The 57,671-nt window shown below is 44.1% G+C and carries 46 protein-coding genes and 1 pseudogene (2 of these 47 running past the window's edge); 25 read left to right on the forward strand and 22 right to left on the reverse strand.

The window, feature by feature from the left end:
* The 3 genes from AC1XUE_RS12975 to AC1XUE_RS12985 all read right to left on the reverse strand — a co-directional run.
* Window positions 1-88 carry the 5' portion of a RidA family protein gene (locus AC1XUE_RS12975; protein WP_483356404.1) on the reverse strand. 398 nt of this gene lie to the left of the window's left edge, so 88 of the gene's 486 nt are visible here — the first part of the coding sequence; it begins with the start codon at window positions 86-88; its stop codon lies beyond the left edge, outside the window.
* A gap of 157 nt (window positions 89-245) precedes the next feature.
* Window positions 246-1,787 carry a SusD/RagB family nutrient-binding outer membrane lipoprotein gene (locus tag AC1XUE_RS12980; protein ID WP_483356405.1) on the reverse strand — a complete coding sequence of 514 codons (1,542 nt, stop codon included), beginning with the start codon at window positions 1,785-1,787 and terminating at the stop codon, window positions 246-248.
* 13 nt (window positions 1,788-1,800) lie between these two features.
* The gene (locus AC1XUE_RS12985; RefSeq protein WP_483356406.1) at window positions 1,801-5,001 is read right to left on the reverse strand and encodes a SusC/RagA family TonB-linked outer membrane protein; all 3,201 of its coding nucleotides are present in this window, start codon (window positions 4,999-5,001) and stop codon (window positions 1,801-1,803) included.
* A 251-nt stretch (window positions 5,002-5,252) separates the two neighbouring features.
* On the opposite strand from AC1XUE_RS12985, the gene AC1XUE_RS12990 reads away from it, so the two are divergent.
* On the forward strand, window positions 5,253-6,011 hold the full coding sequence (locus AC1XUE_RS12990; RefSeq protein WP_483356407.1) for a DeoR/GlpR family DNA-binding transcription regulator: 759 nt from the start codon (window positions 5,253-5,255) through the stop codon (window positions 6,009-6,011).
* Between the two features lie 222 nt (window positions 6,012-6,233).
* Here the strand turns inward: AC1XUE_RS12990 and AC1XUE_RS12995 are convergent, their stop codons facing one another.
* The 8 genes and pseudogenes from AC1XUE_RS12995 to AC1XUE_RS13030 form a co-directional block, all read right to left on the reverse strand.
* Window positions 6,234-8,489, reverse strand: a complete 2,256-nt coding sequence (locus tag AC1XUE_RS12995; RefSeq protein ID WP_483356408.1) for a xanthine dehydrogenase family protein molybdopterin-binding subunit — start codon at window positions 8,487-8,489, stop codon at window positions 6,234-6,236.
* Between the two features lie 24 nt (window positions 8,490-8,513).
* Window positions 8,514-9,512: an aldo/keto reductase gene (locus tag AC1XUE_RS13000; RefSeq protein WP_483356409.1), complete on the reverse strand. Its 999-nt coding sequence runs from the start codon at window positions 9,510-9,512 to the stop codon at window positions 8,514-8,516.
* 45 nt (window positions 9,513-9,557) lie between these two features.
* Window positions 9,558-10,202 carry a hypothetical protein gene (locus tag AC1XUE_RS13005; RefSeq protein ID WP_483356410.1) on the reverse strand — a complete coding sequence of 215 codons (645 nt, stop codon included), beginning with the start codon at window positions 10,200-10,202 and terminating at the stop codon, window positions 9,558-9,560.
* A 26-nt stretch (window positions 10,203-10,228) separates the two neighbouring features.
* Complete coding sequence (locus AC1XUE_RS13010) at window positions 10,229-10,708, reverse strand: (2Fe-2S)-binding protein (protein ID WP_483356411.1); 480 nt, start codon at window positions 10,706-10,708, stop codon at window positions 10,229-10,231.
* Window positions 10,709-10,749: 41 nt separating this feature from the next.
* Window positions 10,750-11,208: a carboxymuconolactone decarboxylase family protein gene (locus AC1XUE_RS13015; RefSeq protein WP_483356412.1), complete on the reverse strand. Its 459-nt coding sequence runs from the start codon at window positions 11,206-11,208 to the stop codon at window positions 10,750-10,752.
* Between the two features lie 40 nt (window positions 11,209-11,248).
* Window positions 11,249-11,488: a carboxymuconolactone decarboxylase family protein gene (locus AC1XUE_RS13020; protein WP_483356413.1), complete on the reverse strand. Its 240-nt coding sequence runs from the start codon at window positions 11,486-11,488 to the stop codon at window positions 11,249-11,251.
* A 52-nt stretch (window positions 11,489-11,540) separates the two neighbouring features.
* Complete coding sequence (locus AC1XUE_RS13025; protein ID WP_483356414.1) at window positions 11,541-12,155, reverse strand: flavodoxin; 615 nt, start codon at window positions 12,153-12,155, stop codon at window positions 11,541-11,543.
* Window positions 12,156-12,171: 16 nt separating this feature from the next.
* A pseudogene (locus AC1XUE_RS13030) lies at window positions 12,172-12,573 on the reverse strand (nuclear transport factor 2 family protein).
* A 291-nt stretch (window positions 12,574-12,864) separates the two neighbouring features.
* Here AC1XUE_RS13030 and AC1XUE_RS13035 point away from each other — a divergent pair.
* The 6 genes from AC1XUE_RS13035 to AC1XUE_RS13060 all read left to right on the forward strand — a co-directional run bounded on the left by AC1XUE_RS13035 (window position 12,865) and on the right by AC1XUE_RS13060 (window position 20,272).
* Entirely contained in the window at window positions 12,865-13,770 is a 906-nt protein-coding gene (locus AC1XUE_RS13035) for a helix-turn-helix domain-containing protein (protein ID WP_483356415.1), read from the forward strand.
* A 22-nt stretch (window positions 13,771-13,792) separates the two neighbouring features.
* Window positions 13,793-14,239 carry a cupin domain-containing protein gene (locus tag AC1XUE_RS13040; RefSeq protein WP_483356416.1) on the forward strand — a complete coding sequence of 149 codons (447 nt, stop codon included), beginning with the start codon at window positions 13,793-13,795 and terminating at the stop codon, window positions 14,237-14,239.
* A gap of 827 nt (window positions 14,240-15,066) precedes the next feature.
* Window positions 15,067-16,200: an AI-2E family transporter gene (locus AC1XUE_RS13045; protein WP_483356417.1), complete on the forward strand. Its 1,134-nt coding sequence runs from the start codon at window positions 15,067-15,069 to the stop codon at window positions 16,198-16,200.
* Window positions 16,201-16,437: 237 nt separating this feature from the next.
* Window positions 16,438-17,442, forward strand: coding sequence for an ABC transporter transmembrane domain-containing protein (locus AC1XUE_RS13050; protein WP_483356418.1), 1,005 nt, complete (start codon window positions 16,438-16,440; stop codon window positions 17,440-17,442).
* Window positions 17,435-18,787, forward strand: a complete 1,353-nt coding sequence (locus AC1XUE_RS13055; RefSeq protein ID WP_483356419.1) for an HlyD family secretion protein — start codon at window positions 17,435-17,437, stop codon at window positions 18,785-18,787. The genes AC1XUE_RS13050 and AC1XUE_RS13055 overlap by 8 nt, the downstream gene beginning before the upstream one ends.
* 21 nt (window positions 18,788-18,808) lie before the next feature.
* Window positions 18,809-20,272, forward strand: a complete 1,464-nt coding sequence (locus tag AC1XUE_RS13060) for a TolC family protein (RefSeq protein ID WP_483356420.1) — start codon at window positions 18,809-18,811, stop codon at window positions 20,270-20,272.
* Window positions 20,273-20,369: 97 nt separating this feature from the next.
* Here the strand turns inward: AC1XUE_RS13060 and AC1XUE_RS13065 are convergent, their stop codons facing one another.
* Window positions 20,370-20,684, reverse strand: coding sequence for a hypothetical protein (locus AC1XUE_RS13065; RefSeq protein WP_483356421.1), 315 nt, complete (start codon window positions 20,682-20,684; stop codon window positions 20,370-20,372).
* Between the two features lie 50 nt (window positions 20,685-20,734).
* The gene (locus AC1XUE_RS13070; protein ID WP_483356422.1) at window positions 20,735-20,857 is read right to left on the reverse strand and encodes a helix-turn-helix domain-containing protein; all 123 of its coding nucleotides are present in this window, start codon (window positions 20,855-20,857) and stop codon (window positions 20,735-20,737) included.
* A 772-nt stretch (window positions 20,858-21,629) separates the two neighbouring features.
* Here AC1XUE_RS13070 and AC1XUE_RS13075 point away from each other — a divergent pair.
* The 3 genes from AC1XUE_RS13075 (at window position 21,630) to AC1XUE_RS13085 (ending at window position 24,563) form a co-directional block, all read left to right on the forward strand.
* Window positions 21,630-22,739, forward strand: coding sequence for an endo-1,4-beta-xylanase (locus AC1XUE_RS13075; RefSeq protein WP_483356423.1), 1,110 nt, complete (start codon window positions 21,630-21,632; stop codon window positions 22,737-22,739).
* Window positions 22,740-22,821: 82 nt separating this feature from the next.
* Window positions 22,822-23,898 (forward strand): alpha/beta hydrolase-fold protein, encoded by a 1,077-nt coding sequence (locus AC1XUE_RS13080; RefSeq protein ID WP_483357991.1) that lies wholly within the window; start codon window positions 22,822-22,824, stop codon window positions 23,896-23,898.
* A gap of 113 nt (window positions 23,899-24,011) precedes the next feature.
* On the forward strand, window positions 24,012-24,563 hold the full coding sequence (locus tag AC1XUE_RS13085) for a DJ-1/PfpI family protein (RefSeq protein ID WP_483356424.1): 552 nt from the start codon (window positions 24,012-24,014) through the stop codon (window positions 24,561-24,563).
* 207 nt (window positions 24,564-24,770) lie between these two features.
* On the opposite strand, the gene AC1XUE_RS13090 is transcribed toward AC1XUE_RS13085, so the two are convergent.
* On the reverse strand, window positions 24,771-25,793 hold the full coding sequence (locus tag AC1XUE_RS13090) for a LacI family DNA-binding transcriptional regulator (protein WP_483356425.1): 1,023 nt from the start codon (window positions 25,791-25,793) through the stop codon (window positions 24,771-24,773).
* Between the two features lie 309 nt (window positions 25,794-26,102).
* Here AC1XUE_RS13090 and AC1XUE_RS13095 point away from each other — a divergent pair, with 309 nt between their 5' ends.
* The 7 genes from AC1XUE_RS13095 to AC1XUE_RS13125 all read left to right on the forward strand — a co-directional run bounded on the left by AC1XUE_RS13095 (window position 26,103) and on the right by AC1XUE_RS13125 (window position 37,871).
* The gene (locus tag AC1XUE_RS13095) at window positions 26,103-28,160 is read left to right on the forward strand and encodes a dienelactone hydrolase family protein (RefSeq protein WP_483356426.1); all 2,058 of its coding nucleotides are present in this window, start codon (window positions 26,103-26,105) and stop codon (window positions 28,158-28,160) included.
* Between the two features lie 5 nt (window positions 28,161-28,165).
* A complete protein-coding gene (locus AC1XUE_RS13100; protein WP_483356427.1) occupies window positions 28,166-29,560 on the forward strand; it encodes a Gfo/Idh/MocA family protein in 1,395 nt (464 codons plus the stop codon).
* 35 nt (window positions 29,561-29,595) lie between these two features.
* On the forward strand, window positions 29,596-30,342 hold the full coding sequence (locus AC1XUE_RS13105) for a glucosamine-6-phosphate deaminase (protein WP_483356428.1): 747 nt from the start codon (window positions 29,596-29,598) through the stop codon (window positions 30,340-30,342).
* Window positions 30,343-30,363: 21 nt separating this feature from the next.
* Window positions 30,364-31,686: a sugar MFS transporter gene (locus AC1XUE_RS13110; protein ID WP_483356429.1), complete on the forward strand. Its 1,323-nt coding sequence runs from the start codon at window positions 30,364-30,366 to the stop codon at window positions 31,684-31,686.
* 28 nt (window positions 31,687-31,714) lie between these two features.
* Window positions 31,715-32,902, forward strand: coding sequence for an N-acetylglucosamine-6-phosphate deacetylase (gene nagA / locus AC1XUE_RS13115; protein WP_483356430.1), 1,188 nt, complete (start codon window positions 31,715-31,717; stop codon window positions 32,900-32,902).
* A 294-nt stretch (window positions 32,903-33,196) separates the two neighbouring features.
* The gene (locus tag AC1XUE_RS13120; RefSeq protein WP_483356431.1) at window positions 33,197-36,307 is read left to right on the forward strand and encodes a SusC/RagA family TonB-linked outer membrane protein; all 3,111 of its coding nucleotides are present in this window, start codon (window positions 33,197-33,199) and stop codon (window positions 36,305-36,307) included.
* Window positions 36,308-36,317: 10 nt separating this feature from the next.
* Entirely contained in the window at window positions 36,318-37,871 is a 1,554-nt protein-coding gene (locus tag AC1XUE_RS13125) for a SusD/RagB family nutrient-binding outer membrane lipoprotein (RefSeq protein WP_483356432.1), read from the forward strand.
* A gap of 219 nt (window positions 37,872-38,090) precedes the next feature.
* On the opposite strand, the gene AC1XUE_RS13130 is transcribed toward AC1XUE_RS13125, so the two are convergent.
* A complete protein-coding gene (locus AC1XUE_RS13130; protein ID WP_483356433.1) occupies window positions 38,091-38,984 on the reverse strand; it encodes a poly(ethylene terephthalate) hydrolase family protein in 894 nt (297 codons plus the stop codon).
* Window positions 38,985-39,258: 274 nt separating this feature from the next.
* Here AC1XUE_RS13130 and AC1XUE_RS13135 point away from each other — a divergent pair, with 274 nt between their 5' ends.
* Window positions 39,259-40,731 (forward strand): glycoside hydrolase family 130 protein, encoded by a 1,473-nt coding sequence (locus AC1XUE_RS13135; RefSeq protein ID WP_483356434.1) that lies wholly within the window; start codon window positions 39,259-39,261, stop codon window positions 40,729-40,731.
* Here the strand turns inward: AC1XUE_RS13135 and AC1XUE_RS13140 are convergent.
* The 6 genes from AC1XUE_RS13140 to AC1XUE_RS13165 all read right to left on the reverse strand — a co-directional run bounded on the left by AC1XUE_RS13140 (window position 40,728) and on the right by AC1XUE_RS13165 (window position 48,294).
* Window positions 40,728-41,738: a glycosyltransferase family 4 protein gene (locus AC1XUE_RS13140; RefSeq protein WP_483356435.1), complete on the reverse strand. Its 1,011-nt coding sequence runs from the start codon at window positions 41,736-41,738 to the stop codon at window positions 40,728-40,730. The two genes, AC1XUE_RS13135 and AC1XUE_RS13140, sit on opposite strands and share 4 nt — an antisense overlap.
* Complete coding sequence (locus AC1XUE_RS13145; protein ID WP_483356436.1) at window positions 41,735-43,978, reverse strand: glycosyltransferase family 4 protein; 2,244 nt, start codon at window positions 43,976-43,978, stop codon at window positions 41,735-41,737. The genes AC1XUE_RS13140 and AC1XUE_RS13145 overlap by 4 nt, the downstream gene beginning before the upstream one ends.
* A 555-nt stretch (window positions 43,979-44,533) precedes the next feature.
* Window positions 44,534-45,625: a transaldolase gene (tal, locus tag AC1XUE_RS13150; protein WP_483356437.1), complete on the reverse strand. Its 1,092-nt coding sequence runs from the start codon at window positions 45,623-45,625 to the stop codon at window positions 44,534-44,536.
* A gap of 75 nt (window positions 45,626-45,700) precedes the next feature.
* The gene (locus AC1XUE_RS13155; protein WP_483356438.1) at window positions 45,701-46,066 is read right to left on the reverse strand and encodes a hypothetical protein; all 366 of its coding nucleotides are present in this window, start codon (window positions 46,064-46,066) and stop codon (window positions 45,701-45,703) included.
* A 426-nt stretch (window positions 46,067-46,492) separates the two neighbouring features.
* Window positions 46,493-47,521 (reverse strand): fatty acid desaturase, encoded by a 1,029-nt coding sequence (locus AC1XUE_RS13160; RefSeq protein WP_483356439.1) that lies wholly within the window; start codon window positions 47,519-47,521, stop codon window positions 46,493-46,495.
* A 245-nt stretch (window positions 47,522-47,766) separates the two neighbouring features.
* Window positions 47,767-48,294, reverse strand: a complete 528-nt coding sequence (locus AC1XUE_RS13165; RefSeq protein ID WP_483356440.1) for a hypothetical protein — start codon at window positions 48,292-48,294, stop codon at window positions 47,767-47,769.
* 573 nt (window positions 48,295-48,867) lie between these two features.
* On the opposite strand from AC1XUE_RS13165, the gene AC1XUE_RS13170 reads away from it, so the two are divergent.
* From AC1XUE_RS13170 to AC1XUE_RS13200, 7 genes are all read left to right on the forward strand, one after another.
* Window positions 48,868-50,229, forward strand: coding sequence for a T9SS type B sorting domain-containing protein (locus AC1XUE_RS13170; RefSeq protein ID WP_483356441.1), 1,362 nt, complete (start codon window positions 48,868-48,870; stop codon window positions 50,227-50,229).
* Window positions 50,230-50,576: 347 nt separating this feature from the next.
* Complete coding sequence (locus AC1XUE_RS13175; protein ID WP_483356442.1) at window positions 50,577-51,095, forward strand: RNA polymerase sigma factor; 519 nt, start codon at window positions 50,577-50,579, stop codon at window positions 51,093-51,095.
* Window positions 51,092-51,907 carry a HEAT repeat domain-containing protein gene (locus AC1XUE_RS13180; protein ID WP_483356443.1) on the forward strand — a complete coding sequence of 272 codons (816 nt, stop codon included), beginning with the start codon at window positions 51,092-51,094 and terminating at the stop codon, window positions 51,905-51,907. Before AC1XUE_RS13175 ends, AC1XUE_RS13180 begins: the two co-directional genes overlap by 4 nt.
* A 17-nt stretch (window positions 51,908-51,924) precedes the next feature.
* Window positions 51,925-52,734, forward strand: coding sequence for a DUF4097 family beta strand repeat-containing protein (locus tag AC1XUE_RS13185; protein WP_483356444.1), 810 nt, complete (start codon window positions 51,925-51,927; stop codon window positions 52,732-52,734).
* Window positions 52,735-52,969: 235 nt separating this feature from the next.
* A complete protein-coding gene (locus AC1XUE_RS13190) occupies window positions 52,970-54,124 on the forward strand; it encodes an alpha/beta hydrolase (RefSeq protein WP_483356445.1) in 1,155 nt (384 codons plus the stop codon).
* Window positions 54,125-54,618: 494 nt separating this feature from the next.
* A complete protein-coding gene (locus AC1XUE_RS13195; RefSeq protein ID WP_483356446.1) occupies window positions 54,619-56,052 on the forward strand; it encodes an aminotransferase-like domain-containing protein in 1,434 nt (477 codons plus the stop codon).
* A 95-nt stretch (window positions 56,053-56,147) separates the two neighbouring features.
* The gene (locus tag AC1XUE_RS13200; RefSeq protein ID WP_483356447.1) at window positions 56,148-56,663 is read left to right on the forward strand and encodes a GNAT family N-acetyltransferase; all 516 of its coding nucleotides are present in this window, start codon (window positions 56,148-56,150) and stop codon (window positions 56,661-56,663) included.
* A gap of 543 nt (window positions 56,664-57,206) precedes the next feature.
* On the opposite strand, the gene AC1XUE_RS13205 is transcribed toward AC1XUE_RS13200, so the two are convergent.
* Window positions 57,207-57,671 carry the 3' portion of a DUF6624 domain-containing protein gene (locus AC1XUE_RS13205; RefSeq protein ID WP_483356448.1) on the reverse strand. 87 nt of this gene lie beyond the right edge of the window, so the window shows 465 of its 552 coding nt (coding positions 88-552); its start codon lies off the right edge, out of view — the gene reads right to left on this strand; it ends in the stop codon at window positions 57,207-57,209.

The raw sequence follows: 57,671 nt of genomic DNA on the forward strand, positions 1-57,671 counted from the left end.
CACCCAATGGTGTAGGTGCTGGTGGCAATGATAAATTCAATGATGCAAATGCCTCTTCAGGACTAACAATGGTTGTTTCAATACTCATACTATATGATTTTAACTTTCTATTTATTGTAGTAAACCTGTGGTTTGAAATTCACTTTTCGTCATTAGACCGGATATATAAAGTGTAACACTGCCGAACTACCGGCAAAAGTTTCACTTTGGGAAGAAATTCCTATTGGCAAACTTCCAGCGTGCTACTACTGTTTATCCCACCAGACACGGGTCATGAGATCATCAGCACCTTGTCTCTGAATTGCCGCATTGTAAGCTACTCTGTTCAAAGTCTGCTCGCTTACAGGATACAGGAATCTGCGGAATATCTTGCCTCCTGTTGCATTACCAGGGTATACATTGGGTACCAGAGCAGGATAACCCGTACGGCGATAATTATTGTACACTTCCTGTGCATCGGGGAAAAGTCCAACCCAGAATTCGTTGTAGATCTGCTCGGTGCGCTCAGCAATAGTTCCGCTGGTTTTGAAAGCATGAGCAGCCACATAGCTATCCACACGAGACTGAGCAATGGTACCAGTCATACCGCTGATCAGATCCCATTGTCTCATCGCGGCGCGAATACCTGTCTCATATAAATTCGCTGCAGTTTCGATCGTATACCATCCTTTTAAAGCCGCCTCAGCCAGCAAAAAATTAGATTCAGCTGCTGTGAACAGCAACAACGGCGCATCCTGTTTCAACACAGTTGTTTGCTTCGGCTCAGAATACGTAATGAAATTTGAAGGCTTCACTCCATTGATCGTAGCCGGCATACCCTTCTGGATCGATTCATCAGCACTGGCCACACCATTCACATACACCACTGATAACACACCCAACCGGGGATCATTATTAGCCTTCAATGCATTGATAAATACATCCTGGTACTTTCCACCTTCGGTATTATTGGTTCCGTCAGCACGCATGTAGTTATCATTCAGCAACTGCCATGCTATCGGATTCTTATTAATATTCTGCCCACCGGATGTATAGCTTACTTTTGCGATATCGGCATACTCTCTGATCACACCACCTGCAATCGCTTTGGTTACCCAGCTTTGTGAAGCAGTGGCATCAACTTTACTCAAACGCATACCCAACCGCAGCATCAGAGAATAGGCAAACTTTTTCCACTGGTTAACATTTCCCTGATAAATCAGATCAGAATTACCAAAAGAAGCCGCGCCTGATGCATTCAAACTGGTTGCTGCTGCTTCTAGCTCATTGAGCATATCAGGATAAATCGTGCTCTGGGTATCATACTTAGGCTGAAAAATCGAAAGATTGTAGCCCTGCCCCGCTTCAGAATAAGGAATATCTCCGTACAAATCAGTCAGACGACTGAAACAATATACCTTCCATATACGCGCCATAGCATACATGTTCACACGTGCAGGATCATCTTTCAAAGCCTTGATCACCTCCCCGATTTCGTTGATCTGCGCAGGATAGGCATTTGTAAAAACACCACCGGTTGCATTGACCTGAGATGCTACATACTTTGAGCCGAAACCTTCCACATCATTATAGCTTGTCGTATACTGCATCAGTCCGAACAAAAGCGCACCCTTGTTCCCGCTAAACTGAGCACCATCATAAATCGCTTTACTAAATATGTAGGGCGTATTAGGAATCGTCACCGCATTGGGGTTGGTATTTAGCTCCACAAAACCTTTATCGCAGGAAGTAAGCAACAGCGCACTGCAGGCTAACAATATCGTATGTTTTATAAATGACTTTTTCATTGCTTTTCGCTGGTTAGAATTTCAGGTTAAGATTTACACCGAAGGAACGCGTACGAGGCAAACCGATTGACTCAATACCTTGCGCAGCTCCGCTTGTCAAACCTTGCTCAGGGTCAAAATTATCTGTCTTTTTATACAGGATCAACAGGTTGCGCCCTACCAGCGATACGCTGGCAGATTGTACACCTACCGCTTTCAGGAATCCAGCCGGCAAACGGTAAGATAAAATTACCTGACGAAGCTTTACAAAACTGGCATCATGTACAAACAGCTCCGTATATCTGTTCAGGTTGTTGTAGTATGCTGCGCGCAGGTTCGCAACAGGAACTGTATGCGAATATTCAGCACCGCTGGCAGTCACACCTTCCAGAAGCAGTCCGTTTTCACGGCCAGGCAGGGTAGATTTCATCAAACCAAGACGGGTTGCATACACCTCCATCACAGAGAATATCTCCCCGCCGAACTTACCATCTACCAATACATCCAAAGAGAAGTTTTTGTACTTGAATGTGTTTGTAAGCCCCATTGTGTAAGGATGTACACCATTACCCAGATATTGGTTGTTGTCTGTTTGCACAGGAAGGTTTGAATTAGTGTCATAAATAATCCTTCCCTGGGTATCTCTTGCCATGCGGTAACCATAAATCCCGCCGAAAGGCATACCTACCTGGTTATTGATAAATGCATTACCATTGGCCGAGGTACCGATAGAAAATGTAGAGATTCCCTCTGCCAGTTTCAATACTTCACTTTTATTATAGGCAAAATTAAATCCTGCATCCCATGAGAAATTTGCCTTTTTTAAAGGTGTGATCTCCAGTAATAATTCAACCCCTTTATTGCTCAACTCTCCTGAATTCAGGATAGCATTGGTATACCCCGATGCCAGTGAAATAGGAACACTTACAATGTCATTGGTTGATTTTTTATCATATATCGCCGCATCCAGATTCACACGCCCTTTGAACAAACGTGCATTCAAACCAAATTCAATCGTCGTAGAAGTAAATGGCTTCAATGTAGCATTGGTAATCGAAGCTGAGCTTACGTTTTGCAATGGGACTGAACTCGCACTAGGTACCGCACTGTAAGCCAGGTTGATCGCATAAGGATCAGGACCACCGCCACCTACCTGAGCCCATGATCCGCGAAGCTTCAGCACATCAATCGCCCTTGGCATCGTGAAGATATCCGAAAGCATAAGACTACTTGCAAAACTTGGATAGAAAATACTGTTTGCCGTTGGGCTCAAAGTAGAGAACCAGTCCTGACGCCCTGTGGCAGTTACAAACCAGATGCTCTTGTAATCCAAATCCAAAGAACCAAATACAGAGTTCGTTTTGATATTCGTTTCTGTCGGAACAGCCGAAGCAGTAGAAAGATTTGAGTAACTATAAAAGTAAGGAACCGTAAAACCCTGACCTGTAAAATCGTACTGATTGGTTGTAAACTGACGTGCATTAGCTCCCACCATGGCTGACAAACCCACTGACTCTCCGAATTTAGTATTGTAGTTAGCCGTAAGCATGCTGTTGGTTTCCGAAACATCAGATTTAATCCCGTCATACTGCCCCTGAGGTATATATTGTCCGCCTGTTGGCTGAACACTCGTGAAATTGTAGTTATAGAAATCACGTGTGGTAGTGGCTTTTACCGTCAGATTTTTCAGGATATCATAAGACACAGAAGCCTGTCCGATAAAACGGTCTTTAGTATCCTCCTGTTTGAATTTATTAATAAAAAAATAACCATTGGTAACAATACCCGCGTCATTCCAGATCATCTCATTTCCATTCGCATCATGACCCGGCTTCAGCCAGCGTACATCTACTGTATTGGCAACTTCATAAGCCATCCAGTTGGGATTGCCCAGCGCATCACCTGCCACCGGCCTGTTCTTACCCTTTTCACGGTTATACTGAACTACAGCTTCCGCCCTCAAACGATCACTCAGATTTGCAGAAATGTTCAGACTCGCTGTTTTACGGTTATAAGTGTTGGAAGGCAAGACACTTTTAGCATTGAGATCCGCAAGTGAAAGCCGGTACATGATCTTATCACTTCCTCCCGACAACGCCACAGAGTGAGTTGCAGTAGTTCCAGTCTGGTAGAAATTCTTCAGGTTATTCTTCTGTGCCAGATAAGGATGGTTTTGGCCATCGGCAGCCATGTAATTCGTATTACCATCAATTTTGGCTCCGAAGGAACGGCGACCGCTGGCCTGCGCTGCTGCAAGTGTAGTTGGCATCACACCACCGTCGCCTTGTCCGTATTCATATTGAAAATCAGGAAAAACGGAAACGTTCTCCATCGTATAGGTACCGTTGTACTCAACCCCGACCCCCTGCTGCGCTTTTCCTTTTTTGGTTGTGATCAAAATTACACCGTTCGCTCCGCGAGAACCATATAATGCAGCAGCAGCACCACCTTTCAATACCGTCATCGATTCGATATCATCGGGATTGATTGCGGCAATACCATCTCCCCGGTCGGTCCCTGCTTTAGTGCCTAACCCGTTCACAGTTGAGCTTCCACCGGGTACACTGTTATCAATCGGCATACCGTTGATCACATATAAGGGCTGACTGTTACCTGTTAAAGAACCATTTCCACGAATAACGATGCGACTTGAACCTCCGGGTCCGGTAGATAAGCCAGTCGCATTGACTCCGGCTATTTTACCTGTAAGCGCGTTGGCCACGTTGTTTTCACGTGCCTGGGTAAACTGAGATCCACTCACTTCAGTTACTGCATAACCTACCGCTCTAGCATCCTTTTTCATTCCGAGTGCAGTTACGACAACTTCACCCAGCTGCTCTGCATTTTCAGTCAGCTTGATAGATAATGAACTTTGATTTGTTTCTACTTCCGTTTCAATCGTTTCAAAGCCAACACTTCTTACCACCAGAACGATCTTTTTTCCAGCGTAGCTTTCGGGCAAATTAAGTTTAAAATTCCCTTCAACATCAGTAATGACACCGGCATTGGGATTGTCCTTGACAAGCACCGTAGCGCCAATAACCGGCGTAGCATCTTTTGCAGAAATTACCTTACCAGTAATTTCCTCTGCTGCCAAAGCAAACCCCGAAACCTTCATCACCTCCACGCCTTTCCCATGAGCTTCAACTACTCCAAAAAGACCAAAAGCCAACAATCCTGCAATGGAAAGGCCCAATAAGCTCCTGATGTCTTCTGATTGTCGATTTATTTTCATAGATAATTAAGATTTACAAACTTATGTTTTTTGCAAATTATGCAAATATATTTCTGCGTTAACGATACAAACATAGAATATAATTCCAATTTTAACGCATTAATTGCAATAATATTTTTAACAAGGATCACCTAACAGTCAAAATATGATTTAAATTCGCAAAATTTGCATATATCGAGAAGGGTATGGGTTAAAATCTGCATTTTTTATACCTTTGTTTGTTAGCCATCATTTAATGACCCCTCACAACGATGTCAATTAGCCTTTTAAAGAGAGAACGAAAAGACCTGATTCTGAAAGAGATCAACATACATACACGTATTTCCTTGACAGAATTAACGGAGAAGTTGAATGTTTCGGAAGACACTGTACGTCGTGACGTGAATGAACTGGCAGAAGAAGGGGATATCATCAAGATCCGTGGCGGTGCTATGTCCAAGGCATATCACCATAATTCCAACTTAAAAGAAACCTATGCTCACGTACAGAAAGAGATTATTGGGAGTAAGGCATTGACGCTTCTAAAGCCCGGAATGCTTGTTTTGATTGGGGGCGGCACCACAATCCGGGAGCTAGTCAAGCTGATTCCGGATGACTTTTCGGCTACATTCATGACGGTGAATCCGCTCACAGCCGTGGAGTTGCTCGACAAACCTAATATTGAAATTTTGATGATTGGCGGACAAGTTTCCCGTTACAGCCAAATGATGGTGGGCGGTGAAGTACATCAGCGCCTGTCTGAAATAAAAGCGGATCTATGTATTATCGGAACCAACGCCCTCGACACCCAGGGAGGACTCACCGATTCGGACTGGGAGACCGTACAGGTGAAAAAATCAATGATTAAGGCATCTGCAAAAGTTGCGGTTCTTTCCATTTCCGAAAAGCTCAACTCTGTGATGAAAATGAAAGTAGCCGATCTGAAGGAAATCGACTATCTGATTACAGAGCTTCCTGCTGACTCTCCTGTACTTTCTTCATTCAAGAACGGAAAAACAGAGGTATTGTAATAAGCGGTCATCAGCTGGTACTGATTAATGGGCCATTTATTTCCATTGGTACTACCGGCTCTGTACGGACGCCTTTCGGTATAATTCAAAACTTTACCTGTCCCTATTTATCAAAATACAGCGCCCCGAAAAGACAGATACTTTCCCGGGCGCTACGTTTCAAAAAGTATGAGCTGTTTCCCTGTTTATCCTGAGAATTATACTCCATCCGTGGACTGAACCTTATATTAACTTTTCAGTTTCATCTTTGAAGGGCTGATTGTAAAAGCGTTTGCCTTTCATTTTATACAAAGCGTTAGCCACTGCGCCAAACACCGGTGGAAACGGAGGCTCGCCTAATCCTGTTGGATCCAAGTCATTTTGAACAAAATGTACATCAATGCTCTTGGGCACTTCGTTAATGCGGATCATTCGGTAATTATTAAAATTGCTCTTCTGCGGGGCTCCATCTTTAAATGTCAACTCGCCATAAAATGCATTACCGATCCCATCGACTACCGCTCCCTGGACCATGTTTGTTGCGGCATCCGGATTGATCACAATTCCACAATCCATCGCACTATACACGCGCTCAACATAGGGTTGTCCATCCCTGGTAGTCATATCGACAACATGAGCAGCATACGAATTGTGGCAGAAATAAGCGGCCACACCGCGGTTGAATTTATCATTACCTGGTTTCCCCCAGTTGGATTTTTCACGTACCAGTTCCAGAACACCCGCGTACCGGTCTGGTTCGTATTCATTGTTTTTACCTACCGGATTCTCTTTAGCCCTTTTCAAAAGTTCCAACCTGAATTCGATGGGGTCTTTGCCTGCCGCCTCAGCCACTTCATCCAGAAACGACTGCTCTGCTGCTGCGTTGAAATTAGAACGAGGTGCCCGAAATGCGCCTATTGTTATGTTGGATGGAATTTGCCATCCTTCGGCCAGGTAATTGTCTACAGCACCGGCCGGAAAGCGGTTGGCATGTATAGGATGTTCCGGTATACCACCTCCTTTGACGTGAAAAGCAATCAGATTTTTATTGGCATCCAGAGCCGCCCTATAAGTTGCGGTGTACATAGGACGGTAAATACCATAAGTCATATCGTCTTCGCGCGTATACATTAATTTGACAGGCGCTTTAACTTTTCGGGAAATCAGAGCAGCTTCTGAAAGATAATGTCCGTAAGCCCGACGACCAAAGCCGCCACCCATGCGGGTCATTTGTATTTCAATCTTATCTGCGGGAAGATTCAATAGCTTAGCTAGTGTAGGCTCTATCCAGCCCGGAGCCTGCAATGGTCCTGCAAACAGCGCTTTATCGTCAGTCACGTGCGCAAAGAAATTCATGGGCTCCATGCAGTTGTGTGCCAGAAACGGGCCGTTATAGGTGCGCTCTATCACCTTTGCCGCGTTCTTAAAAGCTGTCTCGGGGTCGCCATCTTTTCTCAGTTGCTGAGCTGGCTTTGCGGCAAACTCCTGCATTTGCTGCATTTGTAAGGTGGTGCTTTCCAGTACACCGGGAACAACAACTTCTCTTTTCTTACCATCTCTGCCTGCCATGGTATCTTTCAATTCACCGGCAGGCTCCCAGTTGGCGACTAATTTTTTCCGCGCGTTCAAGACTTCCCAGGTAGAATTTCCGACCACTACCAACAGTTCATTGAACGTCCGCGTGTCAAAACCACCTTGTTCAAAACCGTCCTGATACAATTTAAGTGTAAAAACATCCTTAATACCAGGCATTTTCAGCACTTCCGCGGCCTCAAACGATTTCAGTTTCATTCCAAATGCGGGAGGATGCTGAATCATGGCGATAAGCATCCCGTCAACACTATAATCGAGCCCGAATAGCGGCTTGCCGGATGTGATTTTCTGAGCTTCTACATTTTTTTGGGATTTTCTGACAATTGTAAAATCCTTTGGCGCCTTTAACTGTACTTCTTTTGGTACGGGCACAGTGGCAGCTTTACTGGCCATCTCACCATATTTTGCAGATTTCTCACTGGCATGAGACAACACACCTGCCTTTGTTTTTATCTCACCAACAGGCACGTTCCAGGTCTGTGCGGCCGCTTCTTTAAGCATTTGTCTTGCAGCCGCACCCGCCTGGCGGAGTGGCTTCCAATACATCCTGACAGAATTACTTCCGCCCGTGAACTGGGCCCCCAACTTTGTGTTGTCGTATGGCCCCATTTCAACAGTTACATTTTTCCAGTCTACATCCAGTTCCTCAGCCACGATCATCGGAAGAGATGTCATTACATTCTGCCCGAATTCAGGGTTAGGACAAATGAGTTTAATCTTGTCGTCAGCGGTGATCTGGATATAACCATTCAGCTCCGCCCACTGCTCGGCCAGGTTCAGTGCCTCCACTTTATCAGCCGATTTAAAACCGGATAGCCAACTAACGGTGAGCATCATCCCCCCACCGGACAAGATCGATGCTTTAAGAAAAGAGCGCCTGTCTAAGGCAGTTTTATTGTCGTTCATGATGTTGTTGTTAAAAGGTCACAATCAATTTCCAACGCGCTTCTGCAAAGCCTCGGGATAGCGTTCACCTTGCACCGTAATTGCTGCGGCAGCTTTTTCAATTTGCGTTAAATCCAGCGCAGTAAGTTCGATAGTCGCTCCACCCAGGTTTTCTTCCAGTCTTTGTAACTTCGTTGTGCCTGGAATTGGCACAATCCAGGGCTTTTGAGCCAATAGCCAGGCAAGAGCGATTTGAGCAGGAGTAGCTGGCATTCCTGACTCGCCTTTTTGCTGCGCAATTCTTCCCAGCAGATCAACCATAGCTTGATTCGCCTTTCGGGCATCCGTGGTGAAACGAGGTACGATATTGCGGAAATCGTCTTTTGAAAATTTCGTATTTTCGTCGATTTTACCAGTCAGAAAACCTTTGCCGAGTGGACTGAATGGCAGCAAACCGATCCCCAGCTCTTCCAGTGTCGGCATAATTTCATGTTCTATATCCCGGAACCAGAGTGAGTATTCGCTTTGCAGTGCTGCCACCGGTTGCACTGCATGTGCTCGTCGGATGGTTTGTGGGCCAGCTTCAGAGAGACCGAAATATTTTACTTTTTCAGACTCGATTAACTCCTTCACGGTGCCGACAACATCTTCAATTGGCACCTCAGGATCTACCCGGTGCTGGTATAAAAGGTCAATACGATAGGTTCTCAGACGTTTGAGAGACCATTCGACAAATGCTTTGATGGTCTCCGGTTTGCTATCGAGTCCTGCTTTTGAGTTGCCGCCTTCAAAACCAAATTTTGTCGCGATCACTACCTGATCACGAAATGGCTCCAGAGCCTCTCCCAGCAACTGCTCGTTTTCAAATGGACCGTAGGCCTCAGCCGTATCAAAAAAAGTTACGCCTTTCTCAAATGCAGTTCTCAGTAATGTTATTGCATCTTTCTTATCAGCAGCAGGCCCGTATCCAAAATTCAATCCCATGCAACCCAAACCTAGTGCTGATACCTCCAGACCACTTTTCCCTAATGCTCTTTTTTCCATTGTTTTTTTCTATACTATTATACCTGTTGATGATAACTTCGCGTGTTATTTTTTCGGGGCATACGCACCGTTTTCCAGCCAGGTTATCCATGCCTTTTTAAACTCCGCATGTGTTACAGGTGGTAATGTCCTTCCCTCTCCTGGGTTCCAACCTGCAAGCACTAGTCCGTCGTCTGCATGCTCAATCAACTTTTTAATGTCCTTATTGCCGTTTTTCTTTTTGTCAACGAGCTGTTTTGCCAACTCATGCGCACTCTTCCCTTCAAAAACCATTTTCATAGCAGCGGGCGGCAAATGCCAATCAGGATTGCCAGGGGGCGTGTGCAGGCCAGGCGTGTTGGTTTCCTGATGACAGTTTGAACATTTCATAGCGTAAACTCCTTTTCCATCCACCCCACGTTTTGGCCCCATGGCATGCAGGTGGCTGTCATCACCTTGCAACGGTATATCACCAGCAGGGTGGCAATTCATACATCTGGGACTCATGAGCGTTATATAGACTGTCTCAAAAGCTTTTACAGATCTGATGCTATCGCGGTCAATCAGGTTAATCTTGTTTTCTGTTGGCGGCTCTTTTTCACCTCTGAATGCCGAAGTGCTTACAGCAATAATAAATAAGAGTATAGACAGCAAAAGGGCTGTCTTGATAGAAAGGAAGTTACCCTTTCCGGTTGTCGGATCTCGCTCCATAACAAGCAGGATTAAGGTTGATGAAACTAACTCTTGGAGGAAGATTTTTTCGGCATTTCAGCGGCTCTATGAATGGCCTGACGGATTCTCAGATAAGTCCCACAACGGCAAATGTTGCCTGCCATTGCATCGTCGATATCCTGATCAGTAGGGTTTGCTTTTTCACGAAGCAAAACCACTGCGGACATAATCTGTCCTGAATGGCAATAACCACATTGTGGCACGTCAATTTCCTGCCAGGCTTTCTGTACCGGGTGCGAGTTGGTTTCCGACAAACCTTCAATCGTGACCACCTTCTTCTCTACTGCGCGGCTTACTTTGGTAACACAGGAACGGACTGCTTCTCCATCCAGATGAACTACGCAGGCGCCGCACTGTGCAACACCGCAACCATACTTGGTGCCTTTCAAACCAGCCAGGTCCCGGATGGCCCAAAGGAGCGGCATTTGAGGATCAGCTTCAAGCGGATATTCTTTTTTGTTAATGTTTAATGTGATTTTTGCCATGGTGAATAGTGTTTAACCCTGATGGTAATATATAGTATTTTTTACTTGCTTACAGATTTCTGGCTGCTTAATACTTCTTTTAAAACTGCATTTGCTGCTTTTGTTTTTTCATTACCTATGGTTGGGGCTATGACTGCTATAAATTCCTGTAACTGAGAAGCCGACCAACCTACATGCAGTGAAATATTCAAATGACTTTTCAGCATTGGTTCTGCCTCACCAATGGCACTGATTACAGAAATGGTCACCAATTCTCTTTGTGCATAGTTTAACACATCTCTTTCAAAGATATCAGCGAACAAATGTTCCTTCAGAAAGGCATCCATCATCGGAGCAAATGCCGAGTAGCCCGAAAGTTTGTCGGGTTGGGGCGTTCCTGTCAGTTCTGTTAATATTTTTTTGCCACGTTCGTATTTGCTGCTATCAACCGGGACAGGCGACGTTTCCCGGCCGATGTCATCATTAATGCCTTTCGATTTCCTTTCTTCAACTACCTCCATAAAGGTTTGCAACCCACGGATGCTTCTGGGAAAACCACAGTTAGGCATAGGTATGCACTAATACTTCTTTGATCTCATTGACCGTCAAACCTAAGTCAAGCGCGGCGATGAGCTGTTTCTTTAATTCCGGGATTAAGCCGTGTGCTGTAAGGGAAGATATAGTAATGATGCTTTTTTCTTTTGAACCTAGCCCATCTTTGGAAATCGGTACATGCTGCGCTTTCAAACTATTTGCTATCATTAAAACACCTAAAATGCTTATCATCAAGCTACTTTTCATCTTCATTGCATTTGACTTATGGAAAGTACCGACCACAGTTTTTTTGTAACCATCATATCATTTTGAGCTTCTGCAGCCACTTTTTAACATCCTCTTCTGTTCGCTGTGCTTGCTCATCCCTAATCATCAGTAGCTGTCCGTCTCTTTCCAGTCCACCTCTGGTAGAATATCCCTCGAGTATTTTACTATCAGGACAAAGTTCCCGCACTGTTTCAAATGCACTTCCAATACCGTACCCACCATTGGTATTAAAAGGAATAACCGTTTTGCCACCCATATCGTATTGCTTCAAAAAACTTTTCACAGGTGGTGGTAATTGCATACCCCAGGTCGGAAAGCCAATAAATACTATATCGTAATTCTGAATGCTGTCGATTTTTGTTTTTAATGATGGAAGAAAACCTGTTTCGTTTTCCATTGCGACCTGTGCAACGGTTGTCTGGTAATGCTGAGGATACGGATTTTCTAATTCAATGGCTACGAGCTTGCCTCCAACCTGTTTGTGAATGATCTTGGCAACTGCTTTTGTATTATTTGTTCTTGATAGATACACGATCAATATCTTAGCAGAATCCATCTCTGGCTTGGCCGGTGCATCAAAACGATCCGTCTGCGAAGGTGAACAAGCCGAAATCAGGCATAGAAATGCCAGCAGCAAATTTGTCATAAACGTGTCATTTTTCTCAATGCTTAATTACATGCGTATCCCGAACACTGCTGAATGTCAGGACCAGCATTTTCCAGTCCTTATCCTGCTTGGTATAAACCTCAGTGACCGTGAATTCCGTATTCGCTTCATTCCCCCTCACCATTGCCGATAGTGTGATTCTGCTCTAAACGATGGCCGTGTTACCCACCATCTCAACGGCAACATCATGTACATCAGCCTTCTTATACCAGATGCTTCCGGATTTAATAATTTCAAGTTCTTCTTCCTTTTTCCAGGTTCCGCTCATATGGACGAATTTCGACTTGTCATCAAAAAGTGTAGCCAGTTTGTCTACATTCTTATCAGCCATCCACTGCCATTTATCTTTAGAAAGTGAAATGATTTTTTGCTCTTCACTGACTGCATTTTGAGCCATGGCGGAATGAGTATTTACAGTCAGAAAACATACTCCCAAAATGAATGCTTTAAGCAACGACTGATCCATGATCTGATTTTGCATTGTATTGATGATTCATATATTTACCTTATTGAAATTCGCTCTCTTCTGATGTACTGCATTTTATCCCTGATGCAAAGTTCTGTTATTTGACGGGTAGTGATCGTATACATATTCCTGATATATCTACCAATATTCCTGATTTGGAAGATAGCCGTACCAAGATCGTAGTGAAATCAGTAATTTTACATCATTCAAAAATATGTAATTATGGAAGACCTGATTCGGTTTGATTCTGTCGATCAATACAATGCATTTAATCAGCAGGAAACTTTGCACCCGCTGGTGACAGTAATAGATCTTTCAACAGCCAATCCCAGACGGAAGGCGAGCCAGTATATGGGCTGCTACGGCATATTTTTGAAAGACGTCGTATGCGGAGATTTGCGTTATGGAAAAGAATGTTATGATTACCAGGAAGGTACGCTTGTCTTCATGTCTCCCGGCCAGGTTTTCACTGTAGAAAATGACGGGGAGCTTTACCAGCCGAAAGGACATGCACTGGTTTTCCACCCTGATCTGTTACTTGGAACCTCGCTGAATGCGAAAATGAATGAGTTTTCATTCTTTGGTTATCAGGTCAACGAAGCACTGCATTTATCACAGCGTGAAAGGCAGATTGTGATGGATTGCTTTGATAAGATCAGATATGAACTGCAACACGCCATTGATAAGCACAGCAGAAAGCTTATTGTCGCTAACATTGAGTTGTTTTTAGACTACTGCGTACGCTTTTACGACAGGCAGTTCATTACCCGGGATACGATCCACAGAGGGGTACTTTCGCAGTTTGAAAGCCTTTTGGGCAGCTATTTTACGTCAGATAAACCGCAAACCATTGGACTGCCTTCTGTTGCTTACTGCGCTGACGAGCTAAACTTATCTGCTAAGTACTTTGGTGATCTGATTAAAAAGGAAACCGGTCAAACAGCCCAGGAATACATTCAGGCGAAGGTCATTGAAGCAGCCAAAGAAAAAATATTTGCCGGCCGTAAGTCAGTCAGTGAGATTGCCTTTGAACTTGGTTTTAAATATCCCCAGCATTTCAGCAGGCTATTTAAACAGCGCGTGGGCCAGTCACCAAATGAATATCGAATGCTCAGCGATCCGAATTAATTCATGATACTAACTCCAACTGATGAAAAACGCACTGAGTTTAGTGAAAATGACGATGATTTGCCCCCTGTTTATGTTCAGCTTTGGCGTAATCGCACAGCATAATCTTCAAACGAAAAATGATCAGCAATCCATCTTCCCTAAAGGGCAAAAAGCATCGCCGGCCAATTTCACAGGTACCGCATGGGTATTCCCGCTGATACAGGCAGACAGCGTTTTCAATATCCCGGTTTCAAATGTTACGTTTGAACCCGGCGCAAGATCGCATTGGCACAGCCACGGAGGCGGACAGGCACTGATCGCCATTGAGGGTATTGGCTATTATCAGGAAAAAGGCAAACCTATTCAAGTTCTTAAAAAAGGAGATACAGTAAAATGCCCTCCCAATACTCCACATTGGCATGGAGCATCACCCGAAGTTGGGTTTACCCAGATCGCAGTAACACCAAATGTGGCAGCGGGCGCGTAACCTGGTTACAGCCAGTAACCAATGAGGAATACAATAGCAAGAAATAAACAGACCTAATCCTGTTATTGCTGGTTTGAATCTGAGGATAAACGATGTATGGTTGCAGTTCACACCCTTTTATCCGCTGTGAAAAGATATAAAGCGTTAGCACAACTTTTTGAATAACCTCATCTGACATATACAGCAACCATTACTCAAAAGAATTCGCTGAGAAGCCCCGCTGATAGAAATTCAAATCCGCTACCGTATGCACAGTCAAAACCGGAAAGAAGATTTGTATTTTCATATTGATTATAATGCGGGCTATGACGCGTTCAGAAGTGGACCCTGGCAACTGTGGATTTGAGCGCTTCGTGTAGCCACAGTCAGTCAATAATGTGGATTATTGTACACGCAACAATCGGATTTCATTAGCAGCAAATAGTAGATGTGGCCGGTTAAAATTCCATCGTCTTACCTGGTAACCAACCAAGGACATAAAGTCAATATCTGCTGTAAACTTAAAATGATATTAAAACAAGTTAAAGGTATCATTAGAATCCGCAAACACTTCTCAACCACTAAAAATCCACTTTACTGCGTTGTAAAGATCGTCACTGAAAGACACATCGTCATCATGTAAATTGCTTCCACAGGCTTGTAAAGCAGCGATGCCTATTACTTTTTATACACGTTTTGGTTTATGCCAAACTGCGATTTGAATCGCTGTCAACGACCCATGATTTGGAATAAATATATCATTTGGCTTACGGCTTGATATTTTAATATTCCAATTTGCGAGATTTCTGTTCACGTGACTGAGTCCCGCTTTGACCATCAATCTTTATATGCTTAAACTTCATCAGAATCAGAAAAGTATCGGACTTGCAGCATCCCTGTTATCGCTTGTCCTCATTATCGGTCTATTGTATACACTGCAGAGTGTATTAGTACCACTCATGTTTTCAATACTGCTTGCCATCTCATTGTATCCGGTTACCCGGTTTATTGAAAAATACAAAGTCAACAGGGTTACGGCTTCGCTCCTATCGGTTATTATCGCGATTATATTGATTGGCGGATTGATCTGGTTTATCGTTCATCAGGTATTGATTATCGGATCAAGCGGCAATGAGTGGCAATCTCGCTTCATGCATATACTCGACACAATCCAAAACTGGGTTACGGCACGATTCGGCATTGAAGAAGGGCAAATTACACAGCAAATTACTACGTTTACCAATCGGGCGGTGTCCAATGCAGGTGTTATTGTCGGAGCAGCATTTGGCTCAGTAGGAAGTATACTCGCAGGTGTTGTGATCGTACCTCTTTTCACATTCTTTCTTTTATACTACCGGGATTTTTTCAGAGAATTTTTCTTTCACGCCTTTACCTCAACATCGAAAGATCTGGTGAGTGAGGTATTGGATAGAATATACTATGTTGTTCAAAGCTATCTGGTTGGACTTGTTACGGTCATGGGCATCGTCGCCATTCTGAACACCGTCGGATTGCTCGTGCTTGGCATTCCCTATGCATGGTTCTTTGGTATACTTGCCTCGCTACTGATGCTGCTCCCTTACATCGGTATCGCAATCGGATCCATACTGCCAGCGGTATTTGCTCTTGCCACAAAGGACAGCGCATGGTATGCTATAGGTGTGATAGGCTGGTTTCAGGTAGTACAATTTCTTGAAGGCAATTTCCTTACGCCCAACATCGTAGGCGGGAAAGTCAGCATCAATCCGCTGATGGCGTTGATAGGATTGCTGTTAGGCGGTATGCTGTTCGGTCTGGCAGGATTGATACTGGCCATTCCTATGATTGCAGTTTTGAAAGTTGTTTTTGACGCAATTCCCTCCATGAAGGCTTTTGGCTTCTTAATCGGTGAACCTGAGCAATATCACTTGAAAAGATTTTCAGGTAAAATTATCATGAAGCGATGGAAGATTAGTCCTCCAAGCACCACAACCGATAGCTAATTATAGCCGATAAATAAAAGGAAAGTGATTGAAAGCGTTTCAAAACGGTAACAGTAGGGAGTTATTAAGGTATTACAATGATGCAAATCAAATGATTAAATGGACTTATTCGTACGTTGCGGTCATATCGGAGGTGGCTGTTCATGGAAGTGATATTTAATATTTTATTACCGGGTTTGGCTTTACAAGTTGTGGTCATCCCCAAACAATACACGTTTTGTTAATGAATCATATTCAATGAAGAAAGGATACCATGCCGAGGCTCCCACTCCTTGGGAAAGATTGATGGCCATGCTTTATGTAGAAAGAACTACCATCAACTACATTTTCATTTACGCTATATTAATAGGTCTTATAGGCTTAACTCTGCCTCTTGGCACCACGGCAGTATTTAATTTTCTTTCAAACGGAGTCTTATACAGCTCTACGTATATATTGATAGGTATTGTACTGCTGGGAATTGCTCTGGGTGGTATCCTATTGATCGGGCAACTGACGCTTGTGGAAGTGGTCGAACAGAAAATTTTCGCCAAGGCAACCATTGAATTTGCTTACAGATTCCCGAGAATCAAAAAGGAAGAATTTTCAGGAGAGAATCCGCCGGAGCTCGTAAACCGGTTTTTCGATGTAATCACGATTCAAAAAGGGTTGACCAAACTTCTGGTAGATGTAGTGGCCTCTACAGTTCAGATATTTTTTGCTGCCATCCTGCTTTCTTTCTATCATCCTGTCTACATCATTTTCGGGTTGCTGACGATCCTGGTTATCTTTTTAATGCTTGCCCTCTTTTATAAAAGGGGTGTTTCTACCAGTATAGAGGAGTCGGAATATAAATATGAAGTGGTGGCCTATCTGGAAAAGGTGGCAGATAATCTAGACCAATACCGTAATCAGAAAGATCAGCTTGATCAGGTAATTTCAGAAACGGATAAGATCACGGCTAAATACCTGAAGGCGAGAAATTCGCATTTCAAGATTCTCAGAAGTTTCTTTGCCAGTTCTGTCGTGCTTCGTACGATACTGATGGGAGGATTACTGCTGGTTGGATCTTTCTACGTCATAGAGCGGCAGATGACCTTGGGCCAGTTTGTAGCAGCGGAAGTAATTATTGTGCAGATAAGCTATGCTGTGGAGAAATTTATGACTAGTCTGAGTACCATTTTTGATATGGTTACCGGTAGCGAAAAAATAGCAGCGGTTACTGATCTGGAACTGGAAGAAAGTGAGGTGGCAAATGGCTAAGAAATCGTCAAATAAACCAGAATGGCAGCGGATGGGTGTGTTGTCCAGACACGAAATCCTTTCTACCAGAGGTACGCGGATGCTTGGCAAGTTGATGCTTGCGCTCCTGGCTGTATTCATCATTATACTGTTTTTACCCTGGAGACAAACCATTCCCGGAAGAGGCCATGTGACCGCGCTCAGACCCGAAGACCGACCACAAACAGTGCAAAATCAGATCGGCGGACGTATTGAGCATTGGGCTGTTCGCGAAGGAGAAAAAGTCAACAAAGGTGATACAATACTTGTTATATCCGAAACAAGTCAGTCTTTCTTCGACCCTGAACTTCCTCAGCGGCTCAGAGAACAACTTATCGCAAAAAAAGGCAATGAGGGTGCGGCATCACAGAAAATGGAGGCGACGGCAGCTCAGATGCGCGCACTTACCACAGGACTTCGTATTCAGCTCAGTTCAGCTCAGAACAAGGTTATTCAGGCTGAAAATGTTGTCAGTATTGACAGCGCAGATCTGGTAGCAGTAAAGCGATTTTTTGAAATCAGTAAATCCAGACTTGCACGTTATGAAGCCGGATATCTCAACGGACTTTTTTCCCTGACTGATATAGAATCACGCAGGCTGAAATTGCAGGAAGATAATGCCAAAGTGATCAGTCAGCAAAACAAACTCAATAACTCTATTCAATCCCTTGTTAACGCACGTATTGAGTTGGATAACATCCGCGCAGAATATGATCAGGCATTAGCCAAGGCACAGTCTGAAATGAGCTCAGCACTTTCCAGTAAAGTGAGTGCTCAGGGTGAGATTGCCAAACTTCGGAATGAAATTTCTAACACGGACATACGGCGCGGGCTGTATGTTGTACGCGCCCCTCAGACCGGCTTCGTGGTGAAAACATTGAAGGCAGGTATTGGAGAAAATATCAAAGAGGGAGAGTCTATTGCAACCCTACAGCCAGAGGCTCCCCTTATAGCAGCCGAGCTGTATGTGGATGCAATGGATGTTCCGCTGATTTTGATGAACAGTGATGTGCGACTTCAATTCGAAGGATGGCCTTCTGTACAGTTTTCCGGCTGGCCCTCAGTAGCAGTCGGCACTTTCTCAGGAAGAGTGTCAGTGATTGACTTGGTGAGCAGTGAAGGTGGTAAATACCGTTTACTGATTAAACCTACTGCTCCGGTTCCTGTCAAGGATCAACCATGGCCTAAGCAATTGCGGCAGGGGTCTGGTGTATATGGACGGGTTATTCTTCGCTCAGTTCCGGTTTGGTATGAAATATGGCGGCAGCTTAACGGGTTCCCTCCGAGTCTGGAAAGGGAGCCGGCAGTTCAGGTCGGGGCAAAGTAATTCATTCAAAATTTTGACGTTATGTCGTCGGTCAGTAATATAAAAAAGATAAAATCCACAGTAGCTCTGCTGTTGTCATTCACAGTGAGTGCTGCAAGCTGTTTCGCCCAATCTGATTCAAATGCAGTCAACAAAAGGACATTCTCCCTCAGAGACCTTGAGCATATCGTTCTAGCCAACCATCCTGTTGTAAGGCAGGCGGATTTATTAAGCGATCAGGCCAGGAGCCAGCTGCAGCAAGCCTGGGGAGCATTCGATCCGGCACTCAAAAGCCATTTTGGCAGAAAGACTTTCGGAGGAACTGAATATTATAATAACTGGTCAAATGAGCTTAAAGTACCACTATGGCTGGCAGGAGCTGATTTAAAGATTGGCTATGACCGCTTTGTGGGTGAGAACACAAACCCGGAAACCCGAACCGGCGTGCCGGGATTAACTGGCATTGGACTTAGCATTCCCATAGGTCAAGGTTTGCTGATTGATGCAAGACGAAACGTGCTGAGACAGGCAAGAGTGATGGTCAATTATGCTGAAGCGGAAAAGATAAAGCAAATTAACCAGATATGGTTTTCGGCCGTTAAGGATTATTGGAACTGGTATAACGCCCACCAACAATATCAGCTAATCCGGGAAGGAGCAGAATTGGCGTATCAAAGATTTCTGGCTGTGAGAAATCAGGCATTGCTTGGCGACAAGCCCACGATAGATTCGGTGGAAGCAGCTATTACTTATCAGGAACGCAGTATCCAGTTCGAGAAAGTAAAGGTGGAACTTAACAACTCACGCCTGCTGATGTCTAACCATATCTGGAATGAACAGGAACAGCCAATGGAACTACCCGACAGTACTTATCCGGAAATCATTCGGCCGGTAGAATCGGATTTCTATAAACGCCAGTTACAATCACTGATTGCAGATGCAGCAAGCCGGCATCCTGAATTGCTCATGCTAAAAAACAAAGGTTTGCAGCTTCAACTGGAAAAAAACTATCGCATTGAAATGCTCAAGCCGAAGCTGAGCGTAAGTGCATCACTGATTACGAGCAGAACCGATTTTGGTTCATTCGTACCGGACTATTACGATCTGCGGTGGAACAACTACAAGCTCGGTGTTGACTTTGCCTTTCCCTTACTGCTGAGAGCAGAACGTGGCAAACTCAATGAAATAAAAATTAAACAACTATCGCTTAGCTTTGATGTGGCACAAACTGGCCGCCAAATCAACACCAGTATCATGAATGCCTATAATAACCTGGCAGCGTACGAGTCTCAGGTGGCAATTCAGGCCGTAAGTATCGATAATCAACAGGTTTTACTGAACGGTGAACTTGCAAAGTTTGATCTGGGAGAAAGTACTCTTTTCTTAATCAATAGCCGGGAGGCTAAACTGATTGACATGAAAATGAAATTGGCTGAGCTTGTAACAGGTTATCAAAAGGCGATTGCAGAATTATATTATGCATCCGGAACCATTACGGAGCGGTGATAGAGATAAACAGAAGCACCCAATAGCCATGATAGAATATTGAAAGAGCAAATTTCATCCTGACAAAAACATCTTGCAAGCATCAGTATTGATCTGATTACGAACTACCGGAGATAAATGACAGTGCTATTGGAATTGACATCTGATTAATCATTTCCTGTACCCGCCAGTTTGGGTCACACCCTACCTGCTTCTGTAGAATCGCCAATGCTTCCGGATCTGTAACAGCCAGTTCCCCCAGAAGTTGGGTGGCCAGCATCCGGACCTGATAGCTAGTGTCACACAAAAACGCGGTAGCAAGATCAAAATGCGCCAGCGTCGGATCAGCCAGTATCTGCTCACCAGCATTTACAATGTGTTTAAAACCGTGCTCAAGACGCTTAATCGAATCTAACAAATGTTGTATTTCCATATTAATCATGTTCAGAATGAGCTTTCCCGTCAACTGGCCTGGACAACCTATTAATATTTCCTGTTGTTGTTTGCATTTTCAGTGGGAGATACATTGTACTTTTGTTTGAATGCCCTCGCGAAATAATTGGGATTAGAAAAGCCTGTCGAATAAGCAATCTTAGAAATTTTCAACTCATTTCATAACAGCAGAGAAAGTGCTCTTTTTAATCTCAGTGATCGTACATATTCCTCCGGCGCTTCGTCTGTAAAGGCCAGAATTTTATTGTTCCGCGTTCCGCAGCTTACAAACATTGCTTTGCTCAACTCTTCTACTGAAAGATCAGGATTCATTTCAATTCCACACAAAAATTTAAAGACCCATCATATATATACGTGAACATCATCTTTCACTATGCCGAGCTAATAAATAGCTGTAAAGTACGATCTACTCGTAAAATCAGTAGCGCAAATGTTCAAATTAATAGTACAAATGTTTAAATTCCCAACAATTGATTCTGCTGATGAGACATAACCATTGTTAACTTTTCGACACCGACATTATCCCCGCAGCCAAAAACGTATATACTTGAAAGTTAAAAATATTGAAATGGATTCGTCTCGTATTTTTTGAAGATTTTGATATATACTAATGAATACCTCCAATAGCCATACTATGGCATCAATAATATTTTTTCAAGTTTTTATAGCAATTTTAAAAAATATACGATCTTTGCGACTGTGCCGGAGCTACTCCCACTTAATCCTGTCTGACCAGATTTATCTAACATAGCTATAATAAAATACTGTTTTCGCGTAAAAGAGCTGATACGAATATCCGACCTTATAATTGTCAGGTGAACAGGTTCTGTTACCAGGTAGTAGCCTAAACTTATTTGATACACCATACTGCTTACAATAGGATTCAGAAGTAAAACAACCGTCTAACTCAATTATCCCAGGCCCTATGCCGCTCCGACTAAAAACTGTTCTCAATATTTACATCATGAGCTTTCTGCTGCAAAGTGCTGCTCATGCGCAGCAGGATACACAAACTGCCTCATCACTTAAAAACCGCTTCCGGAATGACTTTCTGATCGGAACAGCGATTAACGCGAGGCAAATTCAAGAAAGCATTCCATCGGAGACGCAGTTGCTGGCAGAGCAATTCAACGCAGTTACACCTGAAAATGTGATGAAAGCTCAAAGTTTGCAACCCCGTTGGAACACGTTCAATTTTGCAATGGCTGACAAGCTTATCGAATTCGGACAGAAATATAAAATACAGATTAATGCCCATACACTCATATGGCACAGTCAGCTGCCTCGTTTCGTTCGCGCTTTACAACATGCAGACTCGGTAAAGCTTTTTATGTCCAACCATATCAATACCGTTGCTGGTAGGTACCATGGAAAAGTTCAGTCGTGGGATGTCGTCAATGAAGCTTTAAACGAAGATGGTACGCTTCGGAAATCGGTATTTTACAACATGCTCGGAGAGGATTATATCACGGAGGCATTCCGTCTGGCAGAGGCTGCTACACCCAATACGGACCTTTATTACAACGATTACAATAACGAAAAACCAGCCAAAAGAGCCGGATGCATCAATATCATTAAGAAACTTCAGGCTGCGGGTGTAAAAATTGACGGCGTTGGCATACAGGGGCACTGGCACCTCGGGCAAGTGCCTCTCAAAGACATCGAGGAGAGTATTATCCAATACGCAGCTCTGGGAATTAAAGTTGCAATTACGGAGCTGGACATCGAGGTGCTCAAACGCAATTTTCAGGGTGCGGATGTCAATCAGCGGATGAATAGCGACCCTTCTCGTGATCCCTACAAGGCCGGCCTTCCCGACAGCGTACAACAACAACTTGCCAACGATTACGATGCGCTTTTCAAACTATTTACAAAACACAAAGACAAGATTGCCCGTGTTACTCTCTGGGGAGCGCACGATGGACAAAGCTGGCTGAACGGCTGGCCGGTGGCAGGAAGGACTAACTATCCATTGCTCTTTGACCGGGACTATAAACCGAAACCGGCTTTTCACAAAATTATGGATTCAAAATAACCGATCTCTGATTTACCACCTTAACAATAATCGCAACAATTCGATGAAAAATCACGCTTTTACAATCATTCTGGCAGCTTCCATGAGTGCCTCGACTGCCTGGGCACAGGTGAGCCAATCGACAGTCAAAGAAGACTTCAGCCCCTCTGAGCTCAATCAGCCAGGCCAACAGTTTCCGCAGGTTAACTCCCAGGGTTACGCCCGCTTCCGCATTAAGGCCCCGCAGGCCGATAGCGTAAAGGTTAGTTTGGGACTCGGAGGAAAAGGTGGAACCAGATTAACCAAAGACACCGATGGATTTTTCAGCGGCACCACTGAAGGCCCTATGGATGAAGGTTTTCATTATTACCACCTCACAGTTGACGGAGCAACAGTGAACGATCCGGGAGCAATGAACTACTACGGCTCCATACGTTGGGAAAGTGGCATTGAAATTCCTGCCCATGATAAGGACTTTTATGAACTCAGGAACGTTCCTCATGGCCACGTGCAGCAGGTATTGTTTCCATCTAAAAGTACCAGCACCTCTCGTCGGGCTTTTGTCTATACTCCGCCCGGATACGAAAAATCAGATAAGCGATATCCGGTTCTGTATCTTCAACACGGGTGGGGCGAAGATGAAACCGCATGGAGCAATCAGGGGCGTGCTAACCTGATCATGGACAATCTGATTGCTGACGGGAAAATTGAGCCTTTCATCATTGTGATGACCTACGGAATGACCAATGAGGTAAAGATGGGAAAAATAAGAGAGTTCAAGATCGAACCCTTTCAAACGGTATTGACCGATGAGCTGATACCCTATGTGGATGCTACTTTCAGAACCTTATCCAACCGCCAGAGCCGCGCCATGGCGGGCCTTTCGATGGGCGGAATGGAAACCCGTACAATCACTCTGAACAAACCTGATGTGTTTGCTTACTATGCACTTTTGAGCGGAGGTGTATATGCGCCCGAAGATTTGAAAGACAAAACAAAGCCAGCACTTGTTTTCCTGAGTGCTGGCAGTAAAGAGAGGCCTGACGGCGTACGGAATGCAGCCGCTTCGCTGAAGTCAGCCGGATACAATGCAGTTTCTTATGTTTCTGAAGGTACTGCCCACGAATTCCAGACATGGCGCCGAAGTCTCTACCAGCTTGCTCCGCTTTTGTTTAAATAAGAAATGCTATACTCTCTGCCGCTAGAGGCATCAATACATATAGGTAGGACATGCTTGATATTCACTTTTCGTGACCAAGCGATATTACAAGACCTGTTTTAATTTTTTATTTTATGAATCGTAAAATTTTGATTGTCACCGGAGATGGTGGCGAAAGCTACGAAACGCTATATGCGGTTCACCGATTTCAGGAAGAAGGTCACATGGCCATCATAGCCGCCCCGAGTAAGCGTCGACTTAATCTGGTCATGCATGATTTTGAACCCGGCTGGGATACCTATGTAGAACGACCCGGATATTGTCTGGATGCTGATCTGACCATTGACGAGGTAGTCGTTGATGACTATGACGCAATTTTACTATTGGGTGGCCGTGCTCCCGAGTATCTGCGTAACCATGCTAAACTGTTAGACGTAGTCCGCGAGTTTGACCAGCAGGGAAAATGGGTATTTGCCATCTGTCATGGTATTCAGATCCTGGTTACAGCAGGATTGGTTAAAAATAAAGAATTAACCGCATATGAACACGTGCGCACCGAAATCGAAATGGGCGGCGGCATATACGCTACCCAGCAAGCCATTCGGGACGGAAATATGGTAACCGGACAAACCTGGCAGTCACACCCGGAATTCTACAGAGAAGTTTTTTCCTGTTTAAAAAAGTAGAACGATCTGAACCGATGTTCACCATATGCTCAATCTTACTGCATAGTAGACTTGGGCATATGGTGAGGTTAGGTTACAAAAAGCTTCTACAACAGGCTGAATAGAATTGAAATACACGCATCTATATGGATAATTTGGCCAGTTCCAAACTGCAACGCCTGAAAACATACATCAGATTTCCAATACGATAATAAAATCAATCCGTATTCACAGGTTTCTCCTGGTTGACTCTCGCTCAATCAGCTCTGCTGACAAGGTGACGCTTTGAGCAGGGAAACTACTTTTCCCGATATGTTTCAAAAGTAGCGAGCAACATTCTCTGCCTATCTGATAAGCGGGCTCTGCAACTGTTGAAAGCGTCGGTGATATAATTTCACAAATGGGATCATTGGTAAAACCTATCACGCCAACCTCTGGCCCAACTACAATATTTCTTTGCTTCAGGGCCAGCATAGCACCTATCCCTTTCCTGTCATTGACAGCAAAAATCGCATCCGGAGTAGCGTCGGGATCGTCGAACAAAATGGCAACATCGGATGATCCGTCTGCCTGAGAAAATCCGGAGTGTATCACCCAGGCAGGGTTGTATGCAATGTGGTGCTTTTCCAGTGCATGCATATAGCCATTTAACCGGTTCTGCGTCAGCGAAAGCTCTCCGGGACCAGTGATATGTGCTATTTTCTGATAGCCGCTTTTGATCAAATGTTCAACAGCCATAAAAGCACCATTGTAATCATCCTGCATTACCTTGGAAGCATCGATGTTGGCAGCTACCCTATCGAAAAAAACCACGGGAAGGCCATCATCTATGATCTGACTGAAATGCGCATAGTTGTTTTCGTGTGCTGATACGCAGGCCAAAAGCCCATCTAGACTACTCAATGATAATTCTTCTACAATTCTGATTTCCGTTTCTGCGGAGTCGTTAGTGAGATACAAAATCAGGTTAAATCCATTTTCGTTTGCTACCTGTTGTATGCCGGTGATCACAGCGGAAAAATAATAGTTGGTAATGGCCGGAATCAATACAGCAATATTGTGCGTACTCCTCTTTACCAGACCGGTAGCATTGAAATTAGGTTTGTAATTAAGTTCTGTCGCCATGTCCAAAACCTTTTGACGTGTCTGCGGATTGACATCGTAGGCGTCTCTGAGTGCACGCGAAACAGTGGCTACTGATATGTCCAGCGCTTTTGCAATGTCTTTAATAGTAATGTATCTGCGGCGCATGAACCTGACAGGATTTAGAAAGCTAAAAACCGAAAATACGAATTATCTTTTAATACGTAGCTTGTTTAAATCAGCACTGCAACGGGCTCCTGCTACCCTTCCCATAGCTCGATGAATGTATTTTTCGTTAACGTTCTCGCTACTTTTTCGGCCTAAACTTGCCCGGAACACTACAAAATCATTGTAATATTGAACATCATTAAAATATTCATCGGCCTTAAGGACCGATACTAATATTTTATATCATCATTCATCGGTTCAACCTGTACGGGGATGTTTTAAAAAAGAAACCCCGCAACATCCGGCAATATGAAAAGACTCATCTCATTTTTGTTTTTAGCTGGTTTTCCCATAGTTATAAACTTCGGATTGATGGCGCAGCCCACTCCTTTGCAAACAGATAGTCTGCCGCAGGTACTGCCGGGAACCTACATGGACCTGATCGAAAAACAATACCGGAGCGAGGCAGCATTGGCATTCAGAAAACATCAATTGCCTGACAACAAGCTGGAATGGCAGCACTATAAAAATGATCTGAAGGCTAAGATCCTGGAAAAATCCGCGGCTGTCATCAATCATGATCTTGCTTTGGAGCTAAAAGAAACCGGCTCTCACCAGCTCAAAGACTATTCGATACGCAACATATCGTTTCAGACAAGACCAGGAATGATGGCAACGGCCAATTTGTATGTTCCAAGTGGAAGCGGCCCGTTCCCTGCCGTGATTGCCATGCATGGGCACTGGCCCGACGGTAAAAGCAATGCTGTGGTTCAGTCACTGGGGCATTCGCTGGCCCTGAGCGGATATGTTTGTCTTGTCATAGACGCCTTTGGATCGGGAGAACGAACCAGCCGGCACGGGCTTCATGAATACCACGGTTCGAACCTGGGTGCTTCACTGATGAATGTGGGGCACACGCTGATGGGCGAGCAAATAGCAGATAATATCAGGGGCGTGGATCTCTTGCAATCATTGCCGTATGTTGATAAAAATAACATCGGTGCGACAGGGGCAAGTGGTGGTGGCAACCAAACCATGTGGCTTTCAGCATTGGACGAACGTATCAAGGCATCCATGCCGGTAGTGAGCGTAGGCACTTTCGAGTCATACATCATGCGGAGCAACTGCGTGTGTGAGCTTTTACCTAGCGGTCTGACCTTTACAGAAGAAGCTGGCGTTCTGGCCATGATCGCCCCACGTGCACTGCATATAGCGACGGCACTTCAGGATGCAAATCCAACATTTACCTACCCGGAAATGCTCAAAAGCTTCAAAAACGCGCAGCCTGTCTTTAAGATGTTGAATGCCTCTGATCAAATCAGCTACCAGCTTTATGACACCGGTCACGGCTACTGGCTGCAAATGCGACAAAGCATGCTCGGCTTTTTTGATCTTCACCTCAAAGGCAAGGGCAATGGTGCAGCTAAAGAGGAGATACCTTTTACGTTGATAGACAATGAACAGCTGATGGTCTATCAACCCGGGCGAAGAGACAGTCTGGCAATCAGCATTGAACAGTTAGCCAAACAAAAAGGTTGGTTGCTGGCAGAACAGCAAAAGCATCAAAACAAGCTTGATCTCAAGGCCAAGCAACTGCAACTTCAGCAACTTCTGGGTGTTTCCCTGGCGGAGAAGCTAACCAAAGTCAACACCTATGGGTCAGCAAATGGCTGGCAGCGGATAGCAATTGAAACTTCTGCTAATGGGTTGATTCCATTACTCATGAAAAAACCAGCTACCGGCAATAGCAACTACATTGTTATTCTGAATATTGGGGGCAAAAAGACTGTAGATCAAAGTCAGATTGCTGCTCTGGAAAGCTCAGGCGCCGGTATCATTCTTGCTGATCTTTGGGGTACGGGCGAGCGTTATTCTCAGGCTACAGCGGTATTTGATAAAAGCCTGACGCGGTTTCATACACTCGCACGTGCATCCTTATGGCTCGGCAAAACCGTAATCGGAAACTGGGTCAGTGACATTGGCATGATCACCGAATTGATCACCAATCAGCACGCTTCAGCACGCATCAGTATACTGGCTGAAAAAGAAGCCGGTCTAGCAGCATTGTTTCACGAGGCGATCTATAACAAAGGCCATCAGCTCACGCTTCTGAACTGCCCGGTCAGCTACCAGTTTGACAACCGCCAGGATGTAGATTATTTTGGTATGGGTATTCATATTCCGGGCATTCTCAAATGGGGTGATGTACCCCTGGCAGCAGGACTGGCAAAAGGCAGGATTGTATTTAAAAATCCGGTAAGTATGTCAGGCAGCCCGGTTACAGCAGACCAACTTGAAATAGTAAAATCAGAATTTAAAAGGTTCAACGGCCTTTGCAAAAAGAAAGATCCTGTCATCTTTAAATAAACAAAATGAAAAAAAGAGATTTTTTGAAATTAGCGGGCCTGACAGGGCTGGGTATGACAAATACCGCTTTCGCTAAGGGCCACGATCTGCCCGAACACCAATCTGTCGACAAAGGCCACAAGCAAACTTTTAATATGAGTGGTTATGCAGCTCCAAAGATTGATACGGTACGTATCGGTTACATAGGGTTGGGAAACCGTGGAGGAGGCGCCATCAAACGTATTATCCATCTTGAAAATGTTCAAATCAACGCACTCTGCGATGTACGGCCACAACAAGTGCAGCAGGCAGCCAAGGTTTTTGAAAATACACCTCACAAACCCAAATTGTACGCTGACGGACCCAATGATTGGAAAAAGGTTTGTGAAAGGGATGATATCGATCTGGTCTATATATGTACCCCCTGGAACTTACATGCGCCTATGGCCCAGTTTGCGATGGAACACGGCAAACATGTGGCCTGTGAGATTCCCATCGCAACTACGACTGAAGACTGCTGGAAACTGGTACAAACCTCAGAGCGTACCAAAAAGCACTGCATGATGCTCGAGAACTGCTGTTATGATTTCTTCGAACTGCTCACACTGAATATGGCACGCCAGGGATTCTTTGGCGAGATCATGCATGCGGAAGGAGCCTATATTCACGACATCTATGATTCGCTGTTTGACAAGAATAAACGTTTTGAATTGTGGAGACTCAAAGAAAATGAGCGCAACGGGAATCTTTATCCCACACATGGGCTGGGGCCAGTATGCCAGGCGTTGGATATCAACCGTGGAGACAGAATGGACTACCTGGTTTCGATGGCAAGCAACGATTTTATGATCACGGATAAAGTCAAATCCCTGGCTGCAACTGATCAGGATTTCAAACAGTTTTCCGGCCACAGTTTCAGAGGTAACATGAACACCTCGGTGATCCGTACTGCCAAAGGTAAAACGATCATGCTTCAGCATGATGTAAGCTCGCCGCGCCCCTACTCACGTATCCATTTGCTGAGCGGAACCAAAGCGTCTGCACAGAAGTATCCACTTCCCGGTAAAATAGCTCAGGGACACGAGTGGCTTTCTGAGCATGAATATCAAAAACTCGAAAAGCAGTATGAACCACCTATCATCAAAAGAATTGGTGAACTCGCCAGACAGGTAGGCGGACATGGCGGCATGGACTTTCTGATGGACTGGCGACTGATTGATTGCCTCAGGAATGGGCTACCATTGGATCAGGATGTATACGATGCTGCGTCGTGGAGTGTGATATCGCCTCTGACCGAAGCGTCTATATCCAAAAGATCTGCATCTGTGGATATACCCGATTTTACCAACGGCAGCTGGAAAACCAACAAACCTGTTGATCTGAGCATGAGCACTGGAGGTAATACCAAAGTAAGAATTTGACAAGCTTTTTAAACATAAAAATTCAATAAGCAAGCATGAAAGTTGTTGTAAGTGAAACCAAAAAGGAGCTGGGAAGGCTGGCCGGAAAAGCAGCAGCGGACCTGATCCGCGAAAGTATAGCCCATCGCGGAGAGGCCAACGTCATTCTGGCTACCGGTACGAGTCAGTTTGATACGCTCAATGAGTTGATCGAACAGGATGTGGATTGGTCCAGAGTAACCATGTTTCACCTCGATGAATACATAGGTATGCCCGATACACATCCGGCCAGTTTCAGAAAGTACCTCAAAGAGCGATTTTTGGACAAAGTAAGTCCTCTGAAGGCAAGTTATCTCATAGATGGAACCGGCGATGCCCAGGCACATATAGCCAAGTTGGCTGAGCTGATCGCACAACATCCTATTGATGTAGCACTTGTGGGAATCGGAGAAAACGGTCATCTGGCTTTCAATGATCCTCCTGCTGATTTTCAAACTGAACAGCCCTATCTGATCGTGAATCTGGATGAGCCCTGCAGGCTTCAGCAAATGGGAGAAGGTTGGTTTGCTTCATTGGAAGAAGTTCCGCTGCAGGCTATCAGTATGTCGGTCAAACAGATCATGAAGTCGAAACAGATTATTTGTTCGGTGCCCGATGAGCGTAAAGCGCAGGCAGTCAAAGACAGTCTAGAGCGGGTTGTGGATCCGATATATCCTGCCAGTATTCTTCAGCAACATCCACACTGTGCATATTACCTTGATAAGGCATCGGCAAGCCTGCTGTCCAAGTCTGTTACCGAGTGAACATCTAAAAATACCTGAACCATGAAAAACCTGAAAGCTGTGTCAGTGGACTCATTGACACGCCGGGAAACTATTGTGTCGATTTTTCTGATCGGTGTCATGTTTTTTATCTTCGGCTTTGTATCCTGGGTTAATTCTATTTTGATTCCCTATTTCAAAATAGCATGTGAATTGACCAGCTTTCAGGCCTATCTGGTCGCGTTTGCTTTTTACATCGCCTATTTTGTCATGTCAGTACCATCCTCGTATCTGCTGAGAAAGGTGGGATTTAAAAAGGGAATGATGTATGGATTTTGGGCTATGGCGTTAGGCGCTTTCATTTTTGTCCCTGCTGCATTAAGCAGAACTTACGAGATTTTTCTGATTGGTCTTTTTACAATCGGTATCGGGCTGGCCGTGCTACAAACAGCAGCCAATCCTTACATCACCATTCTGGGCCCTTACAACAGGGCCGCCCAACGCATCAGCATCATGGGCATCTGTAACAAAGCGGCGGGTATTCTTTCCCCGATTGTATTTGCAGCGGTCATTTTAAGGCCCACCGATACAGCGCTATTTGCTCAGCTCGATTTGATGTCACCTACTGAAAAGAGTGCAGCACTCGACGAGCTTATACAGCGGGTCATAAACCCTTATATCGGCCTGGGGCTACTGCTTTTTATACTGGGCATTCTCGTTTTCCGCTCTCCGTTGCCGGAAATTGATACAGAACATGAAGACCAAAATCTGGCCACAGCCAACTCTTCCAAAACCAGCATTTTTCAGTTTCCACATCTGGTACTGGGCGCTTTGGCCATTTTTCTTCATGTCGGAACTCAGGTCATCGCCATCGATACGATCATCGGCTATGCTGTTTCAATGAATCTGGATCTTCTGGAAGCCAAAGTATTTCCCTCATATACCCTGTTTTGCACCATATGCGGATACCTGATTGGTATAAGTGTCATTCCAAAATACATCAGTCAGCTAACAGCCCTTAAAGTATGTACCATCCTTGGCAGCGTTTTCACCATAATGATTGTCCTTTTGAAGGGAAATGTCTTTTTTCTGGGTCATCAGACCGATGTTTCCATCTGGTTTGTTGTGCTGCTGGGACTGGCAAACTCACTGGTTTGGGCAGGAATATGGCCTTTGGCGCTGAATGGTCTGGGTAGGTTTACCAAACTGGGCGCATCCATTATGATTATGGGTCTTTGCGGCAATGCTATACTGCCTCTGTTATACGGCTATTTTGCTGATACGTTATCTTTAAGACAAGCTTACTGGGTGCTTTTACCTTGCTACCTGTACTTAGTGTTCTATGCATTTCATGCATACAAGTTAAGAAGCTGGAAACTTTTCTGATTCATGTCTATTCCTAAATCCTATTCAATTGAAAACAAAAATATTCAATGCCAACGTGCTTACGCCGCACAGGGTAATCAAAAATGGAGCGGTGATCATGGAGGATGGAAAGATCCTGCAGGTCTGCGAAACAAATCCTGATACTGATCATACCTATGATATTGATGCAGGTGGCCACTATGTATCCCCTGGCTTTATCGATCTGCATGTACATGGTGGAGGAGACAGTGATTTTATGGATGGATCAGTACAAGCCTTCCTCAACGTAGCCAACACCCATGCGCGTTACGGTACCACCGCGATGGTCCCCACTACGCTGACCAGCGAACTCGACGATCTGATCAAAACGCTGGATCTGTATGACCAGGCAAACAGGCAGAATCATCATGGCGCTCAGTTTCTGGGCATGCATCTGGAAGGCCCTTATTTTGCGCAAAGTCAACGGGGAGCACAGGATCCACGCTACATCCGCAATCCCGATGCAAAGGAGTACAGCAGGATTCTGGATCATAGTTCCTCCATTGTACGCTGGAGTGCTGCTCCGGAACTTCCTGGAGCTATTGAGTTTGGACAATGTTTAGTACAAAAAGGAATTCTGCCCGCCGTGGCACATACTGATGCGGTATATGAGCAGGTTCTTGAAGCTTTCGAAAACGGCTATAGTTTGGCAACACACCTGTATTCAGCCATGTCGGGTGTGACAAGGAAGAATGCTTTCAGGTATGCGGGTACAATCGAAAGTGCGCTATTGCTGGATATGGATGTGGAAATTATCGCTGATGGTGTACACCTGCCGGCTCCATTGCTCAAACTGGTATACAAAATAAAAGGTCCTGAAAAAATAGCCCTGATAACAGATGCGATGCGCGCAGCCGCAATGCCTGAGGGTGAAAGTATATTGGGCTCTCAGTCCAATGGTTTGAAAGTGATCATAGAAGACGGTGTCGCCAAACTCCCTGACCGGTCCTCTTTCGCAGGCAGTGTGGCTACCGCTGACAGACTTATAAGAACCATGATCCAACTTGGAGACGTACCCTTGATAGAAGCAGTAAAAATGATGACACTTACGCCTGCACGTATCATGAAAGTGGATAGTAAAAAAGGATCTCTCTTAAAAGGGAAAGATGCAGACATCATCATTTTCGATGAAAACATACAGATTCAAAAAACTTTCGTATCAGGAAAGTTAGTGTTTGACCGCGAGGGTGATATTTAAATGCAGAATACGTATACTATGTTACGTTAGAATGAGAATACCATTTGCCTGGTATTGGTCTTGTTGCCATCGGCATAAAAATGCGCCTATTGGCAAATTGCAGCTTGATCATTTCAGGTTTTTGAAGTTCGTTAATGTAACTGATAGACAGCCTGTGAGAAGTTTTCAGCTACCTGTTTCGATAACGTTCTCGCTGATTTTTATTGCTTCGCGTTTGTAAGTACAGCCATTATCATAGTCTTTTGCCATATCAGTAGAATATAATTCTGAGTAAAACTTAATCCACCATACAATATGAAGCCAAATCTATTTCGGATATACAGGTTATATCTGGTCTTCACCGTTTTTCTATCCTCCGCCAGTGGTGTTATACTTGCGCAGGATTCCTTAGTACTAACTGGTATTGTCAGAGATGGCGCTGCTCAAACTACTATTCCGGGAGCCAATATCCTTGTGAAAGGAACCAGTACAGGGGTGTCCACAGACGCGCAAGGTAACTTTTCAATAAATGCTAAGCCCACAGATGTACTCGTCATTTCCTACATCGGCTTTCAGACACAGGAAATTACAGTTGGCAACCAAACGAAAATTGAGGTCCGGTTACTTGCTGCGGCATCTCAATTGGAAGAAGTGGTTGTTACAGCTCTGGGTATTACCCGTGAAAGTAAATCCATTACGTATGCGGCTCAGCAACTTTCCAATTCGGACCTAACCTCTATCAAAGATCCATCCGGCAATGTCATGAACAGCTTGAACGGGAAAATAGCTGGCGCAGTAATTACACCAGCAGCTACCGGCCCAGGCGGCGCGGTACGTGTCGTACTGAGAGGTAACCGTTCCATCAGTGGCAACAACAACGCACTTATTGTAATCGATGGAGTGCCTATAGATAATACTATGACAACCGAACAAGGTGGCAGCGGATCAGCCAATACGCCGGCTACTCAACAAAAAAGCACCAGTAGCGGCTATTCAGGAAGCGACGGTGCTGCGAGTATCAATCCCGAAGACGTGGAGTCCATTACCGTCCTGAAAGGTCCGGCTGCGGCCGCTTTGTACGGTAGCCGTGCAGCAAACGGTGCTTTGATGATTACTACCAAACGGGGTAAGAGCGGCAAGACCTCTGTGAACTACAATGGCGGTATCTCAATAGAAAACCCACTTCTTTTAATGCAGCTTCAAAATACTTTTGGTCGAGGCAACGGTGGTGCATTAGGTCAGACCGCAGCAGGCAGCTGGGGAGCGCCTGCCCAAACCTACAAAGACAATGTAAAAAGCTTTTACAATACCGGAACGACGCTGAACAACTCGGTGAACATATCAGGTGGGACCGATAAAATGCAGGGTTATGCATCCTACACCAATAACAGCATATCAGGGATCATACCTAATAATAAACTTAACAGAAATACGCTCAATGTAAGACTGAACAATGAAATTCTACCTGGCCTGACCACAGACATTAAGGTCACCTACGTGAATCAGAAAATTACCGGAAAGCCCAGACTTGGAGATAATGGCGTTACGAACGAAGCATTAATAATGCCGCGCGATATGAGCCCCGAAGAGCTTAAAAACTATGAATCAATCAACCCGGTAACTGGTCAACCCCAACCTGTATACTGGACGACCAGCTCATTTTTTCAAAATCCTTACTGGGATGTGAACCGCACCGCACTGAACGAGGAACGTAACAGGGTGATGATGGTAGGTTCTGTCAAATATCAGTTCACAGACTGGCTGTTTCTTCAGGGCCGCTATAGCCTTGACCGCTATGACGATAAAATTACAGGTTCTTATCATGCAGGTACATTACCAGTTCCCACACTTGCCGGAGGACGTTATCAGGAAAACCATGTCAACAGATGGGAACGAAACATTGATGTATTGCTTTCAGGTAATAATACTTTTGGGGAGGACTTTGGTCTGAGTTATAACCTGGGAGGCTCTATTCTGAACAATAACGGCTATAATACCCAATCGCTTGCCAACGGATTACGGATTCCAAATGTGTTCGATCTGAATTTTGCATCCACACCGGCATTTGCCAATATTGTTGCAAAAAAAGAGATCCAATCTGTATATGCCAGTGCAACGGCCAGCTTTCGTGAACTACTTTTTATCGATTTAAGTGCACGTAATGACTGGTCCTCTACCCTGCCCGCCCCACACAGCTATTTCTATCCTTCCGTGGGTGTGTCAACACTTTTATCAGGATTTTTGAATCTTCCACAATGGATTACCTATTCTAAGGTACGTGCCGCTTACACGCAGGTGGGTAATGATGCCGACCCTTACCTTTTGAACCAGACATATACCTATGCACAAGGAGCCGGATCAGGTTTTATAACCCGTGATCAGACCCGCTATATCAACAATTTAAAACCTGAACGAACCAATGCGCTTGAAATAGGAACTGAGTGGCGTTTTCTGAATGGCAGATTAGGGATTGACATGACGCTTTATAAAACCAATACGGTCAACCAGCTTATCTTTATAGGTCTTCCTCAGCCGTCCGGATTCAACAACCAGTACATCAATGTAGGCGATATTCAAAACAAAGGTATTGAGTTGATGCTGACTGGCACCCCCGTGAAATCTGAGAATCTGAGCTGGAACACCAATCTGAATTTTGCAGCCAACAGAAATAAGGTAATTTCGCTTTTACCAGGCATTCAGCAGGCCAGCCTGACCACTGCCACCAACTTTGCCAGCTCACTGATACGCCCTGGCGGTTCCTACGGAGATCTTTATGGATTTGTCTGGGGCAAAAACGAGCAGGGACAGCACAGAGTCGGAGCTAACGGATTGCCACTGGTAGATCAGTTGAAGAAGATAGGCAACTTCAACCCGGATTACACACTGGGATGGAATAACCAGATCAATTATAAAAAATTCAATCTGTCCTTTCTTGTTGACGGAAGAGTAGGTGGTACCATTATTTCAGGAACCGATGCTTTGCTTGGATATTTCGGACTGGCACAGTACACCACTGCAAACCGGGAGGGTGGCCTGATATTGCCCGGCGTATCACCTGACGGTTCTGCCAATACAGTACCCATATCGGCCGAGCAGTTATGGACGCAGGTTTCACAGGGAGGAACCAATGCCTGGGGTGAGTTCTTTGCCTACAGCGCTACCAACTTCCGACTCAGAGAGCTTTCTCTTGGCTATGATTTTGCCATCGGCCATTCCGGGATCAAAGCTGCACGCGTATCGCTGACCGCACGAAATCTGTTTTTCCTGTATCGCGGCAAGTCGTTGGTAGACATCCCTGGCATCGGCAAACGCACTCTTCCTGTAGATCCTGAATCTGCTATCGGTTCAAGCAACTATCAGGGAATAGAAAGTGGCATCGTGCCTTCAACACGCAGTCTGGGTCTTAACATCAACTTCTCTTTTTAAGGAAACTCCCATGAAAAAATATTCAGCCATCAGCTCCTTTTTCGTCTTTCTGATTACACTTTCAGCATGTACCAAAGACTTTGTAGACATCAATACCAATCCGTCCAAGCTGACCGAGGTTGGCTCGCGCGAACTCGGGTTTATGTTTTCAAGAGCTCAGTCAGCGGCACTCTATCACAGGCCCTACTATCAGACCATTTCTATCCTAATGCCTGATCTGTATGCACAGTATTATGCGCTGACCACCACCAGTTTTACCACAGACAGGTATGCTCTTAACGATACATGGCTATCGCGGCCAGGCATCATTACCTATGTGTTTGCTATGCCGCAACTTCAGGCCATCTTCGACGCAACCGATGATAAGTCTGCAGAGTATGCGCTGGCCAACATCATGAAAGCATATGTATTTCACCGCTATACAGATCAGTTCGGGCCTGTTCCCTACTTTGGTGCGGGGTCTACAGAAACAAGCATTCCCTATGACAGCCAGCAGCAAATCTATGACGATCTGTTCAAAAGACTTGACGATGCTGTCATCAATCTAAAAGCTGCGAATGTTACCAATGTCTTCGGAGCACAGGACTTAATGTTTGCAGGAGATGTTTCAAAATGGATAACATTTGCCAATACCCTGCGATTGAGAATGGCACTTCGCATCTCAAAAGTGGATGCTCAAAGAGCTAAACAGGAAGGAGAAGCAGCAGTAGCGGCAGGTGTGATGACCGCCAATACGCATAGTGCAACCATTGAACGCTTCCTGAACGGGGACGATGCAAACGGACTGGCATTCAATGCAGCAGCCAATGAGTTCAGTATGAGCTCTACCATGGCGTCTTATCTGAAAGGATACAATGATCCGAGATTGGCGGTACTATTCCAGCCGGCTGTTTCAACCGGACAGTTTAAGGGACTAAGGAACGGGAGTTCTGCCACAGCCATCAACCTGGCTGGTAACCGTCCCGCTCAAACGTCAAATATCGGAACCAGATGGGTACAGAGAAATGGCAGCGCCTGGGTTGCCAATTTAACTGTCCGGCAGGAAGTAATGGCAGCGGCGGAAGCTTATTTCCTCAGAGCGGAAGGAGCGCTCAACGGCTGGAATATGGGAACTGGCACCGCCAAGGAATTATATGAGAAAGGAATTGAAACCAGCATGCAGCAGTGGGGCATCTCTGATAATGCGGCAGTACAAAACTATATCAGTTCGACGGCACTGCCCGCCGCACCAGGTGATGAAGCCGGCTCTGCAGCCGTATCGAACACTCCTATCAAATGGGCGGCCACAGAAGCCGTTCAGAGGGCTCAGATCGGTACTCAGAAATGGATCGCTTTATTTCCGGATGGTATTGAAGCCTGGTCAGAATTCAGAAGAAGTGGCTACCCTGTCATGTACCCATTGCTACAATCCGATAATTCGGATCTTCCCTTAGGAACATTTATCAAACGTCTCCCTTATTCCTCCGTAGAAGCGACCACAAATGCTGATGCACTGGAGAAAGCCCGGCAGATGCTGGGAGGGCCTGATAATGCAGCAACAAAGGTTTGGTGGGATGTAGATTGACCCACCACCCTATCATAACCTCATAAAAGGAACAGTAAACTTATAACTGAAAGTCATTCTCGGCATCACCGCCTGGAGTGACTTTTAGTTGTTAAATACGATTGAGTACTGTTTGCAGAGTCCAGAAACGGTGAAGTGAAGCTGTCAAAAATATCTCGTCCCTCTTATGTCAGTGGTGAAGCAGAGATAGAAGGTATGCCTACTCCTTTCGCATACCTGTCAGGGCATATTCTTCTTCTCATATGTCCAGTTTGTATTTTGCGCAATTCCAGCCGGCTCACCGGTAAATATAGTACCTGCCTGACTATCGCCTTTCAATTGCCATTTGTACCAGGCGGTGGCCACTTTTGCAAATTCCCCTCCATGAGGCTGGCTGTAGGTGCCACCATGCCCAACATTCATATTGGCTACAAAAACGGGTACATGGTTAATCTGATGATAATCGTCCATTCCATTGCCATAAGCAATATCTTTCTCGCCTCCCAGCAAGTATAGCGTAGGTGTATGGATTTTCTGCAGGTTGTCTTTGGTAAGGTTGAGCATATTACTGATACCGTTCCCCGGTGTTTTAAATATCCCACTGTTGCACACCACTACCGTACTGATCCGTGGATCAGCAGAGACCTCTAGCGTCTGTAAGCCACCGCAGGACATGCCGCTTACAGCAATCTTTTTCACATCTATTTTCTGATAGAATGGACTGCCCTTATCCTCATTCTGTGCAATAGCCCAGTTGATGGCATCGACCAACTGGCTTGATTTGGAGCGGTCCTTCACTTGCTCACCGGTTTCCTTCGGCATTAATCCGGTCGCAATCACCAAGAATCCATGGGATGCCACTTCACTCAAAAAGTTAACATGTTCCCAGGGAGAATTATAGCAAGCTCCATTGCCCCAGGCTACAACAGGCAACTTTTCTTTTTTGCCGAACCGACTCAGGTCCCGGGGCGTAAAAACAGTGTGCGTCGGAAGGGATGCCTGTGTTGTCATCACTGCCTTGCATTTGCCGGTTCCTCCATCTTCAACGGTACGAAAGGCAGTTTGCTGCGCCCAGGATGTTCCTATTGATAATAGAGAAGCCAATGTAAAAACGATAAAACTGGATCTTTTCATAAGATACTTTGAAGTCGTGGATTTTTTAGAGTTTAAACTTACAAAGGCTTTAATCCACTTAAACTCACTTGTCCAATGGCAATTTCAGATAAAAATTTGTGATCTCTAACCTGGTTCAGGAGCTGGAATAATGGAGATCTGCAAAGTTTGTATACTATCCAAATCTAATCGACTGTCATCTGGCGGAGTGTCCGGATTTTATGTAATTTCTCATTTATAAAGCTTTGCATACCTGCAATCCGGGATTATAAGTCTATCTTGTTACAAAAGCCAAATGTCAATCAACATCATTAGGAAAGACATTGTCTTTCAACCGGATTCCAGTCGCGTGATTGCCCGCTTTCTTTTTAGCAACGAGGAAAGAAGCAAGAAACTGATCCGACTTATCCTGGACATGCCTGAGCGGGATCAGAAGCAGGAATTAAGCAACGTGTTTCGCAAGTATGCCAGACGGCACCGCAATATTTTAAAGATATTTGAAAGACATTATCACAAGCTCCACCCATTACTGCGTTTAATGCAAATTGATCCTGCATCACTGGGCACTACGGAAAAAATGTTGATAGGTTCCTATTTTACGATGGAGTATTCGATAGAAGCTGCAGCATTTTTCAATCCGGCTATTGTAGAAGATCCTGATCAGTCGCGCACTGGTTTTGGTGAACGCAGGATCATTCTGAGCTTTCGTGCTACCGGCGAAGGGCATATTTCTTCGATTGTTTTCAGGTCCGCGATCATCGACATGAACAATCTGATCACCGTTGAACCGGCAGGACGAATGCTGGATTCGCCAGAACATATACGAAACCATACCTATAAGAAAAGCTCCTTTTTAGCCAAATTGGGGGAAATGCAGAAATTAAGCAATACTGTCTACCCTATTATCGAGCAAAAATTAACTGAGACATTCACTTATGAAGAACTCAAACGTTATGTTTATGAAACAGCGGAACAGATAGAAATGGATGAACAGAGCCACATTTTTCTTCGGGAGATCATGTGGCTCGCATCCTCACACTACGAAATGGACTTCTCTCTTGATACAGACATTTCCGAGCGGGTCATTTTTCCGATCGCTGACACAGAGAAAAAGGGGATTGAAGATGCCCGTTTTGTAAAGTTCATGGACCATGATCAGGATGCTACCTATTATGCTACCTATACAGCTTACGACGGCATTTCAATATTACCAAAATTACTGGTAACGAAGGATTTTTACCATTTCAAGGTATTGCCGATTCACGGCGAGATCGCTCAGAATAAAGGAATGGCTCTTTTCCCCAGAAAAATTCATGGAAAATATGTGATGCTCTGCCGGATAGACGGCGTAAACAATTACATCGCATTTTCTGACAACATAAGTGTATGGCGACAGGCAACAATGATACAGTCTCCCAGATATCCATGGGAGTTCGTACAAATCGGCAACTGCGGATCCCCACTTGAGACAACGGCTGGCTGGCTTGTACTAACCCATGGCGTTGGCCCGATGCGCGAATATGTACTGGGTGCATCTTTGTTCGAGCTCGACGATCCTGCCAAAGAGATCGGCAGGCTTAGTCAACCACTTCTGATTCCAAATCGCAAAGAACGTGAAGGTTATGTGCCGAATGTGGTATACTCTTGCGGTGCTTTCATTCACAATGAGAGCCTGATCATCCCTTACGCAATGTCCGACTACGCCTCAACCTACGCAGTCGTTGACTTGAAGGAACTATTGACAGAATTAACCCAACCTGCAGCTTAGCCTCGTAGAATCGACTCATAAACTGCCAGGTAACCCTCAACCATTTGATCTGTGGAAAACATGGACTGCGCCCAATCCGCGCAGTCCTGTCTCTGTATATTCTCAACCAGTGCCACCGCCCCTACAGCTTCGTCCACAGAACTTACAAGGAAACCTGTTTTACCATTCTGTATCAGCTCCCGCATAGACCCACGGTTGAAAGCAATCACAGGTGTTCCGCAAAACATAGATTCAGCCACACTTAATCCAAACGGTTCATCAAAACTGATCGGGTGCAGCAACGCATGAGCCCTTCCAAGCAATGTGCTTCTCTCAGCAGGGCCCACGTTTCCGCAGTAAAAAACCGTTTTGGAGTCAATGTGCTGTTCAATTTTTTGTTTGAAATAAGCTTCATCCTGAATAAGTCCGGCAATCAGTAACCTGCGACCACTTTTTCGGGCGATTTCGATAGCCTCACTGGTTCCTTTATCGGGATGTATCCTTCCAAAGAACAACAAATAGTCGTCCGACATGCTGATAAATGGAAATGCGGCGGCATCGATTCCATTGTAAACGGTGGCTGCGTAATCCAGCTCATGATCCCTGTCGGCATTGCTGATGGAAACATAATGCGCATGTTTGTTATACCGACGGTAAACTTCTTTAATCTTATCCGATGAAAACCCGTGAATTGTTGTTAACACAGGTGTTTTAATCAGTCTTGAATAAGTTAAAGGCAGAAAATCAAAGTGGTTATGAATCAAATCAAATTGATCTGCCTTTTCCATCACATTGCTGATATGCACGCATTCAGCAACTTTGGGATCAACATTCTGATCTTCCGCATAGGCGACAGCGCAGGTTGCCTCTAATTGAGCTCTGGTAACCGAATCCGAAGTAGCAAAAAGCGTTACATCAATACCTCTTTCTACCAGCCCCTCGGCCAGATAAGAAGTAACTTGTTCCCAGGGGCCGTAATTGCGTGGCGGTGTACGCCACGCAATCGAAGATAAAATGGCTATTCTCATGACTGGGCGGCTTTCAATTCGGTCAGTTCCTCGAATGCTTCCAGAACACTCAGGTGCGATATCAAATAAGCCAGCGTACTTTCAGCTCCCTGGTTACGGTTTACCCCATAGCTTTCCAGCCCGTCACAACACCCTTTTGTTTCAAAATCATACAGACTGATCCGGAGATCATTTTCACCAAGAAACCACATAAAGCATGTATTAAGCTGCTGCACATACGTATGATCCTTCGTCAGGCGGAATGCTTGATGAAACATGAGCACCATAGCCAGCGCATCCAGCGGCTGCTGCGCAAACATAGAATTTTCCTCACCCTTTTTATACCACTTTTCATTGCCTACAACAGACAGATATCCGTTTTTTAAGGTAATCCCGGAAAGGAAATTCATGCTTTCCAATGCGATTCGGTTTACATCTTCATTGTTTAAGAATTCTGCGGCGTGTAACATTGCCAATGGCAAAAAGGCATTGTCATACGCTAAAAGTGCTTCATACCAATGCCAGTTGTCTGTCCGGTTTATTTCATAATCGGCCACCAGACGGTTCGAAAGTTGCCTGAGCACTTCGATCATTCCCTCATCTGCAGGGTTGCTCTTCAGATAATGGCAGATCCCCACCATCGTGTTGGCAATGCTCCTGATAGATCTGAGCTTCACGAAATTAGGCATGGCGTCAAAGAAAATTTCCCTGCCCGTTTGATAATAGGCGTCATTCGGCGCATTTCCAAGCAAGTAACCCAACGACCATATGGCCCTGCCAAAAGAATCCTCTGAGCCAACTTCGTCCAAAAAGTTTCGGTTAAAACTTAAAAAGTTTCGGAATGTGCCATCCGGGTTCTGCATATAATTGATATAGCTCAGATAGGTCGGAGACAACCTTAAAGCCAATGGATGTTTGTTCCGTTTGTAGGTCATCAGGACCATCAACAGCGCCCGGGCATTGTCGTCCAGACAGTAGCCTTCTTTCAGGTTCGGAATCCCATACTTGGCATGCTGAATAATCCCAGTATCGTCGGTAAGCCGCTGTACATGGTCGAGCAAGAACGGGGGGAGTGCCGGAAGATCCAGAAGTGTTTCTGTTTCAGCCATGACGTCCGGACGCTCGGCAACTACTTTCTGAGCCAGCTGCGCGTACTGTTCACCGATCTTCGGCCAGGTAATTTCTCTGCCATAACTGTATGCATTGCTCCGGAGCGTATGCATCGCCTCAGGATTGTCTAGCAATTCAAGAAAAATATCACTTAATGCCTGTACATCATTGAATGGAAATAACCTACCCCTATTCTGTGAAAGCAGCTCTGCCGCATGCCAGTAAGGCGTTGAAATCACTGCCGCTCCCGCGCCGATGGCATAAGATAACGTTCCACTGGTGATTTGAGCCTCACTGGTATATGGTGTGATGTAGATGTCTGCAGCGGAGAGGTATTTGAAGAGCTCAGTTTGATCAACAAACTCATTCATAAAGATCACATGCTTTTCAATACCGAGCTTTTTAACTAATCCCATCAAAAAAATCCGGTATTCTTCTCCGGAATGCCTGATCACGTTAGGATGCGTTTTGCCTAAGACAATATAAACCAGCTGGGGATATCTGGCAATTACAGCCGGAAGTGCTTTCAGAACGACTTCAATACCTTTGTTGCGTCCTATAAACCCGAAGGTAAGCAACACATGCTTGGCTGCGAGCTTGAATTCCTTTTTCGCCTCCAGCTGGTCGAACTGAATGTCGGGAACACCGTGAGCAATCTGGGTGATTTTACTTTCCGCAATACCATATTCTTCCATAAGCATATCCACTGCCGTTCGGCTCATCACTACAACACTCTGAGCGATCTTACAGATTTCAATCAACACAGCCCGCTCGTTGTAAGAGGGGTTTTTCAGAACTGTATGGAGGCTAACTATCAACGGAATTTTCAATCGATAAAGTAACGGAAGAATGTATATACCGTTTTGCCCGCCGAAAATCCCGAATTCATGTTGTAATATGCAAATGTCGGCACCGCTGATATTGATAAAACTCGCTGCCTGAAGGTAATCAGCCTGTTCTTCCTGACGGATTGTAACTTTTACTTCTTTGGGATAATCGTATTCATGCCCGTGATTGTTAATCGCTACTACCAGTGCCCTGTTTGGATTATCGGTTCCCGATGCAGCAACCACCGAGTCTACCAGATTTTTGGTAAACGTACCAATTCCGCATTCTCGGGGCGGGAATGTGCCAATAAAAGAAATCTTCATAAAGTACGCATTTGATTTCTTCTAAGTTAACCTTATTATCCCGAACTATTAGGTTATTTCTCTGTATTACAGCCATTTTGGTATATAAGAACTATATTATAAAAAACGAGGCGGGATGTCCGTTTTTTAGGCGTATCTTACATTAAACGAAAAGATACCATGTCAAAAGAAAAGAGTGCACAGAAGGGTGAGAAAAAGAAACCAGACAAAAACCTGAAAGAAAAAAGGGCAGATAAGAAAGAAAAAAGGGATAATAAGTCTCAGGAATCTTAGACGCTGTTTCGGCCTCCATAAAATGGCCATCTGCTCCGGTAGCAGATGGCCTTAATTATGCGCTTTGCATTTTTTGCTTTGCAATATAAAGCCTGCGAAAGTACTCAGTAAACGATCCGAGCTGACAAGCAAAACGGCCGGAACACAAATAGCTATATTCACTAGTTGCGTTCCGGCTGTTTTACTGAATTTTTCGGAAGCTTTTTAAGTTTCCAATACGGCAATTGCTGATTAATTTAGCACCAACATCGAAAGTAATGCGCCGGATCGTTGGGATTCAGATTACCGTTGCTTTTCAATGGCATCGAGCAGTTTGCGAAATGGCGCATTAAACTTTTCAATTCCTTCCTCTTCCAACTGTTTGGTTAGCGCGTCTATATCAATACCGGCCGTTTTAATTTTCTCCATGACCTGGGTTGCTTCTTCCAAATCATCTTCCAGCCGGCTGGCCGGATCGCCATGATCGCGGTATGCATCCAACGTCTCCAGCGGAACGGTATTAACGGTGTCAGGTCCTATGAGCGCCTCTATATATCTGGTATCCTTAAAATCAGGATTTTTGTTACCTGTACTCGCCCATAACAGACGCTGTGGCACAGCACCTTTTTCTGCCAGCTTTTTCCAGCGATCCGAGCTGAACATGCGCTTGTATATTTGATAAGAAAGTCTGGCAGATGCAATCGCTACTTTCCCTTTCAACTCAGCCAGTCCTACCTGATCTAAAATCGGATCAACCAAAATGTCTATACGGCTTAAAAAGAAACTGGCAACAGACGAAACATGGGCGACGGGTAAGCCTTCCGCTGCTCTTTTTTCCAGTCCGGAAATATAGGCTTCAGCCACCGCCTCATAACGGTCAAGACTAAATAGCAAAGTGACATTGATATTTATCCCCTCACTGATTGCTGTCTGGATTGCGATTAGCCCGGGCTCAGTTCCAGGGATCTTAATCATTACATTATTCTTTCCGACAGCTTTCCACAACTCACGCGCCTGGCTGATCGTTGCTTGTGTATCAGTCGCTAAAAACGGAGAAACTTCAAGGCTCACATAGCCATCGGCACCCACGACATCCTCCTCGTTGTAAACCGGCCACAACAGATCACATGCCTGCCTAATATCGGAAACTGCCAAACCAAAGAATATTTGCTCAGTAGTTTTATCACTTTGTGAAAGCTCAGCTATATCTGCATCATAATCTGAGCTGCTGCTGATTGCTTTTTCGAAAATAGCAGGATTGGAAGTCACACCTCTGATACCATCCTCTTCAATCAATTTTTGCAATTCACCTGAATACATCAATTTACGATCAATAAAGTCCAGCCAGATACTTTGCCCGAAGTTATGTATTTGTTTTACTTTACTTTGTTCCATAGTAATCTTCTGTTTTAAGTTGTAATATTAGTTTAACACGTTCTGATATACTTACATATTCAGAAATCAAGAGGATCAGTCGTTATCCTGCTGACATCCTCCTAATCGCAAAGCGGCAGATAATCCAGTAAGCAATGATGGCATTTCACCTTCAGCGCCAACGTCAGCTGCAATTTTTGATACCTCCTCGGCTATTTGTTTCATTTGACCAGTAATAACATCTGCGCCTGCCGATTCCTGAAGTTGTGTTTTTAGTATCTGAAGGTGTTGTGAGATAGACTGTGTATTCTGATTTTCGGAGAGTGGTTTAATCCATTCATCAATCAACTCAATCCCTGTTGACGGTGTAATAGATTTCTCACTGCCTGTCAGTTTACTGGTCGTACTTTCCAAAAGCGCCGTTGTCTCAGCATGACTGTCTATGTGAATTTGATTATCCATAAATTACATTTTTTGATTTTGCTACTGGAAACATAAATACTGCTGCAGTAAAAGCTAATTCTACACACGCTTTTTTCCATTTACTTTTCGTGTCGTATCTCACTACTGATCTCCCTCCAAGTTCAGCTGAAACTATTGGCAAGGTGCCCTTCCTCATATCATCTACCATCTGAATATGTAAATCATAAAGCATTTAGACTTAACCAAATGTCATAGAGCCAGCCAAAGCCATATCATTGGGAAAGAACCATACCAATGCAGGGATATTGAAAATATTTATAAAAGTCAGAAAATCAAGGTACGCACGGAGACGCTGATTTGAGCAACTACTTGCCCGTTAGGAGATTTGGAAATTATTGAACCTGACATTATAATTAGTTGCGAACCAACCCGATCTCTTTTAAAAAAAACTACATAATACCAACGCTATTCACTCTTACAGAAAGGGACATGATAATGTTTTAAAAAATCACTTTTTGAATCCCGATAAGTACTTACCGCGCCAATCAAATAAAGAAATTTAATGTAGTACCAGGCTAAGTCGAGCTGGTAAGGTTTGAAACCGCTCCGTGCGCTTGTAGGATACAAGTGGTGGTTGTTATGCCATTCACCGGCGACGATTCCTGGCCAAACCTGATTAATGGAATTATCATTTGTATTAAAATCAGTACCCTTAACCTGCTTATTTTCACCTTTCCCATGTCCTTCATAGTTAAAGGTACGAACACCTACAGCCCAGAAACCTGCAGCCCCGAACATACAACAAACAAGTGCGGGTCCTCCCAACAAGAAAAAACACGTAAACCAAAAAGACCAGTTTAACACCCATGCGATTAACGCATTTACCGGGTTGATATAAGAACCCCAGTACTGGTATTGCGAATATGTATTTGCCGGAACGCCGGTATGCCTCATCAATGCTACTATACGATTGTAATCACCTTTACTCAGATTTTTTGCAATGGGCTGATGGATTACGTCGGCAAGAAAACAATATAGAAAACCAGCTTGCGCATTATAGGGATCTCCCGGCTGATCCGACTTTGCGTGATGCACATGATGAGAAACCACATAAATTTCTTCCGGGATCATGCTTATGGTCAGGTTTTGAGTTATGAAACGCCAAAAGCTATTTTTAAATCTGTAAGCGCCGTGTGTACAATAGCGGTGATGCCAGATTGTTCCGTGTGTACCCATGATGATCATGCTATACAAGAAGGCGACTGCAAATAACGGCCAGGTGAAATATTTAAAAATGAATAATGCCAAAAACGGTACCATGAACAATACTTTGACCCAGCTCATCAGCGACAGCCAGTTCTTAATGTCATCAAACACATTTAACCTCTTAAAAAACTCTCTCAGAACTTGGCCTGTATCTGGTCTAACCAACTCTCCTTTCTCGTTCGTCCATCCATACGATGGAACCTGCAGCACATGATCAATAAAAGCCATAAATTTAGTTAATATTAGATAAGATATTTCAGCTCAATCACCAAGTCAGTAGCCAAAATTCCACCTCGCACCTTGTTAATATTCAGCAATTTAACAATGATAGGTAAAATAGGTTGTTTTCTGCGACAGGAATGCATATTAATTTAAGTTTCATACCACTGATAAAATTATTCTGCATTTAACCTGTTTGCCTCCGAACAGGGCCCGCTGAATCCGGTATGTCAGTAATTCGTTTACATACAGACTCATTGATTTAGAACATTCCGGTAACAAACCAGATCATTGGCAGGAATCGTTAACCGGACTGATTTCCCGTTTCTTTCTTCTATATTAAGCTCCTTTGGGCAGTCCGCTGATCCGAGAAGACAGTAAAGTTTGGAACCATGCGTATGAAGGTTATTGTCAACCGTAACATAACGTTTAGCAGTATTATTGGTATCCAGATTAACAGCGCATAAAATTTCCTGATCAGCCAGAATGTAGGACCAGGCCAATATCCCAAAAGGTTCTGGATCATTTGAATTAGAATAGAAAAATTCAGTCCCGTTTTCACTGATTTGTCGAACATAGAAGTTTCCTGCAGTCATTGCCGGGTAATGCTGTAAACATTGTTGTAGTGCGTGCATTTTAATGTGGCTGGAAGTATACCCGTTTATAAAGTCTTCCCATGCTATTCTGTTTGCAAATGATGGTTCATCAGCGTTTAACAGGTCTTGAATTAAACAACTTTGCTCCTCTGCCATAAAACGTTGTGATTCAGTGATAAATGTCATCACTTACAAAATGTATACCAGCCCCAACCGCTACTGCCGGCCGAAGATGTGCGTCAGCAGTTCCCCCTTTACAGCAAGAAACGCTCAAATTCTCAGTTACCAGCAAAGTAAAACTTTATAAATGATTTCTTATATCTATCAAAATCCGGATGGCTTTAAGTAGCACTTACCTCCTTTCATACCGCATGAATCTACCCGAGCTGACGAATTTTGTGTTGTACTTGACTGGATAGCATTTTACAAGCAGTCAACGTAGGATAATGATTCAATGCGCGTCTGGCGGAAGAAAAAGTAACCAGGCATATGTAAGATTTTTCTCAAATGTATCAGTAAATATCTCATAAAAATGATGTTGGTAATTGATATGTTTCGAATCATCAAGAGTCTGGAGCTGTATGTCACAACAGGACTTCTTATTGCTATGAATTACGGTGTTCTTGCGTCCGATCTTACAGTCATCGATCGTTGTATTCAGAATCAAGTTAATTTAGAAGAGTCCATCAAACTACAATCTGCTGATGTGGCATGCCTTGGAACAGATCCTGTTTTGACTGTAACAGGAACAAATGTGACATGGTATGCAGACAAAGACATGAATATAAAGTTGGCAGAGGGAATACTTATCACTCACAACCTCTGCATAGCACTACAAATTTTTACCTGACGCAAACGATCAATGAAGTACAGTCTGACGTAACCATTATCACAATAGAAGTCGTCACAGCTATTCTCGATGACTATTCATGGGTTCGTTCCAGCTGTGGCCGTCAGGACGGATCATTCAGGTTCGTTGGACATAGTGGTTCAGCGCGTTATCCAGTTCAGTTCAGGCTGGATGACAGCCCATTTCAAACTTCCGGACTATTTGAAAATCTTGCTTCGGGCACATACACATTAACAGTGCAAGCGGCGGCATGCTATGGTACATTGCAGGTAGAAATCAAAGCGCAGCCTTTGCCTGTTATATCACTTGTTGATGTACAAGACCCACGTTGTGGAAAAGAGGAGGGCACACTGCGAATTGCAGCATATGGTGGAAATGGCTCATTGACCTATTCCATTGATGGAACGGTGTTTGACAAACGTAATATATTTGAAGGGCTTGAAGGAGGAGAATATGTCGTTTGGGTAAAAGATGATTCCCTATGCAAAATTTCAGAAACAGTCATTTTAAAACTGGCTAATCAGCTGCTGTTGAGCGACATTGAGGTGTCACCTACAACTTGCGGACAAAACAATGGCTCCATAACGTTACCTGCTGAGTCATCCAACGGAATTCTTTATTACTCTTTGAATCAGGGACCTGAGCAAACTGTTAATTCCTTTGACACTCTGTCTTCGGGCAATTACATCGTTTCGATGAGAAATGATGATGGCTGCACGGTAAGTAGCGAAGTCATAATTGAACACAGTGACGGGCCAACGATCACCGAGGTTGACATACGACATCCAAAATGTGAAAGATCTGACGGTTCCATTACAATTTACGGATCTGGGAGCGGCGTTCTTCATTATAGTATTGATGGAGAAAGCTTTAGGAATCATCCGGCATTTTCGGAGCTAAAAGTCGGAAATTATTCCGTCGCTGTTAAAGACGAAAACGGCTGTACAGCGCGGCAGGAAATTGATTTGGTATCTCCGTGTGAATCTGACATATTTCTTCCATCTGCATTCAGCCCAAATGCAGACGGTATCAACGACTTATGGAGCGTGTTTTTTCTACATCAGGCTATAGATATTGAAGAAGTAACAATCATTAACCGCTGGGGAGAAATGGTTTTTTATAGCCATCCAGGACAAGTTTCAAGTGGTTACCATATCTGGGATGGGCGCTACAAAGGGGCATACACGCACGGGATTTTCACGTACCGGCTGAAATGGCGTCAACCTTTAGGCCCGACAGAAGTAGTAACCGGAAAAGTGCTGGTATTCTGAGCATAACAACTTCTACCCGATATTTTCTGCATCCCGCAGAGGTCTATTGCCGAATGTTCTTCTGTCAGATGCTTGTTGAAAGAAACTCTACATTCCATACCAACCGGCATGAAGCAAAAACTTCATGAATCTGTGAAATGGTTCTGACATTGCAGCTTCTATCCTTCTCTTTACAATTGCTAAGATCTGTTGCCGGAAAACCCGGAAATAACTCGCCGATTATTTTTTTGCTTAGTACGTGCAACATTTTATAGCATCTTGCACCTTAGATGTAGAGAGCCTGAAAAACCCAGCCCAAAAGCAAAAATACATTGGTAGCACCGAAGCATTTAGAAGATCATGAGCTGATGAAGCTTTGTCGGGATGGCAATTCTGACTGCTTCTCTGAGTTGTACATGCGCTACAACAAGATGATTTTCAATTCTATTCTTCGTCTGGTGGTCGATTTCGCCCAGGCAGAAGATCTGTTGCAGGAGGTGTTCATTTCACTGTATCAGGAAATTATGAAAGGCCGCCCGATTGAACACTTCGGTGGTTTTTCAAAACGGGTAGCGATCAATAAGGCCATTCGCTTCTTACAGAACAACAAGCATATGATGGTATTTACAGATGTATACCAGGATGTGGCCGATGACAAATCCGAATATGAAGAACATTTTGAAATGCGGGTAGAAGAAGTGAAGAAGGCCATAAGCTCGCTGCCAGCTGGCTACCGGACAATTGTTAATTTATATGTAATGGAAGGATTACGGCACGAAGAAATTGCCGAACTGCTGGATGTTTCACATACCACAGTGCGTACCCAATATCACCGTGCGAAAAAGAAAATATTGTCACTCATTACTAAGGGAGATTACATCAGATGAAGAAAGATATTTTAAAAGAATTTGTTTCAGAAAACTTTGACAGCTTTAACGATCAGCAGCCCGGATCGGAAGTTCTCAATCGGATCAAGTCTCAACTAAGGCTGGATGAGCCCGTTGTAGCTTCCCGGCGAAAAGTCATCAAATTTCAGTACTGGTGGGCCGCGGCTGTATTGATCTTTGGGATAACTTCGATTGCCTATTTTGAGCAAAACAAAGTTACTGAAACCGCTATAGTCAGTAAAGCGAAGTCTTCAATTCCCCACTTGGGTAACGATGTACAGAATTTAAACACACCAGCATTAGTGACGGTCCGGGCAGATTCACAGACAGAGCCGAAAGGTGAAGCCAAGCGCCGCAAAATTAAAATAAAAACTTTCTCAGATCCCCAAACGGATATACCAGAGGTGAATAGGGTAGCGCATCACTCGGAGGCAGATCTGCATAGCCAAAGTTCATCTGCACGGCTGGCAGCGGTTTTGGCCTTGGGTAACAAAAATAATTTATTATCCGACGCTGATTTGAACACGCTGTTTGATATCATGAACACTGACAACAACAGCAATGTACGCCTGACTGCTCTGGATGTGCTGAAAAGAATAGAGAATCACAGCCAGGTAAATAGTTTGATTCTACAATCTATTGGCAAGCAGGATGACCCTTACGTACAAATAGAACTGCTTGCCTCCTTATCTTCCGAGCAGGCGGCAGAAGTCAAGGAACAGCTGGTGGGTTTAACCCGCGATACAATCCATATTGAAGCAGTGCGCGATCAGGCCTACGCAGTGCTGCTTCGTTCCAATATCAATTTTTAAAACCTAAAATAGCGAACATGAAAAAAATAGTAGCAACCATTATGTTGTATGCGGCATTAGTTTCTTTGGCGCATGCGCAGGATCGACAGTTCAAATTGCAGAAAAAAACAGGTAGCCTAAATCTGAATATTTCAGATGTAAATATTCAGGGCTATGATGGTAATGAAATCATCTTATCCGCTCCCGAACTTACCGAGAAAGATGAAAGAGCTGAAGGTCTTAAATTGATCTCCGGTTCCGGATTGACGGACAATACAGGTCTTAATTTAAGCGTGCGGGAAAATGCAGGCTCCATTGACGTTGATTATGTGGGTAAACAAGAAGGGGTCACAATCAACGTTAAAGTACCTAATACGATGTCATTAAAGATAACAACAACGGGAGTCATGCATCCTGACGGAGCTGTGAATGTAAAAGATTTCAAAGGCGAATTGGAAGTTAGTACGATGTACAATACGATTTCTCTGGAAAATATTACAGGACCTGTCAACGCGAAAACAATATACGGTGAGCTGAACGCGAAATTGAGTTCTGGTGTGAAGGGCCCGATATCATTGGTTGCACTTTTTACCTTCGTGGATGTAAGTATTCCTTCCAGTCTGAAAGCCAATGTTAATCTCTCTTCACAAGAAGGAAACATCTATGCTGCTGAAGGCTTGCATATTGCAAGAGAACTGCCAAAAGAGAAACCGTTAAGCGATGAACAAAATCTTAGCCTACCGAAAGAGCCAGGCAGATCTTCAGATATCAAAGGCACGTTTAATGGTGGGGGACTTGATTTGATAGTAAAAACGACCTATGGTAAAATTTACCTTCGCAAGGAGTAAAGATTGATGCAAGGCCTGCCTGGCAAAAGGATTTGGCCAATATACATGATTGGATGAGTCCTTTTTAGTGTGTCATAGATCCTTTTTTCAAGACTCAATAGTGATCAACTGGCCTATCAGCTTAAACAGTGCAGCTCTTTTTTATTCTTACATATCATTGGCAAATTGTTTCATTAATCGGTAAAGGGAAGTCTTGCGTAGGTATGCCGAACTTAAAACCAAAAAATGAAACACTATGCAAACCGAACGAAAAACAAATCTAAACAGACGGGTATTTAAAGGCTGGGCAGTAGCTGTGGCAATGTGCAGTATACTTGCTGGCTGCACCGGCTCAGATAACAAAAATTCAGAAACTGATTCGCTTGCCGTCGAAATGGACACTGCTGCCAAGGTCGCGACGATCAAACCAGACAGCGCTGCACCAGCCTGGGCACCCGACATTAAAGACGAGATGCTAGCTGTGATCGAAAAGCTGGCCAGCTATAAGGACACACCAATTCCCAAGCTAACTGCTAAGCAGGCACGCCAAAATCATACTCCTACCGATGCCGTAATGGATCTGGTAAAGCAAAACAATATCCCGGTGCCCGCTGCAATGGTAGATACGACCAGTCAAGAAATACCGGGTAAAGGCGGTAATATACATGCACGGATCTATACGCCAAAAATGGGTACTGCCCCCTACCCGGTTATTGTATACTACCACGGGGGCGGATTCGTCATTGCAGATCTTGACGTATATGATGCTTCGGCAAGGGGCCTTGCAGAACAGACCGGAGCTATTGTCGTGTCAGTTGCATACCGCCTGGCGCCAGAGCACAAATTCCCTGCTGCTCACGATGACGCATTTGCAGCCTACCAATGGGCAGTGAAAAATGCGGCTGCAATCAAAGGAGATTCCAAGAAAATCGCTGTTGCCGGAGAGAGTGCCGGCGGTAACCTGGCTGCAAATGTAAGTATCATGGCAAGAGACAAAGGTCTGCAATTACCAGTCCATCAGCTTCTGGTTTATCCGGTTGCAGGATCTGACATGAACACAGAATCTTATCAAAAATATGCATCTGCAAAACCTCTTGACAAACCAATGATGGGTTGGTTTGTAAAAAATTACCTTAACAATATGGCTGAAGCCAAAGATCCACGGATCAATCTGGTAGGTGCCAATTTGAAAGGATTACCTGCTACGACGATTATCACCGCTGAAATTGATCCGCTTTTAAGCGACGGGAAACTGCTCGCACAAAAACTAAAAGATGCCGGTGTAAGTGTTGATGCAAAAAACTATGAAGGGGTAACACATGAATTTTTCGGAATGGCTATTATCGTTCCCCAGGCCAAAGATGCGCAGGCCTATGCATCGGAGGCATTGAAGTCTGCCTTTAAAAAGTAGCCCGTTCTTAGGTCCATGTAGTCATAGGTACAAAAGCCCTGTTGTCGCTAGCCGTCAACAGGGCTTTTGTTTGGGGGAAGTTCCGGATAAATGAAATTATACTGCACATAAAAGTTGAGATATTAAACATAAAACTTCAACAACAATACATTACAAAAATTTAAAGGTCAGGTTCGAATACCTTATTGAAAGATTCCTAGAAGCGCTTGGCAATTCCCCTTGTTATCTCTGACTTCTTGGATGCCTGTTTTTCCTCTATGATTTATTGACCAAAGCTTGTTTCTTTACATCCTCTGCACATGTCCTGCGCAATAAGGTACTGTGACCAAATATTTTCCTGTTACGCATTTTTCTCTAATATCTGGAGGATTTACGTATGAAGATTTCAATTAAAGGGATAAGTTTGGACGTTCGAAATAAAGCTTAGCAGAACGCACACTGACCTAAATAGTACTTTGCTGCCAGTGGAAGATACACAAGTAAAACAAAGTGTAATGATGAAAAATAAGTATGAGCAAATTTCAAGAGAAATACAAGATCACATCATTACGCGCCGCTTCGAAAATGGTCAAAAACTCGATTCGATCCGGGAACTTAGCAAGAAATATGCCGTAAGTATTGCCACCATCCAGAATGCTTATGAAGATTTAATTATCAAAGGATATGTCAAAAGTATTCCAAAATCCGGCAACTACGTTGACTATAGTGCTGAAAATCAAAAAGATAATACTAAGACATTCGTTAACCCACCCGCTGTCAGAGATGAATATTTCGCAAGCAACTTGGCTGCCACCACTCCATACGCGCCGAAACGCACAGACGTGTCAGAATTTAACGTTGCCGCTCCAACTGATTTGATCATTTCTCAGAAGCTGATTTTACGGACCATGCAGCAGGTGATCAGGGAAAAAGGAGCTAGTTTGTTGAGATATTATCCTTCTAACGGCTCACAGGACTTACGCATACATATTGCCAGCCGTGCTGCCAACCATAATACAATATTGAATCCCCATGAATTAATTATTACAGACGGAGCATTACAAGCCCTATACATTGCCCTGGCATCTGTAACATCTCCGGGAAATTTAGTCGCGGTTGAAAGTCCTTGTGTATTCTCAGTTCTTCAGCTTATCCGGACACTTAATCTGCGCATCATTGAAATCCCTGTACATCCTTTAAACGGACTGGATATTTCATTTCTAAAAAAAGCATGTGAAACCAACAAAATCAAGGCAACCATAGTTACACCCAATTTTCATAATCCAACCGGCGTTTCGCTGACTGATCATCAAAAACAGGAATTACTAACCCTGGCTGTCTCACAGGGAATGGCTCTCATTGAAAGCGATATTTATGGCGATTTAAACTTTGATGGTGCAAGACCCGGCACAATCAAATCACTGGACCAATCCGGACTGGTCCTGACCTATTCTTCTTTTTCCAAAACGTTGGCTGGTGGAATACGATTAGGCTGGCTTAGTGCAGGAAAATTCACTGATAAAGCAGAGCAAATAAAATTCTCTTTGGGAAGTACCGTTTCTCCGATTTATCAGGAGACTGTAAATAAATTGCTTACTACGACCAGTTATGAGCGCCATCTCAGGGCATTCCGCAGCAAACTATCCAAACAGTGTGATCATTCATTAAAACTTCTTTCACAGCATTTTCCTACAGAAACCCTATTTACCCGGCCGCATGGCGGGTATGCCATTTGGGTCCAACTGGATAAAAAGATAGACATGGATCTGTTTCACAATCGTTGCAAACAGAACGGAATCCGGTTTACGCCTGGTGAGAGTTTCTCTTCTGATGAGGCTTACAGGCATTGTTTTCGCCTTATTTTCGCAGACCTCTATTCAAAGCAAAAGCAACAAGCACTGATTCAGGCCGGGAAACATCTTCAGGAACAAACTCATACGCTTTCATGATTCCCTCGGAACTGTACTGTACGGTTTTAACAGAATGTGTATAATCAAAAGCTTCCTGGTGAAATAGCTTTGCATCAACAATTACTATTTTTACCATGGACATACAAATAAAATTTATCGTAGCCAGCGACGCCGCGATACAGCTATTACAAGATCTTGCCTATACCAGGTTAGACGAAAAATTTACGACACTTTTAACTAAAAAACTGCTTCATGAATACCTGGAACTCAGATATAACACCCGTTCTTTAACAACGCTGTTGAATGACTTCTCCAATAAATGTTTACTGGCTTTTGTAGACGAGAAACCGGCGGGATATGCAATCTTTTCTGCAACGTCACAAAATCCTCCGATCCTCACATCAAAAAACGCAATCCACCTCATAGACCTTGAAATATTGGAGGCATTTAAAGAATCTAATGCAAAACAGGCACTGCTGGACAGACTTCTTGCCCAGTGTCAGAATGACCAGGCTGTCTGGCTCCAGGAAATTCCGGAAGACGATGTGACTAATTTCTATATCAAGAATGGTTTCAAAAAAAGTGAAGATATAGTTAATCTGAATAGCTTGCCTATACCATCCATTTACCTTTTTAAGGAAAATGTTTAAGATAAATGTAATGCCCAGCCCATATACTTACAAAGATTTCGTTAAGCCAATTCGACCACATTTCAAATACTGACCTTGAAAAAATCGGCAGGTTTTCCCTGATGTGAAAGAAATACAAACTTCGCGATGTATTTGATATAATTTATCAATTTAGCTAAATACACATTCATCAATTCCAGGAGTATTGAACCAGAAATTAATGAGTGTGTATTTAGCTTTGGACATTCTTATTGACAATGATGGAGCATTTTTATCGAACAGTTGCCCGTATAGTTCAGCTGTCATTCTTTCAAAAATTTTAGACGTTGTCCATTTGACAAACCATAGTACATCCCCTCGGCCAAGTTTTGGATTTCAATTTTACTATCTGGTCATATCGCGCCTATGTCATCAAAAGTATTAAGTGTCTTAAGTCTGAAGCTTGCTTTTTCAATATTCATTTTAATTTCGTATGCAAAGGATGCAAGCCCGGTATTGATCATAATATTTTCTTTTGGGGTTACAGTAAGTCAACATGCCAGATCACAATTCAGCTTCCGCCATTTAGATCCATCCGACTTTCTTACGCCACTCGTTAAACGTCTTGTCATCACGATGTAAATCCGCGGTCAAATCAGCCTTACTTTCGACTACCATATCCGCATCATGCGCCTTTAATTTCAACTCCTTGCGCATCCGGATCATTTCTTCCTTGTCTTCCACAGGATACACGCCTCGACTGTCAAACTGCGTACCATATTTTTGGGGCCTTCCCTCAAAATAACAAATCCTGTCATACAGATAAGCAAGGTTTTGCGGGTCAACATCACCCGATCCGGCTATCAGTTGCCAGCATCTTTTCATCAATGCAGGTTCGCTGATCGCATGCTGCACAATGAGCCATGCCGCTTCGCTGGCTTCTATGCCAACCTTCGATTTTGATGGATAACCGATATCGTCGATCATTTCCGCCAGCCTCGCTGCATTCTTTTTATGTACCGCCTCCATCTCAGTGTTGTATGCTCCAAA

It is taken from the genome of Dyadobacter sp. HNCC25DJ187 (assembly GCF_056895255.1).

Coding starts and splice junctions, on each gene's coding strand:
- AC1XUE_RS13040 (WP_483356416.1), top strand. CDS start 13,793: ATGAAAAACGCACTGAGTTTAGTGAAAATGACGATGATTTGCCCCCTG.
- AC1XUE_RS13200 (WP_483356447.1), top strand. CDS start 56,148: ATGGACATACAAATAAAATTTATCGTAGCCAGCGACGCCGCGATACAG.
- AC1XUE_RS13125 (WP_483356432.1), top strand. CDS start 36,318: ATGAAAAAATATTCAGCCATCAGCTCCTTTTTCGTCTTTCTGATTACA.
- AC1XUE_RS13005 (WP_483356410.1), bottom strand. CDS start 10,202: ATGGAGCGAGATCCGACAACCGGAAAGGGTAACTTCCTTTCTATCAAG.
- AC1XUE_RS13100 (WP_483356427.1), top strand. CDS start 28,166: ATGAAAAAAAGAGATTTTTTGAAATTAGCGGGCCTGACAGGGCTGGGT.
- AC1XUE_RS13160 (WP_483356439.1), bottom strand. CDS start 47,521: ATGGCTTTTATTGATCATGTGCTGCAGGTTCCATCGTATGGATGGACG.
- AC1XUE_RS13035 (WP_483356415.1), top strand. CDS start 12,865: ATGGAAGACCTGATTCGGTTTGATTCTGTCGATCAATACAATGCATTT.
- AC1XUE_RS13020 (WP_483356413.1), bottom strand. CDS start 11,488: ATGAAAAGTAGCTTGATGATAAGCATTTTAGGTGTTTTAATGATAGCA.
- AC1XUE_RS13165 (WP_483356440.1), bottom strand. CDS start 48,294: ATGACATTTATCACTGAATCACAACGTTTTATGGCAGAGGAGCAAAGT.
- AC1XUE_RS12985 (WP_483356406.1), bottom strand. CDS start 5,001: ATGAAAATAAATCGACAATCAGAAGACATCAGGAGCTTATTGGGCCTT.
- AC1XUE_RS13080 (WP_483357991.1), top strand. CDS start 22,822: ATGAGTGCCTCGACTGCCTGGGCACAGGTGAGCCAATCGACAGTCAAA.
- AC1XUE_RS13155 (WP_483356438.1), bottom strand. CDS start 46,066: ATGGATAATCAAATTCACATAGACAGTCATGCTGAGACAACGGCGCTT.
- AC1XUE_RS13175 (WP_483356442.1), top strand. CDS start 50,577: ATGAAGCTTTGTCGGGATGGCAATTCTGACTGCTTCTCTGAGTTGTAC.
- AC1XUE_RS13055 (WP_483356419.1), top strand. CDS start 17,435: ATGGCTAAGAAATCGTCAAATAAACCAGAATGGCAGCGGATGGGTGTG.
- tal (WP_483356437.1), bottom strand. CDS start 45,625: ATGGAACAAAGTAAAGTAAAACAAATACATAACTTCGGGCAAAGTATC.
- AC1XUE_RS13010 (WP_483356411.1), bottom strand. CDS start 10,708: ATGGCAAAAATCACATTAAACATTAACAAAAAAGAATATCCGCTTGAA.
- AC1XUE_RS13135 (WP_483356434.1), top strand. CDS start 39,259: ATGTCAATCAACATCATTAGGAAAGACATTGTCTTTCAACCGGATTCC.
- AC1XUE_RS13170 (WP_483356441.1), top strand. CDS start 48,868: ATGGTATGCAGACAAAGACATGAATATAAAGTTGGCAGAGGGAATACT.
- AC1XUE_RS13075 (WP_483356423.1), top strand. CDS start 21,630: ATGCCGCTCCGACTAAAAACTGTTCTCAATATTTACATCATGAGCTTT.
- AC1XUE_RS13120 (WP_483356431.1), top strand. CDS start 33,197: ATGAAGCCAAATCTATTTCGGATATACAGGTTATATCTGGTCTTCACC.
- AC1XUE_RS12995 (WP_483356408.1), bottom strand. CDS start 8,489: ATGAACGACAATAAAACTGCCTTAGACAGGCGCTCTTTTCTTAAAGCA.
- AC1XUE_RS13105 (WP_483356428.1), top strand. CDS start 29,596: ATGAAAGTTGTTGTAAGTGAAACCAAAAAGGAGCTGGGAAGGCTGGCC.
- AC1XUE_RS13195 (WP_483356446.1), top strand. CDS start 54,619: ATGATGAAAAATAAGTATGAGCAAATTTCAAGAGAAATACAAGATCAC.
- AC1XUE_RS13140 (WP_483356435.1), bottom strand. CDS start 41,738: ATGAGAATAGCCATTTTATCTTCGATTGCGTGGCGTACACCGCCACGC.
- AC1XUE_RS13130 (WP_483356433.1), bottom strand. CDS start 38,984: ATGAAAAGATCCAGTTTTATCGTTTTTACATTGGCTTCTCTATTATCA.
- AC1XUE_RS13065 (WP_483356421.1), bottom strand. CDS start 20,684: ATGGAAATACAACATTTGTTAGATTCGATTAAGCGTCTTGAGCACGGT.
- AC1XUE_RS13060 (WP_483356420.1), top strand. CDS start 18,809: ATGTCGTCGGTCAGTAATATAAAAAAGATAAAATCCACAGTAGCTCTG.
- AC1XUE_RS13180 (WP_483356443.1), top strand. CDS start 51,092: ATGAAGAAAGATATTTTAAAAGAATTTGTTTCAGAAAACTTTGACAGC.
- AC1XUE_RS13190 (WP_483356445.1), top strand. CDS start 52,970: ATGCAAACCGAACGAAAAACAAATCTAAACAGACGGGTATTTAAAGGC.
- AC1XUE_RS13015 (WP_483356412.1), bottom strand. CDS start 11,208: ATGGAGGTAGTTGAAGAAAGGAAATCGAAAGGCATTAATGATGACATC.
- AC1XUE_RS13095 (WP_483356426.1), top strand. CDS start 26,103: ATGAAAAGACTCATCTCATTTTTGTTTTTAGCTGGTTTTCCCATAGTT.
- AC1XUE_RS13045 (WP_483356417.1), top strand. CDS start 15,067: ATGCTTAAACTTCATCAGAATCAGAAAAGTATCGGACTTGCAGCATCC.
- AC1XUE_RS13000 (WP_483356409.1), bottom strand. CDS start 9,512: ATGGAAAAAAGAGCATTAGGGAAAAGTGGTCTGGAGGTATCAGCACTA.
- AC1XUE_RS13085 (WP_483356424.1), top strand. CDS start 24,012: ATGAATCGTAAAATTTTGATTGTCACCGGAGATGGTGGCGAAAGCTAC.
- AC1XUE_RS12980 (WP_483356405.1), bottom strand. CDS start 1,787: ATGAAAAAGTCATTTATAAAACATACGATATTGTTAGCCTGCAGTGCG.
- AC1XUE_RS13185 (WP_483356444.1), top strand. CDS start 51,925: ATGAAAAAAATAGTAGCAACCATTATGTTGTATGCGGCATTAGTTTCT.
- AC1XUE_RS12990 (WP_483356407.1), top strand. CDS start 5,253: ATGTCAATTAGCCTTTTAAAGAGAGAACGAAAAGACCTGATTCTGAAA.
- AC1XUE_RS13050 (WP_483356418.1), top strand. CDS start 16,438: ATGAAGAAAGGATACCATGCCGAGGCTCCCACTCCTTGGGAAAGATTG.
- AC1XUE_RS13110 (WP_483356429.1), top strand. CDS start 30,364: ATGAAAAACCTGAAAGCTGTGTCAGTGGACTCATTGACACGCCGGGAA.
- AC1XUE_RS13145 (WP_483356436.1), bottom strand. CDS start 43,978: ATGAAGATTTCTTTTATTGGCACATTCCCGCCCCGAGAATGCGGAATT.
- AC1XUE_RS13090 (WP_483356425.1), bottom strand. CDS start 25,793: ATGCGCCGCAGATACATTACTATTAAAGACATTGCAAAAGCGCTGGAC.
- AC1XUE_RS13025 (WP_483356414.1), bottom strand. CDS start 12,155: ATGACAAATTTGCTGCTGGCATTTCTATGCCTGATTTCGGCTTGTTCA.